This window comes from Sorangium sp. So ce1014 (assembly GCF_051521505.1).
Classification (GTDB): Bacteria; Myxococcota_A; Polyangia; order Polyangiales; family Polyangiaceae; genus Sorangium.
The window spans coordinates 10,513,700-10,571,370 of record NZ_CP150356.1 but is presented as its reverse complement, the minus strand read 5'-3'; the positions used below and the strand labels follow the sequence as shown (position 1 = coordinate 10,571,370).

Genomic DNA, 57,671 nt, shown 5'->3' with positions numbered 1-57,671 from the left:
ACCGGATCGCCGCTGTCCACGGGCACCGGGTGGCCGTCGAGCAGCTGCTTGTACAGGCGGAGGAGCTTCGGCGCGTGCGCGTGGTGGGGCCCGTGCGCCTCCAGGCACCGCTCCGCGTGGCGCAGGGTCGGGTCCTCGGTCCGCCCCGGGTCCAGGAAGCGCCGCTCCACGGCCTCGTCGACGCCGAGGCCGCGCCGCTCTCCGACGAGATCGGCGCAGAGCCGCTGGGTCATGTAGGGGTGCCCCGAGGTCCACGCGAAGATCGCGTCGAGCAGCGCGTCGGGGTCGGGCACGAGCCCCTCCAGGCCCGCGCGGAACGCCCGCGCCTCGGCGCGGGTGAAGTCGTCGAGCCGGATCGAGCGGCCGATGTTGAACGGCGTGCGCGCCGGATCCAGGACGAGCTCCGACGGCGCCGCCACCCCGAGCAGGCAGAAGGTCAGCCGGGCGTTGGCCGGGCGCTCGGCGCGCCGGTTCACGCAGGCCCGGATGACCGCGAAGAAGTCGTCGCGCGAGAACGGAAGAGACAGCGTGGCGTCGACCTCGTCGATGAACAGGACGATCGCCGAGGAGATCTCCACGAGCACGACGTCCTCGAGCCAGCGTAGCCAGCAGTGCACCGGCCCGAGGTGCCAGTGCGCATCCCAGAACTCGTCCGGCGGCTCCAGCCCGAGCTGCTCGGCGATCTCCGAGGCGATCCCGAGGTACCAGCCCACCGGCGTGGTGGTGTCGGTGCCGAGCGCCCCGAGATCGACGCTCGCGCACTCCGTCTGCTCGGCGCGGAGCCGCATCGAGACCCGGAGTCGCAGGCTGGATTTCCCGATCTGCCGGGTCGACAGCACATAGCAGAGCTCTCCGCCCAGCAGCGCCTCGAAGAGCTCCGTGTCCGCGGAGCGCTCGATATAAATCGCGCCGTCGCCTACTGTCCCGCCCGCCTGGAACCGGCGCCCGTGCTCTCCGGCGCTGGCCTTCGCCAGAACGAGGTCGGGAGGCGCCGAGAAGGTCACGATTATGACGGTGCCATGCTGCGCGGGGACCGTCAACGAAACGAGTTTTCGCGTCGCTCGTGTCCGTGGTGAAACAACAGGGTTCGCAACGGCGCCCTGGACTTCACGAGAGTGTCACGCAGACAGGGTGGCCAGAGCACACGCGATCGGGCGCCGCCGGCGGCCTCTGTCGGCTGTCGGCGCGCGCGCGACGCGTGATTCGGCCGTGGCCGCGCGCCTCGGCTCATTCATCGCCGCGCGGCGAGGGCGTATGCGTCCGTTGTGTTGCGTCGCAAAACCCACTTGCCAGGTCCATAAATCGTGGACCCGGCCACTGCTGCTGGTGTAGCGTTCGCGCCGTGCGAGGCGCGTTGAGGGCGGGGGAGCATCGCGTGGTGGCCGCGCGGGTGGCCATGTCGCTGCTGCCGTGCGCATTGCGCTCTGCGGCTCAGAAGAATCCTGCCGATACTACGGCTTTGCCTGATACGCCTGAAGCTCCTGCCGTAGAGGCCCAGAATCCTCCGCCGCCCCCAGCCGCAGCGGTGGCCCTTCTGCCGACGGCGGCCGCCCGGCCCGAGCTGCCCGGCGAGGCCGCGGCCATCTCGGGGTGGTGGTCCAACACCCCGAGCTAAGGTTGGTTACGATGGACCCGCAGCGATCGACACACCTCAGCTCCGCCCTTCAGGAGTCCGGCCAGGGAGCGCTGAAACACGGAATTTTCTGGCGAATGGCGCGAATGGCGCGCGCGGCGGCCGGGGCCGCGCTCCTCGCGCTCCCCGCGGCGGGGTGCATGCAGTTTGACGAGGGGCTCGCGCAGCAGGTCTCGCTCGCGGTGCACGTGAGCGACTGGCGGGAGGAGATCATCTATCAGGTGCTGATAGACCGCTTCGCCGACGGCGACGCGGGCAACAACACCCGGGTCTCGTCGGCGCTCGGCAGGTGGCACGGCGGCGACTGGAAGGGGCTTGAGGACCGGCTGCCCTACCTCGAGGAGCTCGGCGTCACCGCGCTCTGGATCTCGCCGATCGTCAAGAACGTCGAGACCGACGCCGGCTTCGACGGATACCACGGCTACTGGACGCAGGACTTCACCGCGCTGAACCCCCATTTCGGCGACCTCGCGTCGCTGCGCCGGCTCGTCGCGTCGGCCCACGGCCGCGGGATGAAGGTGATCCTCGATATCGTGGCGAACCACGTCGGCCAGCTGTTCTTTTACGACATCAACCAGAACGGCCTCCCCGACGACGCCGTCTACGGCAGCGGCAAGGGCGGGCAGTCGCAGATCGCGCACGTGAGCGAGTACGACCCCGATTTCGACCCCCGCGGCGTCCAGGCGCGGACGTCGCTCGGCGCGTCGGGCCCGGCGCCGATCGTCTTTCGCCACGAGCCCGCGACAAACCACCTCCCGCCGCGGCCCGAGCTCTTCCAGGACCCCGAGGTCTACAACCGCAAGGGCCGCATCCTCGATTTCGACGACGTCGACCAGCTCGTGCACGGCGACTTCCCGGGCGGGCTCAAGGACATCGACACCGCCCGCTGCGACGTGAAGCGGACGATGGTCGACGTGTTCGTTCGATGGGTCGAGCTCACCGACGTCGACGGGTTCCGCATCGACACGCTGAAGCACGTCGAGCACGAGTTCTGGCGCTATTTCACGCAGAACGTCCGGCTGCGGCTGAAGGAGAAGGGCAAGACCCACTTCTTCATGTTCGGCGAGGCCTTCGACGGCAGGGACGAGCTCATCGGCAGCTTCACGAGGCACGATGTCCCGGCCCACCCGCACGACGAGGCGCTCGGCGGCGATCTCGATCGCGAGAACGGCAGCGAGGCGGAGGGGGGCTGTCCGGGCGCCGCGCCGATCACGGGGGATATGGTCGACGGCGTCTTCTATTTCTCCCAGTACTACCAGGCCTTCCGCGACGTCTTCCGGGACGCGCAGGCCACGCGGCGGATCGAGCAGCTCTGGGCGGCGCGGGAGGCCAACTACGGAGCGAAGCCGAACGCGAACGGCACGGGCCTGCCGCCGCTGAAGACGCTCGTGAACTTCATCGACAACCACGATGTCCCGCGCTTCCTCTACGACGGCCCGGGCGTCTCGCCCTTCCAGGTCGACCCCGAGGCGGCCCTGAGGAACGCGCTCCTGTTCCTCTTCACCGAGGACGGCATCCCGTGCCTTTATTACGGCACCGAGCAGGGCTTCAGCGGCGGCAACGACCCGGCCAACCGCGAGGATCTCTGGACGAGCGGCTACGACACCCAGCTCCCGCTCTTCCGGTGGATCAAGCGGCTCACGGCGCTGCGCAGGGGCTACCGGGCGCTCACGGTCGGCGAGCAGACGGTGCGCTGGTCGACGGAGCGGACGGGCGAAGGGGACGAGGACGCGGGGATCTTCGCCTTCGAGCGGGGCGAGGCCGACGGCGATTACGCGCTCGTCGTGCTGAACACGCACCCCGGGAAGCCGAGCTCCACGCGCTTCGAGGGGGAGGCGATGACCACCGCGCTCCGGCCGGGGACCGTGCTCGTCGACGTGCTCTCGCCCGAGAAAACGACATATAGCGTGGGCGCGAACGGCGCCGTCACCGTCGAGCTGCCGCCGGTGAGCGGCGCGGTGCTCATCCCGGAAGACCAGGTCATCCAGGGTCTTTGATCCCCAGAAGCCCTCCTCCCCCTCCGAGAGTCTTTAGAATATGGCCTCTGTCAAAGTGCGCGGACTCAACAAGCGATTCGGCCAGACCCACGTGCTGCGCGGCGTCTCCGTGGAGGTGCCCGACGGCTCGTTCGCCGTCCTCGTCGGCCCGAGCGGCTGCGGCAAGTCGACGTTGCTCAGGCTGCTCGCCGGGCTCGAGGAGGCCGACGACGGCTCGATCGCGCTCGGCGGGCGCGACGTCACGCGGCTGGAGCCGCGCGATCGCGACATCGCCATGGTGTTCCAGTCGTACGCCCTCTACCCGCACCTCACGGTGCGCGAGAACCTCGCGTTCGGCCTGAAGCTCCGGAAGACGCCGCCCGCCGAGATCGAGGCGCGCGTGAAGGAGGCGTCCGAGATGCTCGGCCTCGGCCCGCTCCTCGACCGGCACCCCCGGGCGCTGTCCGGCGGCCAGCGCCAGCGCGTCGCCATGGGCCGGGCCATCGTGCGGCGGGCGCAGCTCTTCCTGTTCGACGAGCCGCTCTCGAACCTCGACGCCGCCCTGCGCGCGCAGGTGCGGGTCGACATCCGCAAGCTGCACGACCGGCTCGGCGCGACGAGCGTCTACGTCACCCACGACCAGGTCGAGGCCATGACGCTCGCCGACGAGATCTTCGTGCTCAACAAGGGCGTCGTCGAGCAGTCGGGCCCGCCGCTCGAGGTGTTCGCCCGGCCGCGCACCCAGTTCGTGGCGAGCTTCCTCGGCAGCCCGGCCATGAATTTCGTCGACGCGCGCATGGAGAGCCGCGAGGGCCGGTGGGTCGCGGCCCAGGGCGACCTCGCTGTCGAGGTCGACCCGGCCGAGTTCCCGGGCGCGCTCTCGTCCGGGCGGCGGGTGACGATCGGCGTGCGCCCGCACGAGGTGGATCTCGCCTCGGGCGAGGGCGGCGCCCCGTTCCAGGTGACGATCGTCGAGGCGCTCGGGGCCGAGTCGTACGCCCACGGCACCGTCGCGGGGGCGCCGTTCGTGGCGCGCCTCGACCCGGCGACGCGCGTGGCGAAGGGGGACACCGTGACGATCGCGCTCCGCCAGGTGCACCTGTTCGACGCGGACTCCGGGCTGACCCTCCGGGAGGCGTGAGTCGACCCATGCCGAGCCGCCGCCGCCGCCGTCGCCCCGCGCTCGCCGCGCTGGCCCTGGTCCTCCTCGTGCCCGCGCTCGCGGTCGCGGCGCCGATCCGGCTCTGGCACGCCTACCGCGACGACGAGGCCAGGGCCCTCGGCGCCATCGTCGCGGCCTTCCAGGGCGAGGAGGTCGAGCTCCTCGCCGTCCCGTTCGACGCCTACGCCTCGAAGCTCCAGGCGGCGATCCCGAGGGGCCAGGGGCCCGACCTGTTCATCGACGCCCACGAGCGGCTCGGCGACTACGGCGCGCGCAAGCTCGTCGCGCCCGTGGGCGACGCGCTCGAGGCGGACGGCGAGGCGGTGTTCCAGGGGCCGGCGCTCGCGGCGGTCCGGCAGGGGGGCGAGATCCTCGGCCTGCCGATCAGCCAGAAGTGCATGGCGCTCTACATGAACACCGCGCTCGTCCAGGAGGCCCCGGCCTTCCTCGAGGACATCGCGGCGCTCGCCGGCGCCCTGCCGCAGGGCGTGTACCCGCTCGTGTACGAGGCGTCGAACGCCTACGCGCACATGCCGATCCTCGCCGCGTTCGGCGGCGCGATGCTCGACGAGGACGACCAGTTCGGCCTCTTTGGCCCGGGGCCGGAGCGCTCGCTCGAGCTCGTCCGCTCGCTGATCGCGCGGCGGGTCGTCCCGGAGGACGCCGACGGCGCGCTCGTGACCGACCTGTTCAACGCGGGCCGCGCGGCGTTCGTGATCAGCGGGCCGTGGTTCGTGGGCGGCCTCACGGACGAGGCGAAGCGGAGCTCGCGCGTCGTCCCGCTCCCGAAGGTGCGCGAGACCGGCCGGCCGATGCGGCCGTTCATGACGGTCGAGGCGGTGATGCTCTCGCCCCAGGGCGCGCAGCGCGCCGAGGCGCGGGCGCTCGCGCGCCACCTCGCCGGGGCGGCGGCCGCGGCCACGCGGCTCGAGGTCGCGCGCACGCCGCCGGTGCGGAACGACGTGGCGGTCCCGGCCGACGACGCCTTCATCGCGGCCTTCACCGAGCAGGCCAAGGTCGCCATCCCGATGCCGACCTCGCCCGCGATGCGCTCGACCTGGGAGCCGTCCGCGCGCGCGATCCGCAAGGTGCTGCGGGGCGACGCGCCCCCCGACGTCGCGCTCTCCGAGGCGAAGCGCCGGTTCGACGACGTGCGCCGGCCGCTGCCCCCGCCCGCCTCGCCGGCGCCGCTCCTCGTCGCGCTCGGCGCGCTCGCGCTCGTCCTCGTGCTCCGGTGGGTCTCCGCCGCGAAGGGCGCCGTCCGCGGCCCCACGCTCCGGCAATCGCTCCCGGCCTACAGGTACGTCGCGCACGCCGTCGTCGCGATCGGCGTGCTCGTGCTCGTGCCGCTCGTCATCGGCGCGGCGACGTCGCTCTTCGCCGGCAGCGGCGAGGGCCTCCGGTACGTCGGCCTCGCCAACTTCATCAGCATCCTCACGGCGCGCGGCGGGCCGCTCTTCGCGAGCGGCTCGTTCTACCTCGTGCTCGCGGTGACCGTGCTCTGGACGGCGGTGAACCTCTTCTTTCACGTCCTCCTCGGCGTCTCGCTGGCGCTGCTCCTGCACCGCCCGACGCTGCGCCTCCGCGCGGTCTACCGGGTGCTCCTCATCGTGCCCTGGGCCGTGCCGAGCTACGTGACCGCGCTGTCCTGGAAGGGCATGTTCCACCGCCAGTTCGGGGCCGTGACCGGCCTCATCGAGGCGGTGAACGCCGCGTTCGGGACCAGCATCGCGCCGATCGCCTGGTTCTCGAGCTTCACGACCGCGTTCACGGCCAACGTGACCACCAACGTCTGGCTCGGCTTCCCGTTCATGATGGTGGTCACCCTCGGCGCCCTCACCGCCGTGCCCGAGGAGGTGCTCGAGGCCGCCGAGGTCGACGGCGCCTCGCGCTGGCAGCGTCTCTGGAAAATAACGCTCCCCCTGATCCGGCCGGTGCTCGCGCCGGCGGTCACGCTGGGCGCGATCTGGACGTTCAACATGTTCAACGTGGTGTTCCTCGTGTCCGGCGGCGATCCGGACGGCACCACGGACATCCTCGTCTCCGAGGCGTACCGGTGGGCGTTCACCCGCGAGGCCCAGTACGGCTATGCCGCGGCGTACTCGGTGCTCATCTTCCTGCTGCTCACCCTCGCCACGCGGGCCTCGGGCTGGCGGCGGACGCCCGGGTCGATCCTCCCGCGGGGCGGCGGGGCGGCGGACGGGTCCACGCCTGCCCCGGTGGCGGCGACGGAGGCCGTATGACGCGCAAGCCTTCTCCGGTCGAGTCGATCGCGGTGCACGTCGCGCTGCTCGCGGCGGTCGCGTTCGCGCTGTACCCGGTGCTCTGGGTCGCCTCGATCGCCTTCTCGGGGGTGCGCCCGCCGGTGCCCGAGGTGCTGCCGATCCCGAACCAGCCGACGCTCGAGCACCTCGAGGCGGTGGTCACGACATCGCAGAAGGTGGGCGGCGAGCCGATCTGGCTGTTTCCCCGCCAGCTCGCCAACTCGGTCGTCGTGGCGCTCGCGACCGCGGCAGTCGGCGTCACCATCGCGGTCCCGGCGGCGTATGCGCTCGCGCGCTTCCGGTTCGCCGGCAAGGACCGCGGCCTGCGGGCGCTGCTCGCGACGCAGATGTTCCCGACGGTGGCGAGCGCGATCCCGCTGTACCTCCTGCTCGACGCGCTGGGCCTGCTCAACTCGCGGACGGGGCTCGTGCTCTGCTACGCGTCGACGGCGGTGCCGTTCTCGATCTTCCAGCTCCGGGCGGCGTTCGAGGCGATCCCTGTCGACCTGGAGGAGGCGGCGATGGTCGACGGGGCGACGCGCTTCCAGGCCTTCCTCCGCGTGGTGCTCCCGGCGGCGCGGCCGGCCATCGCGGTGACGACGCTGTTCGCGATCATGACGGCGTACAACGAGTTCATCCTCGCGGCGACGCTGCTCTCCAAGGAGGAGATGTTCACGCTGCCGGTGGTGCTGCAGCGGTACATCGGCGAGCACGACGCGCAGTGGGAGCGGTTCGCGGCGGGGGCGCTGCTCGTGTCGCTGCCGGTCATGGGGGCGTTCTACCTGGTGCAGCGGCACCTCGTGGCGGGGCTGACGACGGGCGGCGTGAAGGGGTGAGGGAGGGGTGAGCCTCCCAGCGCGTGACCCGGCCGCGCCCCTGCGGAGCGCTCCGCCGGAGCGGCCGCGCCCCCCCTCGACGGCGCGACCCGCGCCGCTCGGCGGCGTCGCGGCGCTCGGGGTCGCGCGGCACCCCCCCGCCTACCCCCCGCCGCCCCGGCGCACCCGTCCGCTTGACCCCACCCTCGCGCCCATGGACGCCCGATCGCGACCCCGCTATCTCCAGGAGGCCATGCCCAAGGCCGAGGTTCCCTCGCCAGCCGCCGCGCCGGGGACCCCCCACGCGGAGCCCCGCCCTTCGCAGGGCGGCGAGGCCCGGCCCTCGCAGGGGGGCGACGCGCGCCCGTCGCTCGGCGGCGACGCTCGCCTGTCGCTCGGCGGCGATCTCGACGGCCGCAGCGCCTTCCTGCCGGCCCCCGCCGTGCTGCAGCGGCGCCTCGGCCGGCCCTCCTGGGAGAAGGTCTGGCTGCCGCTGCTCGGGCCCCTGCTCGCGCTGCTCGTCATCGTCGCGGTCGCCACGCTCGACGCCGCGCTCGACTGGAGCGTCCCGAACCCGCCGGCGATCCTCTCGATGGTCATCGTCTTCGCGGCGTTCAGCGGCGGCATGTGGAGCGGCATCGTCTCCGCGCTCGTCTCGTGCGTCTACTTCGCGCTCTACTTCTCCGAGCCCGGCGCGCCGCTCTCGTACCACGACGACAACCTGCTCCGCGTCATCGTCTTCGCCGTCACCACGCCCGCGATGGCGGTGATGGCGAGCATCGCGAAGCGCCGCGCGGACGCCATGGGCGAGGCCTCGCTCGAGAACGAGCGCGAGCACTCGGCGAGCCTGCGCGCCCTGCTCATGCAGCGCCAGGCGGTCGAGGCCGAGCTCCAGCAGGCCAAGGAGGCCGCCGAGGCGGCGAGCCGCGCCAAGAGCGAGTTCCTCGCCAGCGTGAGCCACGAGATCCGCACCCCGATGAACGGCATCATCGGCATGACGTCGCTCGCGCTCCAGACCGAGCTCAGCCAGGAGCAGCGCGAGTACCTCGAGATGGTCAAGATCTCGGCCGACGCGCTCCTCGCCATCATCAACGACGTCCTCGATTTCTCGAAGATCGAGGCCGGCAAGCTCGAGATCGAGCCCGTCGTCTTCGACCCGAGCGAGATCATCGGCGACGCCGTGAAGACGCTCGCGCTCCGCGCGCACGAGAAGCGGCTCGAGCTCGCCTACGACGTCGGCTCCGACGTGCCCGAGGCGCTCGTCGGCGACCCGCTGCGCCTGCGCCAGGTCCTCGTGAACCTCGTGAGCAACGCGGTGAAGTTCACCGACGCCGGCGAGATCGTCGTCCGCGCCGAGGTCGACTCGCGCGCGCCCGTCACCGCCGAGGAGGACGCCGGCGCGGACCGCCAGAGCGCGCCCAGCCTCTACGCGGGCGAGGCGCTCGGCGACGCCCTGGTGCTCCACGTGCGCGTGATCGACACGGGCATCGGCGTCGCCCCCGACAAGCAGCGGCTCGTCTTCGACGCGTTCGCGCAGGCGGACGGCTCGACCACCCGCAAGTACGGCGGCACGGGGCTCGGCCTCACGATCTGCGCCCGCCTCGTCGAGATGATGGGCGGCAAGATCTGGATCGAGAGCGAGGTCGGCAAGGGCAGCGTGTTCCACTTCACGCTCCAGGTCCGGGCGCTCGACGGCGCCGCCCGGTCGCGCCGCCTGCAGATGCCGCGGGATCTGCTCGGCACGCGGGTCCTCATCGCCGACGACAACGCGACCGCGCGGCGCATCCTCGCCGAGACCATCGAGGGCTGGGGGATGAAGCCGGTCCCGGTCGACTCGGGGGCGGCGGCGATCGCGGCGCTCTCCGAGGACTCGGGCGTGTGGGCGCTGCCCTGGGGCAAGCCGGGGGGCAACGCGGTCGGGCCGAGCTCCTCGTTCGGCCTCGCCATCGTCGACGCCCGCATGCCGAAGGTCGACGGCTTCGCCGTGGTCGAGCACTGCCGGCGGCGCGAGATCTTGAAGGGGCGCACCCTCATGATGCTCAGCTCCACGTCGGCGCAGGCGGACGCCGCGCGCTGCCGCGATCTCGGCGTCTTCGCCATGGTCACGAAGCCCGTGAAGACGTCCCTCCTCCAGGAGGCCGTGTTCCACGCTCTCGGCGTCCCGACGCGGAGCGCGCTCCGGTCGGCCGACCTGCGCCGCGCCGCGCCCGGGCCGCGCGCCCGCGGCCTGCGCGTCCTCGTGGCCGAGGACAACGCGATCAACCAGAAGCTGATGCGCCGCTGGCTGGAGCGGCAGGGCCACCACGTGCACATCGTCGAGAACGGCCGGCTCGCCGTCGAGAAGATCGCGACCGGCCAGTACGACGTGGCCCTGCTCGACGTGGAGATGCCCGAGATGGACGGCCTCCAGGCCGCGCGGGTCGTCCGCGCGCGCGAGCGGCGCGAGGGCGGGCACATGCCGCTCATCGTCGTGACCGCGTACGCGATGAAGGGCGACCGCGAGCGCTGCCTCCGGGCGGGCTTCGACGGCTACGTCTCGAAGCCGGTGCAGGTCGAGGAGCTCTACGACATGATCGACCGGCTCGCCGCCGGGCCCTCTTCCCTGGAGGTCGAGGACCCGGCGCGCCTGTCGCTCGGCGCGCCGAGCTCGTACTCGCCGGTGCCCTCGTCGTCGGTCGACAGCGGGCCGCCGAGCACCCGCTCGGACGAGCGGCCGCAGGGCACGCCCTCCTCGATCGCGAGCCGGCCGATGTTCGACCGCACCCGGGCGCTGGAGCGGACGGGCGGCGACGCCGACCTGCTGCGCGAGCTCGCCGAGGTCTTCCTGGAGGAGTGCCCGCGGTGGATGGCCGACATCGACGAGGCGGTGACCGCCGGCGACGCCCGCAGGCTCCAGCGGGCGGCGCACAGCCTGAAGGGCGGGGTCGACAGCTTCGGCGCGCGGGGCGCGTTCGAGGCCGCCTTCGCGCTGGAGAAGATGGCGCGCGCGAACGAGCTCGGAAGCCTGGCCGAGGCGCAGTTCGCGCTGCGGGCGCAGGTCGATCGCCTGATCCCCGAGCTCGCCGCGTTCGTGCGCGAGGCCTCGCCGGCGGACGCCGCGCCGCCGGCGGACGGTGCAGCATGAGCGGCGCTCCGAGGGCGAGGTGACGCGATGGTGAGGGTGCTCGTGGTGGACGACTCCCCGATGGATCGGCGCCTCTCCGGGAGCCTGCTGAAGAAGCGCGCCGGCATGGAGCCCATGTACGCCGAGAACGGCGTCGAGGCGCTCCAGGCGATCGCGAAGGTGATGCCCGAGATCGTGCTGACCGATCTCCAGATGCCGGAGATGGACGGCCTGGAGCTCGTCGAGGCGATCCGCCGCGAGCACCCGTACCTGCCGGTGATCCTGATGACGGCGCACGGCAGCGAGGAGATCGCGGTGCAGGCGCTCCGGCGCGGCGCCGCGAGCTACGTCGCGAAGCGGAACCTCGCGGCGGAGCTCGTGAACACGGTCGAGAACGTCCTCGCGGTGGCGCGGCTCGATCGGCGCGAGCAGCAGCTGCTCTCGTGCCTGACGGCGACCGAGTCCCATTTCGAGCTCGACAACGACGTGGCGAAGGTGCCCGCGCTTGTGGGCCACATCGAGCAGAGCCTGGGCCGGATGCGCCTGTGCGACGAGACGGGCCGGATCCAGGTCGCGGTGGCGCTGCGCGAGGCGCTCGTGAACGCGATCGTGCACGGCAACCTCGAGGTCAGCTCGACGCTGCTCGACGAGGATCCGAGCGCCTTCTCGGTGCTCGTCGAGCAGCGCCGGACCGAGGGCCCCTACCGCGACCGGCGCGTCCACGTCATGGCGCGGGAGACGCGGACCGAGGCGACCTACGTGGTGCGCGACGAGGGCCCCGGCTTCGACCCGCGCGACCTGCCCGACCCGACCGACCTCGCCAACCTGGACAAGCCGAGCGGCCGCGGCCTGATGCTGATCCGCACCTTCATGGACGAGGTGCGGCACAACGAGAAGGGCAACGAGATCCACATGGTGATGCGGTGCCGCTCGGGGTCGGACCATGAGCCGAGCGATCCGGGCGGCTGAGGCGCCGGCGAGGTGTCCGCGGGAAAGGCGAGCCGGTGGCCACCGACTCCGGCGGTGGGCAATTCCAGCGGGCCGCTCGGCGCGGGGTCGTCTTCGGGCGGTGGAGGTCTGAAGGCCTGTGGAAGGCCGTGAGAGATGTGTCGAACCGAGCCACAGGTTGGCCTGTTCGATATCCTCCTGAGCTCAGGGGAGTCACTCCGCTGCTGCTCAGCTCGGGTGTGCGGCAGAGCGCTGGTCGCTGGGGATGTGCCCGCTCGGGCATGGTGGTTGCTTCAGTGTAGGGCATGAAAACGTCCACGAGGGTCAGCGTCGTTGCTTTGGTCCTGGGTCTCTCGTTCGGCGCCGGTTGCATTGCGAGCTCCGGGGAGGAGCAAGCGTCTGCACAGCAGCAGCTGAGCGCGGCGCCGGGGGCCGACGGGGTGTGGCTCTCCACGGAGTTCTCTTTCGGGTTCTGCGCGGGCGAGTGCATCACGACGGTGTCCCGAGACGGTGCGGCGCTCGAGTTGAAGGCCTGCACGCGCCAGGGGGACTGCCGCCGCTCGAACTCCGCGACGCTGACGGACAAAGGGTCGCGCCACGTCGCGGAGGTCGAGGGCGCGCTGGGCGGAGTGCCGCTCGACGCGCGCTACGGTTGCCCCGACTGCGCCGACGGCGGCGCGACCCGCGTGAGCCTGCAGCGCGACGACCTTTTGACATCGCACCAGTACGAGTACCCGAACGCACCGGCGCCTCTGGAGAACCTCGACCGTCTGGTCAAGGAGCTCAAGCTGGGACTCGACACCTGTACGCCGGGACCGCTCTTGCAGCTCTCGCGGGGGTGCACGCCCAGGTGAAGCGGCGCCCTCCTGCGCGCCGAGGGCCGATGATCTCGCCGTGGAGAGAGGCCTGACCGGCCTGGACGTCGAGCCCCTCACGTGGCTCGCCCCCTCCACGTGGAGGACCGCCCGGGGGGGAACATCGTCGCCGCGGTGCGCGACGGGGCACCGAAACTCTGGCATTGAATGTGTGCCATGGTCGCCGCTCGCGTCCCTGCACGCATCCCCCCGACGAACGCACCGCTGCGCGCCGTCGCGCGGCAAACCTTCAGTCGCGTCGCCGGCGCGCCGCTCATCGGTGGCAACGCGGTCGATCTGCTGATCGACGGCCGAGCGAACTTCGACGCCTGGCTTGCCGCGATACGGGTCGCGCGCACCTCGATCCTGCTCGAGAACTACATCTTCGACGACGACGCGCTGGCGCGCGAGCTCCGCGACGCGCTCAGCGAGCGCGCCGCGGCGGGCGTCCACGTCAGCGTGGTCCGCGACTGGTTCGGGTGCCTGGGCGCGTCGGCGGACCACTTCTGGACCCAGCTGCGCGCGGCGGGCGGGGAGGTCCGCACCTACAATCCGTTCAGCTTCACCAGCCCGTTCGGCTGGGTGGCGCGCGATCATCGCAAGCTGCTCGTCGTCGACGCCGAGGTCGGCTTCGTCTCCGGCGTCTGCGTCAGCGGCAGATGGCTCGGCGACGCGGCGCGCGGCGTGCCGCCGTGGCGCGACACAGGCATCGCCGTGCGGGGGCCTGCGGTGCGCGCGCTCGCCGATGCCTTCGCCGACAACTGGGCGAGCCTCGGTCAAGGCCTGCCCGCCGACCTGCCTGTGCTCACAGGGATCCCGCCGGCGGTCGGCCCCATGGACTTGCGCGTTGTGGCGAAGTTGCCGAGCACGACCGGGCTCTACCGGCTCGATCAGCTGGTCGCCGCGCTGGCGCAGAGGACACTCTGGCTGACGGATGCGTACTTCGTCGGCGTCGCGCCCTACGTCCAGGCGCTCACGGCGGCGGCGCGCGATGGAGTGGACGTGCGCCTGCTCGTCCCGGGCACGAGCGATGTTCCGGCCGTCGGCGCCCTGTCGCGGGCCGGCTATCGCCCGCTGCTCGAAGCCGGGGTGCGCGTCTACGAGTGGAATGGCTCGATGCTCCACGCGAAGACCGCGGTGGCCGATGGCCGCTGGGCGCGCGTGGGATCGAGCAACCTCAACGTCGCGAGCTGGCTGGAAAACTGCGAGATCGACGTGACGATCGAGGACGAGGAGTTCGCCGGGCGCATGCAGGCGCAATACGAGGAAGATCTCCGCGGCGCGACCGAGATCGTCCTCCACGCGCGGCGTCGCGCGCGCCACGACAGAAAGCGCCGCCTGCAGGGAGCCGGGACCGGGCGCTCCGCCGCGGGCGCGTTGCGCCTCGCGAACACCGTGGGCGCGGCGATGACGAACCGCCGTGTCCTCGGCGCGGCCGACGGCGCGATCCTGCTCGGCGGAGCGCTCTTGCTCCTCGGCGGCGCGGCGGTCGCCCTGTGCTTTCCGCGCTTGCTCGCCTGGCCCCTCGCCGTGCTCGCGCTGTGGTCAGCGCTCAGCCTGCTCATCAAGTATGTGACCCTCGCTCGCAGAGCCAGGGCTGCTGCTTCATCGCCGCGCGCGCCGTGACGCGGTCGAGCTCGCCAGCGTCACTGTTCTGCCTGCTGCGCTCCGGCCGGCCCACGCGACACGCGGGCGGTACGGGACGTGCACTCTCGCGAAACGGGAAACGCGAAACCTGGCTGGTAGTCGCCTCGAGCTGGCAGTAGCCTCGAACGGTCCCTCCTCTTCACCGGGTGTCGTGGGAATGAGCATCACGCCGCCCGTTGGCTCGATCGGAGAGGGGCCATTGCCTGGAGCGCAGACATGTTGAAGGTGGCGATCATCCTGGGGAGCACGCGGCCGGGCCGCAACGGCGAGGCCGTCGCGAAGTGGGTGCACGGCGTGGCGACGAAGAAGGGCGGCGCCGACTACGAGCTCGTCGATATAAAGGATTTCGACCTGCCGCTGCTCGACGAGCCGGCGCCCCCGTCGATGGGGCAGTACACAAAGCCTCACACAAAGGCGTGGGCGGCAAAGATCGACCCGTTCGACGCCTTCGTGTTCGTCACGCCGGAGTACAATCACGGCACCTCGGGGGCGCTCAAGAACGCCATCGATTACCTGTACAAGGAGTGGAACAACAAGGCGGCTGGCTTCGTGAGCTATGGCAGCGCGGGAGGCGTCCGCGCCGTCGAGCACCTCCGGCTCGTGATGGCCGAGCTCCAGGTCGCGGACGTGCGCGCGCAGGTCACGCTCTCTCTGTTCGACGACTTCGAGAATTTCAGCGTTTTCAAGCCCAACCCCCGCCACGAGGCGTCCGTCGGCAAGCTGCTCGACCAGCTGCTCCCGTGGGCCGGTGCGATGAAGACTGTCCGTAACAAGTGAGCCACACGCCCCGCGCCGCGGGAGCTCACGCCGCGCGCCCCGGCGCGATCCGGAGCAGGTCGAACTCCGCCACGAAGCCGTCGCCCGTCGGGCTGCAAGCGTAGAGGCCGCACTCCACCTCGCGCGCGCCGTCGTCCTCGTGCAGGTGGGCCATGCGGATCTGCGTCCATGCCCCACCGTCGTCCGAGCTCTCGACGAGGTAATCCGGCCCTTCCCGCCGGACGCGCAGCCAGATCTCACGGCGATCCGAGGGGAACGGCTGGGTCGACCAGTCGCTGTAGCCCGCGTTGGTGACCACCGCGCCGAGCCGGCTCGGGCCGTCCGGCTCGAACTCGACCGACGTCTTCAACCAGCACGACGCCGCGATCCGCACCATGAGCCCGGCCTGGTCGTACTTGTGCGCGGGCCGGAACCGCACATGGCAGGTCATCACGAAGTCGCCGCCTTTGCGGGTGAAGAGGAACGGCCCGTTGTCGGTGCGGAAGCCGTAGTGCGTCCGCTGCCAGTAGTCGGTCTTCGCGCCGGGCTCGACCACCAGCACGCTCCGCTCTGGATCCACCCCCCAGCGCGCCGGCGGGTTGCGCCACGTGAGCCGCGGGTCGATTCCGAGCGTGGTAAAGCCCTCTTCCAGAAGCTGCCCTGTCATGACGCCGTCCTCCGCGAGCCGCACCTCGTGCGATCCGCCCGTGCGCGGGCCAGGAGCCTACCACGGACGGCGCCGCACCTGCGGGCGCCATCGCGCGATCCAGCTGCGCTGCTCGCGCGGCCGCTCACGCCGAGGGCGCGCGCGGGCCGAGCACCGCGTCGTGGAGCTGGTCGAGATCGAAGGGTTTGGCGAGGAACCGCGCGAGCCCGAGGTCCGCGGCGAGCTCCGAGATGTCCACCGCCGCGCTCACGAGCACCACGCACACCCCCGGATCGACCCGTTCACGGATCGCCTTCACGCAATCGCAGGGAGAGAGCCCGGGCATGAAGTAGTCGCACAGCACCACCCGCAGCCGGTCGCGCTCGCGCTCGAGCAGCGGGAGCGCCTGGGCACAGTCGGCGACCTGGATGCATTGGAGCCCCCACTCGTTCAGGCTGAGGGCGATGAGCTCCCGGAAATCAGGGTCATCGTCGATCACCAGCACGCGGTTTCGCAGCATGTTCCCTCTGCCAGCTAGCGTCGGAGTTCCAGCGAAAAGACCATGAGCTCCCCGGGCCTCCGCTCGATCCAGAAGCTCGCGCCGTGGAGCCGGGCGATCCCCTGGACGAGGTAGAGGCCGATGCCCGTGCTGCGCGGCTCGTCACGCCGTCCCTCGAACGCGACGACGGCGAAGGGCTCCAGCAGCTTCCCGAGGTCCTCCGGGAGATCGTTCCCGCCCCGGACCTCGATCGTGATGAGCACACGCGAGGCGGAGGCGGCGTCGATCTTGATCAGCACCGGCTCGTGCTCCAGCGCGACCGCCACCGCCTGAACGAGCAGGCTCCAGAGGGCCTGCTCGAGGAGCTCGGGATCGCCCAGGAGCTGCGCGTCTCCGCGGGGTACCAGGTGAATCATGTGATCCTTGGCCGCGAGCTCGAACTCTCCGATCACGCGGCGGGCGAGGTCCTCGATGTCGATCGCCTCGGGCTTGAAGGGGAGCTCGCCTCCGGACATGCGCGCCGACCACAGGAGATCGTGGACGAGGCGGCCGAGGCGCGTCGTCTGGCGATCGATGATCGCGAGGGCGCGCTCGCGGACGGCGGCGTCGTGCCGGTGGGTGAGCGCGACCTGCGAGAACCCCTTCATGATGGTGAGCGGCGTCTTCAGCTCGTGCGCGGCGACGGCGAGGAACCGGTCGCGATCCTTGTCGCGCTCGGCGATGGCCTTGAAGCTCGTGTTCAGCGTGTGGGCGAGCACGGCGAGCTCGTCGTCGCCCCAATCCCCGAGCGGCTCGTAGTCGCCGCGCTCGCGAAAGCGCTGGACGGCGGCCACCATCCGGCGGACACGCGGCGCGATCGCGCGGCGTACGGCGAGGCCGAAGAGCAACGCCGCTGTGATACCCGCGAGGCCGACGGCCAGGAAAAGGAGGAGGATGACCCGCCGGTTGTCGTCGTAGGCGCCGTAAGCGACTTCCATGTAGCGCAGGTTGATCTTGTTCAGCTGGACAAGGGCGGCGCTGAGGTCCTCCACGTCGGTGCGCCGCAAGGAGGGCGCGGCCGGCGCCGGACCGACAAGCCCGGTCGTGCGCTCGAGGCTCGTCACGACGGAGGCGATGAGGTTCACCGCCTCGCGCTCTTTCTCCAGCAGCCTGAGCTCCCCGGCTCGCTGGAGCGCGGCGCGGAGCCGGACGGCGTCCGGTAGGGTCGAGGTCGCCGTCAACCAGTCCTGCTGGTACCGATCGATGAAGGATCGGAGCCTCAGGATCGGCGTCCGGGCGTCCTCCGAGACGTCCAATGACGGCCGCGCGAGCAGGGCGTAGAGCGCGTTTGATGACTCGATGCCGGTGCTGATGACGACGAGCGGCGGGAAGATGTAGTGACGCAGATAGGCGGCCTCGGCGGTCAGCCGCCTGAACGCGACGATGGACGTGATGATGCCCAGGGCGGCCAGGAGCAGCTGGCTCAGCACGAGCAGGGAGAGGCGCCTGCCGATGGACATCTTCATCGGATGCGCGTTGCCCCCGTCGCTCGGAGGCGAGCCCGCGTGCTGAGCACGTTGAGACCACCGAGACATCGGCCAGCTCCTCGGTGTCGCCGTGAAAGCAAGGTGGGCACCACGGCAACCGGCAACGTCGAACCGGCCTTGGCGATCGCCCGGCCCCGGTCCCTCGCCGCAGGGTCCATCCATCGACGCCGTACGGCGCATGGATCGCCCTCACTGCGGTCGTCCACACCTGTCGGGAGCCAGTCGCGGGCGGCCGGGCGCGCGCGACAGGCAGGCATCCCCGCCTGACGCCGGTTCGTCGCCTCGCCGCGCTGCGCCCCGTCGCGCGCGCTACTGCGGGCGCCCCTGCGCGATCCAGCTCTCGACGAGCTGGATCTCCTCCGGACCGAGCGCGGGCAGCCCGAGCGGCATCCCGCGCACCGCAGGATCCGCGCGGTCGGCCTCCTCTGCTTGCCGCGCCAGGAGCGCGGCGACGAGGCGCGGGACGCCGTCCGGCCCGCGGGAGAAGACGCTCCGCCGCTCGCCCTGATCGTCGACGTAGCCCGCCGCGATCCCCTCGTACGTGGCGAGGTTCAGCCCGCGCGGCTTGAACCCGAACCCGCCCGTGTTCCCCGGCCCGCCGTCGCCGAGCGCGTAGTCCGGCTCGGAGTGGCAGTGCCTGCACGTGCCGCGAAATACCCTGCGGTCCACCTCGTCGTAGGTCACCCGCCGCGACAGCGGCGGCAGCCTCGTCGGCGCGCTCGCCGGCGCCCGCGGCGAGAGCTGTGCGGTCACGAGGAAGGCCGCGATGTCCCGCGCCTCGGCGGGCGACATCGGGACCTGGGGCATCGGCGTGCCCGGCTTGATCGCCCCGGGATCGAGCACCCACGCGACGAGGTCCGCGGGCTCCATCCGGTCGCGCGCGTGCCGCAGATCCGGCGCCAGGGCGACCGCGGCGCGCGTCTCCTTCTCCATCGCCTTCACCGGCGCGACCGCCGTCAGCCCGGCCGCCCCGGTGAAGGCGTGGCAGGTCCCGCACCCCTTGGCCTCGTAGAGCTCGCGCCCCCGGGCCGCGCTCGCGTTCTCCAGCGGCTCGCGCGGCCGCTCGCCGCGATCGCGCGTGAGGTAGGCCGCGATGTCGCTCGCCTGCTCGGGCCCGATCGCGAGCCGCGGCATCGTCGCGTGCAGGCGCGGGCGGAGGTCGTGCGGCGAGAGCAGGAACCCGCGGATCCAGTCGCGCCGCAGCCGGTCGCCGGCGGCGGCGAGCGACGGGACGTCGCGCAGCTGCACGAGGTTCTCGTTCCACCGCTTCATCGCCGCGGCCGGCGCCTGGAACCGCCCCGCCGCGATGTCCTGATGGCACTGGACGCAGTGGGCCTCGCGCGGCGCGGGCGCCTGCCCGGTCCCGTCGTGGCAGCGGTTGCACTGGTACTCGGCGACGAGCCGCTGCCCCTGCGCCGGGTCGCCGGCCGGCGCCGCGGCGACGGCGGACGCGGCGCCGGCAGCGGCCGCCGCGACGCCGCCGCCCGCGGAGAGCGGCGCGGCGGGCTCGGGCCCCCGCGCGTCCTCGGAGGTGCACGCGGCGGCGCCCGAGGCGAGCGCCACGAGCGCGGCGAGCAGCGGACGGGCGCGCATCGGCGTCAGCTCTGCGGGCGCGGGTCGATCGCGCGGCTCGTTCTACAGAGGGCCGTGTCCTTCGCCATCGTCTCGCACCGGCCGACCGCCGCGTCGTGCCCCGCGCTGTCCCCGGACAGCGCGCGCAGCCGCGCCAGCGCCGCGTACGCCTCCGGGCTCGCCAGGAGGTCCTTCTCCGCCAGGCCGGCGAGCAGCTGCAGCGCCTCGCCGCGGTGCTCCGGCGCCCTGGCGAGCGCCTCGCCCAGGTCGGTCTGGAGCGCGGGCTCGTTCTTCCGCTGCTCGTTCAGCCGGCGCAGCGCGCGGATCGACCAGTCGACGTTCGCCTTGCGCTCCTCGGCCGACGCCCCGCCCCACGTCTCGAGCAGCTCGCGCGGCAGCTCGGCGCGGACCTTCAGCGCTCCGTCCGCGCGCGCGGTGGCCACGGCGAGGACGCGGAAGGCCCGGTTGAGCAGCGGGTCGCTGTCGTGGGAGATCCGCCGGATCTCGGGGAACATCCGGATCACGCTCCCCGCGGCCGCCGCGACCCGGCCGTCGCGCAGGGCCTGCTCGGCCTGGGCGACCCCCATCACCCGGTGATCGATCGCGGGCATGATCTCCTCACCACCGCAGGCCGACGCGTCCCCCGAAGGGACGAGGGCGGACGCGATGAGCGCACAAAAAAGCGTGAGTCGAACGGCGGGACCATTCATGGAAGGACCTCCTCGGGCAGGCTGCGTCGGCGCGCCCCGTCGCATGTCGGGCGCCGCCGATCGGCTGTGACAACGCCCCGCAAAAAAAAGTTGCTCCTCGATCGCGCCATCTTCTGCGCACATCGGCTCGGTCCGCCGGGTCGATGTGCGCAAAGGTGCGCGCATGAGCTCGATCGCCGGGTTGCCTTGGTGCGCTGCCCGGTGTCCAATGCGGCCTTCCACAAGGAGATCCGGCATGTTGAAGAAGCGGCGCCTCGCGATCGCGGTCCTGCTGGCCCTCGCCAGCGCGCTCCCGGCGTGCACCCGCAGCAAGAGGGCGGACTGCGCGAGCCCCGAGGTGTTCTGCGTGGGCCTCGTCACCGACATGGGCAAGATCGACGACAAGTCGTTCAACCAGTCGGCCTGGGAGGCGATCCAGCGGGCGCAGAAGGAGCTCGGCGCCACGACGCAGTACATCGAGACGACGGATCCGAAGGATTACCCAAAGAACATCGGGACCTTCGCCGAGGAGCACTACGACGTTGTCATCACGTCGGGCTTCGGGCTCACCGAGGCGACGCACGCCGCGGCCGAGCAGTTCAAGGGCGTCAAGTTCATCGGCATCGACCAGTTCCAGGCGACCCAGAAGCCGAACGTCGTGGGCCTGATCTTCCCGGAGGACCACGGCGGCTTCCTCGTCGGGGCGCTGGCCGCGATGATGACAAAGTCGGGGAAGATCGGCGGCGTGCTCGCCACCGACGCCGTCCCGCCCGTCTATCGCTTCGGCGAGGGCTTCCGCGCCGGGGCGCGCCACGTCAAGCCGGACATCGAGATCAGCGTCGTCTACCACAACGACGTTGGCTTCGATAAGACGTTCACCGATCCCGAGTGGGGGAAGACGACCGCCGTCTCGATGATCGACAAGGGCATCGACATCGTCTTCGGCGGCGGCGGCAAGACGGGCAACGGCGCGCTGCTCGGCGCGGCCACGAAGGGCGTCTATGCCATCGGCGTCGACACAGATCAGTACTACACGGTGCCCGAGGCCCAGAAGGTCCTCCTCTCCAGCGCCGTCAAGCTCATCACCGAGGGCACCTTCGACCTCATCAAGATGGCCAAGGAAGGCAAGCTGCCGGCCGGGAACTTCGAGGGCAAATCGGGGTACGCGCCGTATCACGATCTCGACAGCAAGGTCCCGCCCGAGGTGAAGACGAAGATGGAGGAGCTCCGGAGAGGGCTCCTCGACGGGACGCTCAAGACGACGGTTTCGCCCACCAAGGACGCCAAGGGGCAACCGTGATCGCCCCGAGCTGCCGAGGATGCGAGACAAGCTGAGCCGGCTGTTCGCGCCGCTGCTCCTGCCGGCCCTCTCGGTGTTCACCGCGATGGTCCTGGGCGGCGTCCTCATCGCCCTGGCCGGGGGCAACCCGCTCGAGGCCTACGCCGGCATGCTCGAGGGCGCGTTCGGGTCGCCGCGGGCGGTGAGCGAGACGCTCGTGTGGGCGACGCCGTACATCCTGGCCGGCCTGTCGGTCTCGCTGGCCTTCCGAGGGGGCCTGTTCAACATCGGGGCCGAGGGGCAGCTCGCGTTCGGGGCGCTGTCCGCCGCCTGGGCGGGCCACTGGCTGCCGCGGCTCGTCGGCGGCGGCCTGCCCGCGGCGCTGCACGTCCCGCTGACGTTGCTCCTCGGCGCGCTGGCCGGCGGGCTGTGGGCCGCGGTGCCCGGGTGGATCAAGGCGCGCGCCGGCGGACACGAGGTGATCAGCACGATCATGCTCAACTACGTCGCCCTCAACGTGGTCAGCTTCCTGCTGAACGGCCCGATGAAGGATCCCACGGCGGCCAACGTCCTGTCCCGCACGCCGCTCATCGACGAGAGCGCGCGCGTCCCGGCGCTCGTCGACGGCTTCCGGCTGCACTGGGGCTTCCCGCTCGCCCTGCTCGCGGCGGCGCTCGTCGGCTGGGTGCTGCAGCGGACGGCCTTCGGCTTCGAGATCCGCACCGCCGGGCAGAGCCCGGACGCCGCGCGCTACGCCGGCGTCCGGGTCGGCCGCACCGTGATCGTGACCATGGCGCTCTCGGGCGGCCTCGCCGGGGTGGCGGGCGCCATCGAGGTGAGCGCGCTGCACCACCGGCACGAGCTCGGGTTCTCGCAGGGCTACGGCTTCGACGCGATCGCCATCGCCCTCCTCGGCAAGGCGCACCCCGGCGGCACGGTGCTCGCGGCGCTCCTGTTCAGCGCGATGCGCAGCGGCGCGACCCGGATGCAGTACCTCACGCAGGTCCCCATCGACGTGATCTCGGTCATCCAGGCGCTGATCCTGCTCTTCGTCGCGGCGGACACCCTGGTCCGCCGCATCTACCGCGTCCGCGCCCGCGGCGAGCGGCTCGTGCTCACGCGCGGGTGGGGCGGCTAGAGGGCGAAGATGGTCTATCGACGCTACGCATTCATCGCGGTGGTCGTCAGCGTGCTGGTCCTCGTCGTGGTGCTCGTCGGCGCGTCGCAGGTGCCGCCCCTGACGATCGTGGCCAGCATGGCGGCCACGACCCTCGCCGTGGCCACGCCGCTCACCCTCGGGGCGCTCTCGGGCGTCTTCTGCGAGCGCTCGGGCGTCGTGAACCTCGGCATCGAGGGGATGATGCTCGCGGCGGCGTTCTCGGGCTGGTTCGGGTCGATCTACGCGAGCGCGGTCCTGGGCATCCCGCCGCTGCCGAGCCTGCTGCTCGGCGTCGTGATCGCGGTCGCGACCGGCGCGCTGCTGGGCCTCTTGCTCGCTGCGCTTGCGGTGACCTTCTCCGTGGACCAGATCCTCGCGGGGACGGTGATCAACTTGCTGGCCGTCGGGCTCACCGGCTTCTTCAACCGACAGCTCTTCTTCGGGCCCGCGAGCGCGTTCGGCGGCCAGGTGCCCCACGCGCCCGGCGTCCTGCCGCGCCTCCACGTCCCGCTCCTCGCGGACCTCCCGGTCGTCGGCCCCGTGTTCGAGCAGCAGCCGATCGCCGTCGCCGCCGTCGTGCTTGTCGGGCTCACCCACCTCGTGCTGTTCCGCACGCGGTGGGGCCTGCGCGCGCGCGCCGTGGGCGAGCACCCGCGCGCCGCCGCCACGGTCGGGATCGACGTGGTCCGCGTGCGCTACGTGAACGTCGTCATCGGCGGCGCCATCGCGGGGCTCGGGGGGGCGTACTTCACCCTGGAGTCGGTCCCGTCCTTCGAGCCGATGATGACGAACGGGCGCGGCTTCATCTCCCTCGCGGCGATGATCTTCGGCGACTGGACGCCCTTCGGCTCGTGGGCCGCGGCGCTCGTCTTCGGCGCGGCGCAGGCGTTCCAGATCAACCTCCAGCTCTTCCGCGACCAGATCCCGCCGTCGTGGTCCTTCCTGCAGCAGTCGTCGGTCGTCGGGCTCGTGCCGTATCTCTTGACGCTGCTCATCCTCACCGGCGTCATCGGCAAGACCACGCCGCCGGCCGCCGACGGCCAGCCCTACGAGCCGGAGGGGCGGCGGTGAAGGCCGTCCTCGAGGCCCGGGGGATCACGAAGCGGTTCTCCGGCGTCCTGGCGAACGATCGGGTGGATCTCGACCTCGGTGAGGGCGAGATCCACGCCCTGCTCGGGGAGAACGGGGCCGGCAAATCGACCCTGATGAACATCCTTTACGGGCTTGTGCGCCCGGACGAGGGGGAGCTCCGCCGGAGCGGGCGCCCCGTCTCGCTGCGGTCGCCGAGCGACGCGATCGCGCTCGGGATCGGCATGGTGCACCAGCATTTCATGCTCATCCCGGTGTTCACGGTCGCCGAGAACATCGTGCTCGGCGCCGAGCCGGTGCGCCGCGGCCTGCTCGACCGCGGGAGCGCGAGCGCCGAGGTCCGCGGCCTCTCGGCGCGCTACGGGCTCGACGTCGACCCGGACGCCCGCGTGGAGGACCTCCCGGTCGGCGTGCAGCAGCGCGTGGAGATCCTCAAGGCGCTTTACCGCAAGGCGGAGATCCTGATCCTCGACGAGCCCACGGCCGTGCTCACGCCGCAGGAGGTGGACGAGCTGTTCCGTGTGCTGCGGGGCCTGACGTCGCGGGGGGTCTCGGTCCTGTTCATCACGCACAAGCTCCGGGAGGTGCTCGCGGTCGCCGACCGGGTGACGGTCATGCGCGCGGGCAAGGTGGTGGGCGCCGCGATCCCGGCCGAGACCGACGAGCGCGGCCTGGCGGCGATGATGGTCGGCCGCGAGGTGGTGCTCCAGGTGAGCAAGGCCCCGGCGCGCCCCAAGGCGGTCGTGCTCGAGGTCGAGCGCCTCGGCGTCGCGGGCCGCCGCGGGTCGGGCGGCGACGCGGTCCGCGACGTGAGCTTCTCGGTGCGCGCCGGCGAGATCCTCGGGATCGCCGGCGTGCAGGGCAACGGCCAGACCGAGCTCGTCGAGGCGGTCACGGGCCTCTCGCCGGCGCGCGACGGGCGCGTGCTCCTCCGGGGCCGCGACGTCACCGGCGCGCTGCCCCGCGCCCTCATCGAGCGCGGCGTCTCGCACGTGCCCGAGGACCGCCAGCGCCACGGGCTCGTGCTCTCGTACTCGGTCGCGGACAACCTCGTGCTCTGCACCTACCACAGGGCCCCGTTCGCCGTGCGCGGCGTGCTCCGCGACGACGCCCGCGAGGAGAACGCGCGGCGGCTGATCAAGGCCTATGACATCCGCGCGCCCGGCCCGGGGACGCCTGTGTCGGCGCTCTCGGGCGGCAACCAGCAGAAGGTGATCCTCGCGCGCGAGATGAGCCGCCCCGTGGAGCTGCTCGTGGCCAGCCAGCCGACGCGGGGCGTGGACGTGGGGTCGATCGAGCACATCCACCGCGAGATCGTGGCGGCGCGCGACGCGGGGGCGGCGGTGCTGCTCGTGTCGGCGGAGCTCGACGAGATCCTGGCGCTGTCGGACCGGATCGCGGTCATGTACCGGGGCCGGCTCGTGGCGATGCGGGACGCGGGCGCTGTCTCGCGGACCGAGCTCGGGATGCTGATGGCCGGGGTGCTCCCCGGCGAGGCGGCGCCGGCGCCCGGCGCCGGCGAGGAGGCGGCGCCGGCGAGCGCTGCGGGCGGGGCGGAGGCGTGAGGAGGCTCGGCGCGCGCCTCGGGCGGGGCGGAGGCGTGAGGGGGCTCGGCGCGCTCGCCGGGGCGGCGCTGCTCGCGGCGGCGGCCGCCGCCTCGTTCGCGCCGCCTTCCGCCGCCGCGGGGGGCGCCGCGCCGGCGCTGGAGCAGTACCGGTATTACCGCGCGCTCTCGCTCGACCTGAAGGGGCGGCTCCCGACGCGCGAGGAGCTCGCGGAGATGGAATCGCCGGGCTTCGACCTCGACGCCTGGATCGAGCGCCACCTCGACGGCCCGGGGTATGTCGAGCGGCTCACGCGCCTCTACATGGATGTCCTGCGGCTGGAGCTCGGCCCGGTGGGGCTGTTCGCGCCGCTGGAGACGACGCTCCGCCGGGCCGAGGTGCTCGGCCCGGACGGCGAGCGGCTCTACGTCTATTTCCGCTACAACCAGCGCCGCCTGCTCCCTCTCATCGACGGCGACTTCTGCTTCTCCGAGGCCGAGAGCGGGCTCCGCGGGAGCTTCGCCGGCTTCACGGGGACGCCCAGGCCCATCTCCCAGCGGCTGCTCGACGAGCGGACCACGGTCGTGCGCCCGTTCTGGCTTTACCGCGATTACCTCTCGGTCGTGCCGACGCAGCGTTACGGCGCCGGATGGAAGGACCCTGACAGCGCCTATGTCCCGCTGCCGCAGCTCCTTGTCGAGCCCGACGGCAAGACGCCGACGGTCGAGGTCCGGGTCTGCAAGGAAGAGGCGCAGACCGCCGAGGTCGGCCGCATCTACGCGAGCGGCATCCCCCCGTTGCCCAAGGGGGCTCCGCTGCCTCCGGGGCGCGCGCGCCCGCCGGTGCCCGAGGATCGCTATGCCAGGGAGCACCGGGGCGAGCCGATCTCGTGCCGGAGCGCGCTCGCCTTCGCGATGAGCGTCGACTGCGGCTGTGGCATCGGCCTCGAGCACTGCCTGCCGGGCGACAACTCCGGCAGGGATCCGCGCGCCTTCGCGCTGCCGGCCCATGTCCCGCTCGGCATCGAGGCTCCGATCGGCGCCGCGCCGCACACCGCCTCCGGCTGGAACAAGTTCTGGTGGTCGCAGGAGGCGATTCACCTCATGCAGCACGTCTTCCGGGCCGACCGCGACTTCCGGGAGATCCTCACCGGGCGTTACACGTTCATCAACGGGCCGCTCGCGCAGTTCTATCGATCGAGCGCGCCCGCGGCGTGCTGCGGGCTGCACAGGTCCTATGGAATGCGCGAGGACGAGGCGCCGCTGTTCTTGCCGGGCGCGGTGCCGCCGGTCGTCGCGCCGCACGACGTCTCCGACTGGACGTTCATCCCCGATCGCGGCCCGCGCGCGGCGGGGATCGTCACGACGCCTGTGTTCCTCACGAAGTATGCCTCGCGCCGCGCGCGCGCGGCCGCGCTCTACAGCGCGTTCCTGTGCAAGAGCTTCATGGCCGAGCACGCGGAGCTCCCGCCGTCGGACGAGCCCGACTTGATGGTCCGGCCGGGCTGCTCCAGCTGTCATGCGACGCTGGAGCCGCTCGCGGCGTATTTCACGCGGGTGGAGGAGACGACGTGGACCTATCTCCCCGCCTCCCGGTTTCCGATCGAGAACCCTGTTTGCAAGCTGAACGCGGAGGGCAAGACGGGCCAGTCGTGCCAGCGCTTCTACGACCCTGATTTCTCGAGCCGGGAGCGCGGCGTGCTCCGGGGCGCCTATGCCTCGCCGGCCCACGCCGAGCGCGGCCCGGCCGGCGTCGCGGCCGATCTCACGCGCATGCCCGAGTTCGCGTCGTGCGCCGTCGAGCGCGTCACCGAGTCGTTCCTCGGGCGGCCGCTGCGCGACGAGGACGGGGCCCTGCTCCGCGCGCTGCGCGAGCGGTTCGTGTCGCGCGGCTACCGGATGCGGCCTCTGGTCGAGGCGATCGTCCGCGCGCCGGCCTATGCGCGCGCGAGCAACGTGCGGCCTGCGCTGGAGCGCGGCGGCGCCGCGGGGCGCGGCGGGGGCGCGCGGTGATGCGCGGCCGGGTGAGGGCCTTCGCCCTTGCCGGGATGGCCGCGGTGGCGGGCGCGTGCGCCCCGCCGGAGGCGGTCGCGCCGCGGCCTGCCGCGCCGCTCCGGGAGACGGGGCGCGTCGCGCAGAGCCGTAGCCCGAAGCAGGACTTGCGGCTCATCCCGGCCGAGGCGTACCTGAGGACGTATCTCCGGCTCTTCGGCGGCCTGTCGCCCGCCGAGGTCGAGCGCCGCGCGCGGGGGGACGACAGGTCGGCGCTCTTCGACACCTGGGAAGACTACCTCACGGCGCTCGGGCTCCCCGATCACGGCCTGGATCTCCCGCGCGGCGCGCAGACCAACGCGCTCATGATGGCGGCGTTCGAGCGGCTCGGGATCGCGCTCTGCGATCGCGCCCTGGAGCACGACCTCAAGGCGAGCGCGCCGGTCCCGGTCGAGCGCCGGCTCATCTTCGCCTTCGATCTGCCCGCGCAGGACCTCGACGCGGCGGCCTTTGCCCCGCGCTTCGACGTGCTGCACCGGACGTTCCTGAGCTACCCGGCGCGCCTCGCGCCGCCGGACCGGGAGGCGAGGTTCTTCGCGCTCTACGAGGGCACGGTCGCGCGGCACCGCGCGAAGGGCGCGCCGAAGTCGCGGTTCTCGCCGGGCGAGGCCGGGTGGGCCGCGGTGTGTTACGGGCTCGTGCGGCACCCGGAGTTTCACCTGTATTGAAGCACCGATCCGCTTGAAGACCGAGAATGAACCCTGAGAGGCGCGGAGGACACAGAGGAGAGGCAGGGGAATGGCACGTTCATTTCTCTCTCCTCTGTGTCCTCTGTAATTCAGTCGCATGAGGTTCGTCCCGCGCGCGCCCGTCAAGCGCACCGCTGTCCATGCAGCTGCCAGCGCACCTTCGGGCTCGCCAGCCGCCCGGGAAGTTCCGGGGAACACGCCCAGCAGCGCCGGGAACGCGTCCAGCACCGGCGGGGAGCGTACCCAGCAACGCCGGGAACGTGTCCAGCAGCGCCGAGGAGCGCGCCCAGCAGCGCCGGGAACGTGTCCAGCAGCGTCGGGGAGCGTGCCCAGCAGCTCCGGGAACGTGTCCAGCAGCGCCGAGGAGCGCGCCCAGCAGCTCCGGGAACGTGTCCAGCAGCGCCGGGGAGCGTGCCCAGCGACCGCTGGCACGCGCGCCCGAGCTGCTGGCTGGCGTCCGGGATGAGCTGGCATGCTCCCGAACGCTGCTGGGCGCGCTGGCCGGCGTGTTCGTAGCAGGATCGTGCGGGCGCGGGCTGCGCCGGAAGATATCTTGAGGACCACCCGCGATGCCCCGTCATGACCCTTGCCCCCGCTGTCATGATCTCCCGCGCCGCGCGCTGCTCCAGGCCGCCGCGGGCGCGGCGCTCTCCGGCGTCCTCGGCCTGCCGGCGCGCGCGCTCGCCGCGCAGGGCAAGGCCGCGGAGGACGAGTTCTTCCTCTTCATCCATGCGTCCGGCGGCTGGGACGTGACGCTCTGGGCCGACCCGCGGAACGAGAGCAAGGGGCTCGTGAGCCCGGCGACGACCGACAACACCGACACGGCGCCGCTCCGCCTCTGGGTCGACGCGCCCGCGGCCGGCGGCGCGAAGAGCTTCGCGCTCGTCACGCCGAAGGGCTCGAGCCTCGCCTTCGGCCCCGGCATCGGCGGCCTCGCCGACCTCCACGACCGGCTGTGCATCATCAACGGGCTGGCGATGAACACCGTGAGCCACCCCGACGGCACCGCCTTCGCGACCACCGGGAGGCACCTGAGCGGCGGCCGCGTCGTGGCCTCGAGCGTCGACGCCATCTGCGCCAGCGCGCTCGGCGCCGGCCAGACCTTCCCCGTCGTCTCCGTGCAGTTCCCCTCGGCGTTCGTCGGCGACCGCCTCGACCGGCGCGCCGCCCCGCTCATGGTCGGGGACGTCGGCGCGATCAGCCGCTCGCTCTCCCGCGCGCGCCAGTACGACACCGACGAGGACCGCGCCGCCGTGACAGCGCTCCTCTCCGAGGAGGCCAGATCCCTCGCCGCACGATCGAGCTACACCGACGCCTTGAACGGCTTCGCCATCCAGGCGGAAGGGCTGGGCAAGATGCTGAGCGCCGAGCTCCAGGAGGTGTTCTCCAGGGGCAAGCTCATCCAGGCGCACCCCGAGTTCAACCACAGGGCCCGCTTCGCCAGGCAGACGGCCGTCAACGCCGCGTTCGCGATCGAGGCCATGCGGCGGAACGTGGTCCGCTGCGTGAGCTTCGCGAGCAACGGGTTCGACACGCACACGAGCAACTACCGCCAGCACGCGGCCACGCAGCAGGAGCTCTTTGACCTGATCGCCGCCCTCCTCGGCTCGCTCGACAGGACCCCGCACCCGACCCGGGCCGGCAAGAAGCTCTCGGATCACACCCACCTCCTCGTGACGAGCGACTTCTGCCGCACGCCCCAGCTCAACACCGCGATGGGCCGCGACCACTACCCCAACAACTCGGCGATGGTGATCTCCCCGCGCTTCCGCGGGGGCTTCTCGTTCGGCAAGACCGACCCGGAGCAGCTGCTGCCCGCCCCGGCGAAGGCGTTCCAGCGCGGGCCGAGGCCGATCGCCCCGCCGGACCTGCTCGCCACCTTCCTGTTCGCCTTCGGCATCCCCCCGCGCGAGCACCTGCGCGACGGCGAGGTGGTGCCGGAGCTGCTCCGGCAGCCGTGACGCTCCTGCGCCGAGCGGCGTCCCTCGCCGCGCTCACGCTCGCCGGCTGCGCCTCGCTCGCGCTCACGCTCGCCGGCCGCGCCTCGCTCGCGCTCGCGCTCGCCGGCCGCGCCTCGCTCGCGCTCACGCTCGCCGGCCGCGCCTCGCTCGCGCTCGCGCTCGCCGGCTGCGCCTCGCAGGCCGCGGCGCCGCGCCCGTCGCTCGTCGTGCGCCCGGTCGCCTGGCCCGCCCCGGGGGGGCTCGGGCCGGTCCGCGCGGTCGCCGACGGCGGCGACCGCGTCGTGCTGTTCCACGACGGCGCCGCGGCGGTCTTCGTGAACGGCGCGCTCGACCGGGTGGAGCGCGCGCCCCACCGCTGGGTGAGCGCCGCGGCCCTGCCCGCGCCCGACGGCCACGGCACGTGGATCGTCGGCGTCGACGCCGAGGGCCGGCTGCTCAGGCTGCCGGGCCAGGGGGCGTTCGAGCTCGTCTCCGATCGCTATGGCCTCGAGCGCGCCGCGGTCCGGGCTGCGGCCGGCCTCGGCCTCGACGGCGGCGCCGCCTTCGCGCTCGACGGCGAGATCGCGGTCGCGGACGGCGAGAGCGTCACGCGCTACGCGACAGGGCCGCTCGCGGCGTTCGCGGCGGGCGGGGGGCGCGTGGCCTTCGCGCCCGGCAGCGACGGGCTCGTCGCGCTCGACGTGGCCCCGAGGGCGCTGCGATCGTACCCGCTCGCGGCAGACGGCCCCGCGCCGCTCCTCGCCGTGACGGGCGCGGGCGCGCTGCTCGCGGCCACGCCGGCGGCGCTCTACGCCGAGGACGGCGCCGGCGTGCTGCGCCTCCGGCTGCGGGCGAGCGCGGCGCTCCACGGGCTCGCCGTCTCCGGCGATCGCGTGTGGTTCGCCGACGGCGGCGAGCTCGGCGTGCTCGACGAGGCCGGCGCGCGCGCGACCCGCGGCGCGCGCGTCCCGCAGGCCGGAAGGCTCGTCGGCTCGCCGAGCGGCGACGTCTGGCTGCTCGCGTCGGGCGCCCTCCGGCGCTTCGCCGCGGAGGACGACGGCGCCGGGCCCGCCTGGGGCGACATCGCGCCCGTGTTCGACCGGGCCTGCGCGCGCTGCCACCACCCGCGCGGCGAGGGCGGCGTCGACCTCTCCACGCGCGCGGCGTGGGCGTCGCTCCGGGAGGCCATCGCGCACCGGGTCGTCCGCGAGCGGAACATGCCGCCCCCGGGGCACGCGCTCTCCGAGGCCGATCGCGCGCGGATCCGCCATTTCGTCGAGCGCATCGGGCCACCCGCGCGGCCGTGACGCGCGCCCGCCCACCCGGCCGTGACGCGCGCCCGCCCACCCGGCCGTGACGCGCCCGTCCGTACCGCCGTGACGCGCGCCCGCCCGTACAGCCGTAATGCGCGCCCGCCCGCGCGGCTGTGACGCGCGCCCGTTCCTGCGTCCGTGACGTGCGCGGCCAGAGACGCGGCGCGCTCGTCTTGCGCTACCCTGGGGCCCCACCGCGAGAGGAGAGCTGCCTGATGATGTCGTTCAGCCCCGATCCACGCATCGCTGAGCAGCAGATGCACGCCATCATCTATTATCTCACGGGGTTCGGGTACATCGACGGCGAGCTCGATCCGACCGAGAGGTCCTTCATCCGCGGCTACATCCAGGAGCTCGTCCAGCAGCGCGCGCGCGACGCCCTCGGCGAGGCCCAGGCGGACAAGGACGTCATCGCGCGGTGGACCACGCACTTCCACGAGGTGTTCTCCGAGATCGATCACCAGATCCAGAGCCACTTCACCGAGAGCGTCTCCGACGGCGAGGACCCCAAGGACTTCGTCCTCGCCAAGGTCAAGCTCCGCTGCTTCGAGCTCCTCGACGGCTTCGACGAGGTCAACCGCGAGGCGCTGCTCGCGACCGTCGACGGGCTCATGCTCGCCGACGGCGTCGTCCACCCGAGCGAGCAGAAGTTCCGCGACGAGCTCTCCGCCCTGCTCTCGACCCCCACCGAGATCGACGACGTGGACATCGAGACCATCGAGCAGGGCGCGGTGGTGATCGATCCGGCCACGCGCAAGCAGGCGCGCGAGGTCGATCACCCGTTCTTCAAGGCGTTCGAGTGGGACTACGCGACCGACGCGGCCACGTTCGCCGAGCAGTCCAAGGTCGATCTCGACCTGATGCGCCGGTTCGAGGAGAAGCTCGCGGAGCAGCGCGCGCGCGGCGCGGGCCGGCTCGACGGCGCGGCGGACCTCGCCGGCTTCGCCGGGCAGGCGCCGTTCCTCGACGGCCACATCTACGTCGCCTCGCCCGACCCCGCGCACGAGGTCGAGCTCCTCGTCATCGGCGATCTGCACGGCTGCTACTCGTGCCTCAAGGCGGCGCTGATGCAGGCGGATTTCTTCGCCAAGCTGCAGGCGCACCGCGATGACCCCGCCCACAACCCGCGGATCCTGCTCGTGTTCCTGGGCGACTACATCGATCGCGGCAGGTTCAGCTACAACGGCATCCTGCGCACGGTGATGCAGCTCTTCCTCGCCGCGCCGGACAACGTCTTCGTGCTGCGCGGCAACCACGAGTACTACGTCGAGCTGAACGGCCGCGTGCTCGCGCCGGTGCGGCCCTCCGAGGCGATGAGCTCGCTCGCGGCCATCGCCCCGAACGAGGTGTTCGCCGCGTACATGCGCCTCTTCGAGGCGCTCCCCAACATGCTCGTCTTCGACCGCATCCTCTTCGTCCACGCGGGGATCCCGCGCGACGACACCCTCGCCGCCCGGTGGACGTCGGTGTCGTCGCTCAACGACCCCGAGATCCGGTTCCAGATGCTCTGGAGCGACCCGAGCGAGGTCGACACAATCCCCGCGGAGCTCCAGAAGTCCACCGCGCGCTTTCCCTTCGGCAAGCGGCAGTTCAAGAGCTTCATGCAGAAGCTCGGCTGCACCACGCTGATCCGCGGCCACGAGCGCATCCCGGAGGGCTTCCGCGTCGTCTACGACGACCCCGACGGCGTGCTCCTCACCCTGTTCTCCGCCGGCGGGAAGACAAACGACGACCTGCCGGAGGCCAGCAACTACCGCGAGGTCACGCCGATGGCCCTCACCATCCGCTACAAGGGTGGGGTCAGCCAGCTCACGCCCTTCGTGATCGAGTACGAGCGGTACAACGACCCCAAGTACAACGCGTTCTTCCGCGAGCAGCTCCCGTCGCTCGACGTCACCGTGTGACGGGCGCGCCGCACCTCGACGACGGCGTCACGGTGTGCCGCGCCGCCTGGCACACCGCCACCTGGCATGCCATCGAGTACGGATGAATACCCTACGATCTGTTGCTTTTTCCTCGGGCGGCCGAGGGCACGCCGATTGCAATGCCTCCGGGATGCATCGGCGCTTATCCCTCGGTCTTGGCTTGCTTATCTCTCTCCTGCTCGCGGCGGGCTGCATCGGCGCGGAGGACGGCGGCGGCTCGGGCGGCGGGGACCCGGGCGGCGGCGGCGGCCCGGTCGCGGGCAGCGGCGGCGGCTCGGTCACGACCAGCACGGCCAGCGGCGAATTGCCGAACCGGTGTGCGCTGCCGCAGGAGACGGGGCCCTGCGACGCGGCGTTCCCGAGCTACTGGCACGACCCCAGCACCGGCGTCTGCGTTCCGTTCACCTATGGAGGGTGCGAGGGCAACGAGAACCGCTTCGAGTCGCTCGCGGCGTGCCAGGAGGCCTGTCAGGACACCGTTCCGGACATGGATATCTGCGAGGCGGCGGGCGATTGCGTCCTCGCCTCGCCGCGCTGCTGCGCCTCGTGCGACCCGGGGGTCGACGCCCAGGCGTTCGTCGCCATCCACCGCGACGCGACGACGGACTTCTGGAATGCCACCATGTGCGTGGACGTGGCGTGCTCGCCGTGCCAGGAGGTCAGCGAGGCCGAGCGCACCGCCCAGTACTTCACCGCCGCGTGCGAGAGCGGGCGCTGCGTCGTCCTCGACGTGCGCGAATCCCCGCTGACGGAGTGCACGCAAGACGCGGACTGCGCCCTGCGCGACGGCCTCGGGTGCTGCGAGGAGTGCGGCGGGAAAGGCATCGTCGCCCTCAATCAGAGCGCGGATCTCGGCGCCATCGTCTGCCCCGAGGGCTTCGGCGCGTGCCCTCCCTGCGCGCCCGTGTTTCCGGAAGGCATGAAGGCGGCCTGCGTGGAGGGCAGGTGTCAGCCGAGCACGTCCGCGCCGTGAAGGCCGGTATTCCCGCCCTGCGCCATCAGGCGCCACCTCGTGAATCGTAGAACCAGCTCTCCCCGGCACCCACCCGCGGCGCCCTCCCGAGAAAAGCCCGTCACGCGGTCGCCTCGCGTTGACGCTGGACGCCTGCGCCCGATAGGCTTTTCCCTTGAAGAGCTTGTAACTTCTTACATTCTCGAGCTCTTCACGAAGGGAGCTGCCCGTGAACCGAAGCACCCCGAGGATGCTGCTCGTGGCCCTCGCGCTCTCCAGCGCGGCCGCGTGCTCGGGACCGACTGGAGATGGCGGACCGGGCCCGGTCGACGATCCGGGCGCCGAGGTCCAGTGCGCGCCCGGCGTCACCGCGCCCGGCCCGACCCCGCGCCTGACGCGGCTCACGCACGCGCAATACGACAACACGATCCGGGATCTCTTCGGCAAGGACATGAAGGCCTCGGCGTTGTTCCTCGCGGACCCGGCGTTCGAGGGGTTCGACAACAACGCCAAGGGGCTCCTCGTCTCCGACCGCCTCGCCCGCGATTACCGGCGCGCCGCGGAGGCCATCGCGGCCGACGCCGTGGCCGACCAGGCCGTGCTCGGCAAGGTCCTGCCGTGCGCGCCGGAGGGCGACGGCGCCGCGTGCGCCCGGCAGCTCATCCAGGCGCTCGGCAAGCGCGTCTACCGGAGGCCGCTCTCGGCGGAGCAGGAGGCGGCGTACGTCGCCGCCTACGCGCGCGGCGAGGGCCTCTTCGAGTCGGGCACGCCGTTCGAGCAAGGGATCCGCCACGTCATCGAGGCGATGCTCCAGTCGCCGCATTTCCTCTACCGCGTCGAGCTCAGCGAGGCGCTCGACAGCGAGCAGATCATCCCGCTCGACGGCCACGAGGTCGCGACCCGGCTCTCGTACCTGCTCTGGAACAGCCTGCCCGACGACGCGCTCCTCGCGGCCGCGGCGGACGGCGCGCTGGGCACGCCCGCGGGGATCGAGGCCGAGGCGCGGCGCATGCTCGCCGACTCCAAGGCGGTGAGCGCGCTCGCCGACTTCCACCGCCAGTGGCTCCACATGAGCCGCTACGCGGATCTCTCGAAGGATCCCGCGCTCTACGAGGGCTTCGACGAAAGCGTGTCCTCGGCCATGCTGGCCGAGACGCAGGAGTTCATCCGGCACGTCATCCTCGAGATGGAGGGCGACTACCGGACGCTGATGACCTCGTCGGTCGGGTTCGTGAACGACAAGCTCGCCCCGATCTACGGCGTGGAGGGGTCGTTCACGGGCGAGCTCGTGGAGACGCCGCTCGACCCGGCGGTGCGGGCAGGGCTCCTCACGCAGGCCGGCTTCCTGAGCTCGCACGCGTTCTTCGACAAGAGCTCGCCGATCCACCGCGGCGTGTTCATCCAGCGGCAGATCCTCTGCGCGGACCTCCGGGACCCGCCGCCGAACATCGACACGGAGCTGCCGCCCCTCCAGGGCGAGATCAGGACGACGCGCGACCAGGTGGAGGCGCACACGTCGCCGGCGTCGTGCAGCTCGTGCCACGACATGATCAACCCGCCGGGCTTCGCGTTCGAGCACTTCGACGCGGTCGGGCGGCACCGCGCCGACGAGGGCGGAGAGCCCATCGACGCGACAGGCACGATGACGGTCGGGGAGACCGAGATGCGCTTCGACGGCGCCATCGATTTCGTGACGCAGCTCGCGGAGAGCCCGGTCGCGCAGCGGTGTTATCTGACGAACTGGTACCGTTACGGCAACGCCCGCCAGCTGTCGCGCGAGGACGCGTGCACGATCGACGAGCTCGACGCGAGGCTCGGCGCGTCCGGGTACAACATCAAGGAGCTGCTCGTCGCGCTCACGCAGACGAAGACGTTCAGGTATCGAGCCGTGGAAGAGGTGGACCAATGAATCGCAGAACGTTCTTGCGAGGCGCGTGCGGGGTGATGCTCGGCCTCCCGTTCCTCGAGTCGCTGCGCCCGCGCGACGCCAAGGCCGATCCGGCGACGACGCCGCGCCGGTTCATCGCCTTCTTCATGTGCAACGGCGTGAACATGGACAGGTTCTTCCCGAGCACGGGGTACGGCGCGCTGACGGCCGCGTCGTTCGGCGCGGACCGGGCGATAGCGCCCCTCGCCGCGTACCGGGACAGGCTCTTGATCCCGCGGGGGATTCACATGGTGCCGCGCGGCTTCGGGTGGGATCCGAGCGCGGGCGACGACCATGCGAAGGGGATGGGCTGCAAGCTCACGGCGCAGCCGCTCGTCCAGGGCAGCCAGTACGCCGCGGGGATCTCGCTCGATCAGTTCATCGCGAGCAGGCTCAACCCGCCAGGCACGCCCGCGCTCACGCTGATGGTCGGCGCGAAGACGCCGAACGTGCGCGGGCACATCTCGTACAGCGGCAGCGAGCAGCCCGTCGCCGGCGAGAACAACCCGTGGCTCGCCTACAAGGACCTGATCGGCGTGACGGACCTCGACGAGGAGGCGCTCGTGCGGCTCGCCAGGCGGCGCGAGAGCGTGCTCGACCTCGTCGGGGCCGAGTACGAGGGCCTGCTCAAGAAGAAGCTCAGCAAGGCCGATCGCGAGAAGCTCGAGATGCACTTCCAGACGGTGCGCGACCTCGAGGTGGACATGGGCAACGCGGGGGTCATCCCGCGCGAGCTCCCGCCGGAGCGGACGGCGGAGATGGAAGGGATCGACCCGGCCACGGTGTCGTTCGACGCCGAGTTCAAGAAGATCGGCCGGATGCAGATGGACGTCCTCGCGCTGGCGATCGCGACCGGCGCGACGCGGGCGGCGACGCTGCAATGGGGCTCGGGCGCGCACGGGCCCATCTTCAAGTGGGACGGGATGAGCCACGAGTACAACCACCACAAGCTCTCTCACGGGAACACGAAGGACGACGACTCAGGGAGCGCCGTCGACGGTTACGAGGAGATGATCCACGACATCGATCGCTGGTACATCGGCGAGTATGTCTATCTGCTCGACCGGCTCGCGGGCTACGACGAGGGCGGGGCCTCCGTGCTCGACAACAGCGCTGTCGTGTTCATGAACGAGGTCTCCAACGGCAAGGTCCACGACTTCCGCGACCTGCCGTACCTCATCGCGGGGGGCTGCGGCGGCTACTTCAAGATGGGGCAGTACATCAAGGTGACGCGGCAGGCGGACACACTGCAGGACGAGGACGCGCCCCACAACAAGCTGCTCACGACGCTCGCGAACGCGGTCGGCTGCACCGAGGAGGGCGGGGGTCCGATCACGAACTTCGGCTCGTTCGGCCAGCCCGGCGAGCTCGACGATATCAAGGCCTGAGCGGCGATCTGCCGTCCTGGGCAGGGGGCCTCAAGCCGGGCGCGGCGCGCCGCGGCGCGCCGCGCCCGGGCCGGGTGGCACACCGACTGCACATGGGCTTCGTCTTCAAAAGGAGCGTTGCCTTTTATGACGAAGCAGCCTTCCCGGCGGGCATTTCTTCATACCTTGGGTGCAGGCGTGGCGCTCGGCGCGTGCGCAGGAAGCGCGCAGGTGGGGCAAAACGCCACATCTCCTGGTGAGGGCTCCCAGGAGCCGCCTCAGGGGCCTGCGCCCGGGGCGCCCGGGGAGAAGGACGTCGAGCTGCCGGCCGGCGGTGTGATGCCGACGAGGCCTCTCGGGCGGACCGGCGTGAACGTCAGCCTCATCGGCCTCGGCGGCTACCACATGGCGATCCCGGAGGACGAGCAGGAGAGCATTCGACTCGTCCGCTTCGCGATCGACCATGGGGTCAACTTCCTCGACAACTGCTGGGACTACCACGACGGCAAGAGCGAGGAGCGGATGGGCAAGGCGCTCCAGGATGGATATCGGCAGAAGGCCTTCCTGATGACCAAGCTCGACGGCCGCGACCGCGCGTCCGCCGAGGCGCAGCTCGAGCAGTCGCTCCGGCGGCTGCGCACCGACGTCATCGATCTCGTGCAGATGCACGAGATCATCCGGATGAGCGATCCCGAGCAGATCTACGGGCCGGGCGGCGCGATGGAGGCGCTCGTGGCCGCGAAGAAGGCCGGCAAGATCCGGTTCATCGGCTTCACGGGCCACAAGGACCCGGACATCCACCTCGCCATGTTGAAGATGGCGGAGCGGCAGGGCGTCCCGCTCGACACCGTGCAGATGCCGCTCAACGTCCTGGATCCCCATTACCGCAGCTTCGAGAAGAAGGTCCTCCCGGCGCTGGCGCAGCAGGGCATCGGGGTGCTGGGGATGAAGCCGTTCGCCAGCGGGGAGATCGCGAAGACCGGGGTGGTCTCGCCGATGGACTGCCTGCATTACCCCATGAGCCTGCCGACCTCGGTGGTGATCACCGGCTGCGACACGATGGGTGTCCTCAAGCAGGCGATCAAGGCGGCGTACACGTTCCAGCCGCTCGGCGAGGAGCGCATCTCGGCGATCCTCGCGCGCACCGCCCCGCTCGGGGCCAGCGGGGAGCACGAGCCGTTCAAGACCACGGAGCGGTTCGACGGCACGACGAAGAACCCCCACTGGCTGACGACCGCGAAGATCTGATCGGCGCGGGGGTGGCGGGTACCCTGAATGCGGCGAGCCGCGGCTGCATCAGAGCCTCGTGCTACCCATGGAGGCCCCATGCATTCCCCTCGGACGCTCATCGGCTGTGCCGTTGCATCGTGGATGTCCCTCTCGACCACGACCGCGCTGGCAGAGGTGGTCCTGGACCAGATCCAGTTCTACGGGCGAACCACCTGGAGAAACGATTACAAGAGCGCGATCTCCGATCTCAACACCATCGACGTCAGCATCGCCGCGATACCGTACGAAGATGTCTCCTTCGTCGAGGCGGAATACGCAGGGGTGACGACCCCGCTCACATTCAACGACTACAATCATCGTTACTACGCAACGATCGACACGAGGACGGTGCCCTACGGCCCTCACACCTTGACGTTCATCGCGTACGACAAGCTCGGACAAGCGCGGACGAGGCAGTATACCGTGCACAAGTACGCGCCGCCCAGCGTCTGGGTGACGAGCCCGCGGCCAAACCGCGCGCTCACCGGGGACACCCGCATCGCTGCGACGTGCGTCGGGGTCCCTCCCTATTCCTGCACGCAGTTCAAGGCGCGCGTCCGGAGCCAGGTGCGCGATGAGGTGCTGGTGGGCGTCCCGTCGTCGGTACCAGGGAGGATGGACGTGCTGCAACACCTGTCATCGCCGCTTCAGTCGGGCGAGGTGCTCACGGTCAGGCTCGAAGCCATGGACGGCGTGGGACCCGCCTGGAGCGGGGCGCCGATCGGCGGGGCGCCCGTCCTCTACGACTGGTCGCTCCCGCGCGCCTACGTCGAGCGGAGCCCGAAGCTCACCGCCGTCCAGCGCACCCCCGGCGCCATCATCGATTTCGACGCGACGCGCGTCCTGTTCATCGATCACGGGCTCCAGGTCGGCGTCGTCGATCGCATGACTCAGCAGGTGACGTGGCTCGCGGAGCTCACGCTCCACCATGATTGGATGCACAAGCCCGGTCAGGGGGTGCTCACGCCGTCCGGCGTCGTCATGCAAACTTGGTACGGATACATTTTCATGTGGAAAGACGGCGTGTGGGACCAGACGCGCAGGAAGGGGCGGCTCGACGCGGTCAACGGCGATACGTTTCTGTGGACGGGGGCCGACGACGACGACGACGAGACCCTCGTGCACACGATATCGACAGGCATCGCGACGAGCTTGGGGCTCGATCCCGGCAGCGCGTCGCAGTTCCAGGCGGACATCGCGGCGTCAGGCGGCATCTACTACAGCACGTATGAAGAGCCGTGGATCCACGGGTCGGGCGAGATCCGCCTCGGGAGCCATCCTGGCTACGTGCAACGGCCGATCACCGACGGGACGAACGTCGCCGGCCGGTGGTGGAATGGGCCGGTGAGCTCGAGCTACCTCTACACGGCCGATGGCGAGGAGGTGTTCCTCGGCGACTCCAGGACCGGCGATGCTGCAGGGCTGCTGCTGCACGCAGGGTATGCGGCCTACCTGAAGAGCGACGGGGCCGTCAACCAGGTGTGGCTGCGGACCCCCGCGGGCGACGAGCACCAGCTGAGCGATTTCGCGGCGCCGAGCCAGTTCGATCAGCAGGAGTTGCGCGTCGGGCACGACGGCATCAGCGATACCGGCGAGGTGATGTTCCTCAACAACAAGAAGCGTTATATCGGGCGGCCTGGGGCCGCCCCGGAGGAGATCGGCAGCGACCTCGGACACGGGCGCTGGTTCGATGGGGACTGGTACGTGGCCCTCGGTGACACGCTGTTCAAGGTGGCGAGCACAGAGGCGCCGGCCTTCCATCTCGCCGCGTCGCCCGGCGAGGCGGCGCCCGTCGACGCCGAGGACGAGGAGCGGTACGACCTCACGCTCACCGCGCTCGCCCCGGGCGAGCCCCTGGATCCATGGACGCGGGCGGGGGACCTCCTCCACAAGCCCGACGCCTCGCCGGCGTCATTTCGCGATCCGCGAGCCGCGACGCACACCGGCACCGGCGCGCCCGACGAGGAGCCGTCGGCCGCCGCCGCGTGCAGCGTCGGTCAGGCAACCTGCTCGGGCCGCGGTGTCGCCCTCCTCTCCGCGGCGCTCCTTGGCCTCTCCCTCTCGCGGCGCCGTCGCGGGCAGAGGTAGCGGGGCAAATCCTGTACCCGGTCGGTAGAGCGCATCCTGACGCCGAGCAGGCCAGGGACATCGGCTTGCCGTGCGATGCGCTTCTTCGATCTCCGCTTCAAGAAGAGCCCCGAGGGGCAAAAGCGGCTCATGGCGATCCGCCCGGGCAGCGGCGACGCGGATCTGGTTCAGGACGTCTCCGACCTCCTCTTGCTCTGCTCCGAGCACGCGGAGGCCCTTCAAAAGGCGCCTCGCAGCGAGGCCGACGCGGCGGCCCGCCTCCGCGAGCTCTCGCCGCTGCTCGCGCGCATGCTCGCTGACAAGACGCTCTCTCCCGAGGCGCAGCGCTCGCGCAAGCTCCGCGACGCCGCGTACACGCTTGTCGTGCACGCCGAGCGAAGGCTGCGCGCCGCCGCGGAGTACGCCGGTACCGACAAGATGAAGGACTATGGGCCCTTCCCCGTCTCCCGCGGCGCCGCGTCCACCGGAGATGAGGAGGAAGGCGAAGCCTTCGCGGAGGACGGCGCGCACAGCCTCCGATACCAGGTACCGACAAACGCTTTACGGCATCGGATTGTCTTTTCTCATCCGAAGCGCCGGTTTGTGGCGATTTCTACCCCGTTGACGCCGTGCGGCTCGCGTACGTACCGTCCGCGCATGCGTGTCGTCGAGCCATCGCTGGACGTCTGCGTGACGCTCGGCGGGACCGCGCCGTCCGCCGAGGGCGTCCGCGCCGTTCCGGTGGCGGTCCCCGGGCCAGCAGGCGCTCCTCCGTCGGGGCGCGAGGCGAGGCGGAGGGGAACTCGTGCGTCGTAGGCTCCAGGATCGATGCCGGGGGGTTGCTCGTCACATCGCGGTCCTCGCGTTGAGCGCCGTGGGGGCCGCGGGCGTGTCCGGGTGCTACGCCGACGACTGCGCGAGGACGTTCACGTGCGAGCCGCTCCCCGGCGAGAAGCCGCCGGTGCTGCCGGCGTCGCCGTGCGACGGCGATCCTGCGGCGAGCCCGGCGAAGGACGCGTGCGGGGTGTTCGTCAGCGCGTCGTCAGGCGACGACGGGAACCCTGGCACGAAGGGCGCGCCGGTGAAGACCTTGCAACACGCGATCGGGCTCGCCGCGCACGGACGAGGCGACGGCAAGCCGCCGACCCGGCGCGTGTACGCGTGCGGCGTGTCGTTCGAGGAGGAAATCACGCTGCCTTCCGGAGTCGACCTCTGGGGCGGCCGCCGCTGTGAGGACGGCGACTGGTCGTATGCGTGGTCGTTCCACGGGCCGGACGAGCCCACCGTCATCGCGCCGCCCGAGGGGATCCCGCTGCGGATCGTCGAGGGGGACGACCTGCGGAGCATCCCGGGGGACGACGCGACCTCCATGATCTTCGGCGTGCAGGCCGTGGCGGCGGATGCCTCGGCGCCCGATGGCAAGTCGTCGATCGCGATGATCTTGAGCGCGGGGACCAGGGCCATCGTGCGGGACAGCGCGATCGTCGCGGGCAACGGCAAGGACGGGGAGCCGGGCGAGGACGCGCTCAGCGAGCGAGCGACCGACGGGGCGCCGGGGAACCACGGCGCGCACGCCTGCACGGCGGACGCTGCGACGGGCGCCCTTCCGGCCGTGACCGTGTGCGACGATGGAACCGAGTCCATTGGAGGCTACGGGGGCGACGGCGGGCTCGACGCAGGGGGCGACGGGGAGCCGGGACAGCCGGAGCCGGCAGAGAATCCGGAAGGCAAAGGCCTCGCCGGGACTGGCGCGGGCAGCAGCGCGTGCACACCGGGGGCACCGGGCACCGAAGGTACCGACGGCGGGCGCGCTGCCGGCGCGGTGGGCGCGGGCCACCTCGGCCGCGATGGATGGATCGGCGTCCGGGGCGAGAACGGCAAGAGGGGTGGCGTCGGCCAAGGGGGAGGCGGCGGGGGCGGCGGCAAAGGGCGAGACGGGACGATCGCGTGCCGCGCGGGCAGACCGCAGGGTGGCGCGGCCGGCGGATCGGGCGGGAGCGGCGGTTGCGGAGGTCGGGGAGGCGGCGGGGGCGGCTACGGCGGCACGAGCATCGGCATCGTCGCGTTGCAGGGGAGCGCGCTCACGCTCGAGGCGACCGAGATCACCACGGGCAACGGGGGTCTGGGGGGCGCCGGCGGGAGGGGCCAACCGGGGGGCTTCGGTCGCGGTGGCGGCTCCGGCGGGGTTCACCATGAACGGGACATGTTGCGCGCGTGCGGCGGCGGGGGCGGCGGCCGTGGAGGCCGCGGCGGGGACGCCGGCGGCGGCATCGGGGGCTCGTCCTACGGCGTCGCGTTCATCGGTGCCTTCGTGAGCATCGATCCGGGCGTGATCGTCCGCGTCGGAGACGGCGCCAATGGCGGGCCAGGAGGCAATGCGGCTCCTGACGACGACCGGGGCCGGGGCGAGCCTGGCGACGGCATGGCCTACCGTCCGTTCGATGCGCCTGATCCAGGCCCCCCCAATTGACCGTGGCGGTGCGCGCCGTGCGGCGCCGAGAGAGGACCATGAGAACGATCCGAACGACCTGTCCGGTTCTTGCACTGCTGTTCGTCGTGGCCGGGTGCGGTACCGCACCGGCCGCGAGCGACGTCGGCGGAGCACCGTGCGACGGCTCCGCGGCGTGTCACGACGAGGCGCCGCCGGAGTCGGTCTGTCTCGAGCGCCTCGCCGCCGATGAGCTGGTGGACGGCTGCGGCGTGTTCGTGACCAACGAATTCGGAGGCGGTGACGACGCGAACCCCGGCACGACGAAAGACAAGCCGGTGCGCACGCTCCAGCGCGCTGTCGAGCTCGCGCGCACCGGGCGCGGGCGCGTGTTCGTCTGTGCCGATGGCTTCTTCGGTCCGCTGGTGCTGCCCTCCGGGGTCGATCTGCTCGGAGGGTTCCATTGCTTCCAGTGGTGGCGTCAGGCAGGGAGCCGCTCCCAGCTTCAGACCACCCACGATCAAGCGATTGCCCTGACCGTCGTACCGGCGACCGCCGAGGACACGGGCGCCGCGGACGGGATATCGAGGATCGTCGACATGGGCATCACTTCATCCGAGCCGATTGGCATGCTCGTCCAGTCGAACACCGAGGTCGAGATGCTCCGAGGCCGGCTTCGCGCCGCCGCCGGGTGGGGGGGGTATCACGGCGAGGACTTGCCCGGGCCGAGCGACGCCCCCAACGGCCCCGATGGGATGTACGGCGGCGACGCGTGCTCGGCGGAGACCGTGGCCGGCGGGGCTGCCGTGGTGAACCCGTGCGAGGGCGGGCTCCCGAGCGTCGGCGGCAAGGGCGGTGACGGATTGCCCGGCGGCGCGGAGGACGGGCGCGACGGCGAGCCGACCCCGACGCCGAACCCCAGCAACTACGGACGGCGAGGAAGCGGGGACGTGGCCGACGTGGGCTGCACGGACGGCAACTACGGGATCTACGGCGCGCGAGGCACCGCCGGCGCACCCGGCCAGGGCATCGGGCGCATCAGCGAGGCCGGCTGGGAGGCGGACCGGGCCGGCGACGGCGGCTGGGGTACGCCGGGCCAAGGCGGCGGCGGAGGCGGCGGCCGCAGGGGCGGGCTCGGCGTGTGCGGCGCGGCGTCCAAGGGGGGCGCCGGGGGAGGCTCGGGCGGGGCCGGCGGCTGCGGTGGCCGAGGCGGCAGGGGAGGCGGGAACGGGTACCCGAGCATCGGCATCGTCGCGCTGCACGCCAGGGTGACCGTGCGCGACTGCGAGATCCTGACGTACAACGGCGGCGACGGCGGCGACGGCGGCGAGCCCCAGCGAGGCGGACGAGGCGGCCGGGGCGCACCGGGCGGCGTGCTGGAGGACCGCTCGGCCTATTCCTGCAACGGGGGCCCCGGGGGCTACGGCGGCGAGGGCGGCTACGGCGGCCCGGGGCGCGGCGGCGACTCGATCGGCATCGCCTACCTCGACGAGGACCGGCTCACGGCCCTGGGCGTCACCTTCACGCTGGGGCCGCCCGGCAAGGGCGGCATCAGCTGGGACGACCAGGGCAAGATGATCTCGGGCGAGGACGGCGTCGCTGTGGAGACGCGCCGGTTTCCTGAATAGCTGGATTGGACTGGATTGTAGCTCGCCCAGCGAACCGCGTCAGCGGAAGCCGGCGCGTCCACAGGCGCGGGTGCAGCGGCGGCCATCGGGGTGATCGGTCGAGCAATTCAAGCTCCCCTCACCACCCGGGCCGCCCCGTCAGCGGGGCGCGCCGGCGGGAGGCGTCGGCACCTCCTCGAACACCTCGCCGTCAGGCAAGGAGAGGACCTCTTGGCCGGCCGCCGCGAGCTGCGCTCTCGGCACGTCCCGGAAGCGCGCGCGGAAGGCGGCCGACGGGCGGAGGGTCATGGCCTGTCCGGTCGACCTGCGCCGGCAGGTGGTCTCGACGCCGGCCTCGCTCGCCTCGACGAGGCTGAGGTTGAGCTTTCCGAGGCTCGCGCCCGTGGCCGCGGCGGCGCCGTCCGCGATGCAGGAGAACTGCACGCTCCGCGGGCTGTGGTGGACGACCGACCGTGCCGCCGCAATGGACCGAAGAAACGGCGGGGAGGAGCAACAACGCCGCGCAGCTCACCGTCTTCCGCAGGCTCGATCCCTGTGCGGCAGGCGAAATGTCCCCGATCCGTGGCGACGTCGAGGGGGTCGCCCCCCGGCGTCCCGCGCCGCTCCGCCTGCGCAACGCCCTGGGCTTCAGCTGCGCGCGCGAAGCGCGCGTCGGCGGCATGCGCTTGTTGGGCATTTCCTAGACTACCCTCGCGCCCGGAGACGCCGTTCTCGCTTCCGCCGATTGCGGTTTTTCCGAGACTCCACGGCGTCATCGTGCTGCTGCCCCAGGGGGATCGGGAATTCGTTCGTTCGGAGTCTTTTATCGAAAGTGTCTTTCAGGAGGCCGTAGTCTTCATGGAGCTTGCGTGCGCGCTCGAGTGCGATGCTATCCCAGTTTAGATCCGAGATGTGAAACAAGTCCTCAGATGCTCCTTGGGCGCCATGCGCATAGGTTGCGACCCCAACAACGTCAGTGAGGGTCGGATGGAGGTACTTCGTGACCTCGCAATATGCGCGTAACCGGCAAATCCGCGAATGACGGTAGTTTGTGTCTTCCCCCTTTGCGCCCGGTGAGAGCAGGCAAAAGACGTAGGCGACGTGCGGGCGTTGCGATGGCAACACCACTCGCACGCCCGAGTGCTCCGATTCTGAACCCGTTTGACCGTACAAATCGAGCATGGCCAAGGCCAACAATCGCCGGCTCAATCGCGACTCGCCTGCCATCACACGAAGAGCTCTCTCGTGTTGCTGCACCGTTTGATCGTTGCCGTAGACCAGAGTTCGAGCGCGGACATGCTCCGAGAATATCTCGATGTATTGGTCCCATACATAGCTGGCGCGGTTGCTCAGTTGACGCGAGCGATAGGCAGGGTTGGCGAGGAGACCAGCCCAGTGCCCTTCCGCAACGACGATGGATTCAGCATTTGTCTCGGGAAAGGCGAAGGGCTGATCCGCCCCCTGGTTCCACATATATAGCGCAACGAGGTCGGCCTCGGTCGGACACCATGCCAGTCGACCAGCCTCGAAAAACTCCTCGCGCGCCCGAAAATAGGAAAGCAGGTCGGTGACAGTGTCTAGCTCTTGCAAGAGTACGTCGAGTCCAACCTCATCGATGACGTGCACAAGGTGATTTCCGCTGCGATGGTCACCGATGGCGAATGCTGGGCACTCTGCGGGGCTGGTGTCTGGACATAGCATGAGACCGCCGGAGCCTCCTAGAGCCTGTCGGCATGCGTCTGCCGCTCCATGAACGACAGCAACGCGGAAGTACCGAGCCTCTTCCTCCGTCGGTATCCGGAGCGGAAAGGGCGTCGTGCAGTTCGCGTCCAAGAACACGCGATCCGGGGCAGCGCGAAGCGAGCGTTCCGCGCCGGCGAGTTGCTCAATGGACTTGTCGATGGCGCGGCGGCGCCAGCGCTCCCAGTTCTGCTGTGGGGACCCCGAGGTTGGAAAGGCGCAGGACTTCACCGAAAAGAGAAACACACTCTTCTCGAAGACCACCAGAAGATCACAGAGTTCTTTTCCGGGAGATCGATGGACGTTGGGGTAGCTCCACAAACTCAGGAAGGCGTGGTCGCACAGGCGCTTCAGATTTTGTTCAGACGGCGTGAGTCCTTCCGCGCGGGTGAAGGCGGCGTTCATCATCGTTCTGCCTGGACGTGAAATTCAACGTGAACATGCCCAACGCCTCGGGCCTCTGCTGCCGCGCGCAGCGCGGTCAGCAGCAGGCCCTGGTTGGGCGGCTTTTCCAGCGAGCAGTTGCTCCTCAGGTCGTTGTCACGCATGTTGCGGTACGCCTCAGGCGTGAGTTGGACGGCCCTCTCCCGCACGGGCCGCACGGTCGCTCTCCTTCAACTGCCTGAGGCTCGACCATTGTTGTGACTCTCACGGCTTCTCCGCCAAGCCAAAGCGCGCCGCATTCTGGCGCAAAAACGCGATGTATGCCTCGTGGGGCTGATTAGGCTCGACCTCTCCGCCTCTGATGGCGTCGGACAGTGCTTTTCTTAGTTCACCCACGCGCCGTGATGGTGCGATTTCGAACGCCTTCATTATGGCATCTCCGATCCCAGGTGGAGGAGGTTCCACAAGTGCCTTAATGGAGCGGGGAAGACGCTTCGCTAGAGTCAGTAGCGTATGATCAGCAAGAGCGTAGTACGCTCTTACAGAAGCAGATAGGCCGTTAGGATCGAATGCTGGCGCATCGTCCTCGCGAGACGAAGCGTGAACAGGCGTGATGTGTGGCTCAATCTCGCCGGACTCCGTTACGCTTGATCGAAACGTCCAAATAGTTTGGAGATCCGCATAATGGATAATTTCATCTCGCGGTGCAACGACGGTCGAAATCCATAGTTCATATTCTTTGAAGAGATGAGCGAGTAATTCGTCGCGTTCTCGCCCCTGTTCGACGATCGACATGAAGCCTGAAGACTTACCATTCTCAATTCGACCCCACGTCATGTATGGTCCGATCCCCGGCATGTAGTGGGCGACGACGGAAACCAAGCGATCTAGGGCCGATTTTAGCGAGATCAAGATGGCGTGAACGCAAACCTCCATATACGTGCGCCGAGCAACGTTTGAGGGGCGCTCCTCGCCCTCATCATACTCGAAGGGACTATGCATGCCATTTTCGCACTCCGCGTCGAATATCATCCAGTCAACGTACATATTGAGATGGACGCAAGGAGCAAGGTACGAAGCGCGCATCGCATGTACTGCAGTAGATACTTCAACGAACGGATCGGAAGAAAGGCCCCACGGCCACGGTGAGAGGGCAGGTGAATCCGGAAGAGCTGGCGGGCACTGATCGGGAGGGAAGTACGCGTGTACGATCTGCAAGTCGTTCGGCTCAAGTGGTGATCTGACGAAGAAGCGCATCTTGTTCGTCTCGGCTTGGTCGATCCGTTCCTCAAGACTGAGCTTGAGGGGCGACTGGGCTAACCTGAAGGCCATGTTCTTTGCAGTCTTTCTTGGTGGAGATGAAACATTGAGACGCGACGAAGTCGCCGATCGTGTCAGCGCTGCACAGGCCCGCCCAACATCTCGCGTTCAGCCGCGGGCCGGGCTGCCGCGCGAAGCGCGGCTGCCCGGACCGTCGAGCTGCAACGCGGAGTTGGGCGGCGTCTACGGCAATCGAGCCCACTCGCCTGTGTGCAGCGCCACGAATCCCGCTAGCAGAATCCTCTGCAGTTTGCCCGCAAGCACCGGATTGGGGTCGAGGTAGGCAACCCTGCCTTCAGACGGGGCATCATCGTTCGGCTCGTACGCGACGACAACCACGCAGTGATTGGCTGGATCCTTGAGGCACACCATCGTTCCGTGCAGATCGCGGGAGCGAAGAAAGTTGTCGGCCCCAGCCATGCCGCTCGGAATTCTACTGGTGCGGAGATGAAGTTCGGGAGCACCCGCATCGAGTCTCGTAAAATCGGTCTCCCCAACGCCGTTTTTGATCGCCGCAATCAGCGACTCCTCCGTATGCCTATGCGCTACGTGACGGTGCGCCAAAACCGAAAGCACGCACGCCGGAATGCAACCTTCGGTCCCACTCTTCTGAAAAATCATCCGCATCTTGATACCCACATGCCATTCAACGACGAACGCTCCGTTCCCCACGCGTGTGTCAGGGGCGCTCGCGTCCCTTTCGAGCGACACGCTCTGCCTTCTTCTCGACCCACGACATCACGGAGGACGCGTATTCCGGACCGTATGTAACGAAGAGGTTCCCTAGAATGGCCTTCGCCTGCTGCTTCCACTCTGCTGCGTCGAGTTCCTCTGGATCGTGGTCCCAGTAGGCGAAGAGGTGGTGCTCGGAAGAAATGACCTCGGTAAGCTTGTCGCTCGGGAAGTTCGTATATTCACCGAAAGTCTCGCCAGCCGGATCGAGGGCGGAGACTTCCCCGCCGAACACTCCGACTTTTTCGATGACAAAATAGTAGTACACAGGCGCGCGTGTCACTTGGGACACTTGAAGATACCTCTTGTGTAAAGCGCTTTTGAGGCCAATCGTGCGTCTGTTCGCGTGCCCACCCCACGCTTCCTTTCGCTTGCACTCGATGAAGTAGGGGCCGCCCTGTCCCCAGCAAATGAAGTCCGGACACGGCAGCTCTCCCGGACACCCCGAGAGATAGGGCGCGCGCCCGAGTGCTCCGAACTGAAAGAGTGGAAGGTGAGCGATCTTTTCAAACCGCAACCAGTCACCCACCAGCTGTTCCGCCTGTTGGCCATACTCCAAGTTACGCCAAAATTTGGTCATCGAAGAATGCCTCCGCCCTGCGCCTTTCATACGGTTGCGCTGATCGCCCACACACTTTCGTCCGCCCAACGGCTGAGGCTTGAGCCGCGAAGGCCAGCACCAACCTCAAGAACCGAATTGTCGCTCCTGACTCGGCAGAAGGCAACAGTTTACGTGACAGCACTTCGGCGGATCCAAGCCTGAGTTAGCCCGCGCACTCTGTCAGCTGTGTTCCCCAAAGAAGGCTCGGACGCCTTTCAGTCGCGACTTTGACACCCGTGTTTGCATTACGGTCGACGCACCCACAAGCCACCGCTCGAGGAGCGTGGTCACTTCCGACTTGCTGGCCTGCACGTGGCACTCGATCAACTTCGAAAACGGATCAGCCTCACCGATCGCTGCGACTTCCGCGCCGCGAAGCCCATAGTGCGCGCAGCTATTACGAAGTCCGCGAGAGGCGAGCACGGCCATCTCGGACGCGTTGAGGGAGGGCAACTCGCTGAGTAGATGAGGGGCAGCCGTCGTCAGCATGCGTTGCGCATGGTAAGCGGCAAGAAATTGCATTCGGAACAGGAGGTTTGAACCCTGAGACAGCAGGACAGGCAAGACGCGGATTGCGCAGTTGATCTGACACTGTGCCATGAGTAGAGCTCCAACGAATCGCTCTTCCGAAAGGCGATAGGTGCTTCCGGCAGCCCGGTAGACTTTCGTGCCAATGAAGTCGTTCCGACTCAGACGAAAACCATCGAGATTCAGTGACTCAGGCTGGAGCTCAATTGGCATTCCAAACTTCTGAAATAGCGTCGAAAGGCATCGCAAGTAGACTCCTACCTCGCGACCGAACGCATGCAGCCGTTGACCGAGGTCGTCGAGTTCCGGCGGTGTGATCGACTTAAGCTCGTCGAGCGTCATTCCTAACGAGACAAGGGCAGTATGCGTGGTTGCAACAGGGTCCTCTCCTCGGAAGTACACACCAAGATCAGGCTGTAAGTACCCAATCCACCAGCGAAAGGCCCCTCTATGCGGCGCGTTGAACCACTCCCGGCTCCTGGCGTGCGCAGCTGTCAAAGCCTCTACAAGGCCATCTGCATTGCCGTCAGTGTCGTCGAAGAGCTTCATTCTCGCCCGAGCCTTTGTGACATTGCTCGCGAACTTCGAGAAAAGCGTTGGCTCTGCAATGTGAAGCGCTGAGTTCCTGGATTTGTGAGTGAGATAGAGAAAGCTCTCTTCAGTGACCAACCCGAGCAACCCGGTCGTTGTGTACGGGAAGATACCTGCGTCAGGGTGCTGCCGAGGACCTTGCAGTGCTCGCGTTAGCTCGGCGGCATCGCTTTGAACGAGCGATACTTCGGTCACTTCCTGAGGCGTTAACGTGAGTTGTTCCATGTTCTACGAGTGCATTGGCGCAACGTCGGGCTAACGTTTGGCGTTCACCTGCCAGGCCGTAGCGTAAGCGCAGGGCTGGTCAGGTGCAACGCGCTGTTGGGCGGCACATATAAGTTTGTCTTGCGCGCAGGGTTACCTGCTATCCATTCGTGGTCGACTTTAACCGTTCAGACAAGAGTTTCATGAAGTGCACAGCGAGTGCTCCGGATGCGGTGACTGCAAGCTCAGCGTGCGAGCCCGAGGGCGCGATATCTTGGGGGCCTGCCCCATGTGCATTGGAGCGATGGCTCCGCCCGTGAGCAATTCCGTCGACCACTGCTCGTAGTCCCGTAGCAAGCGTTCGTTCGTCATCGTCCATCTTCAGTTCTTTCTCGGCTGCCTTGTACAGGTTTGGGAGAGTCGGGGTCGAAGGAAGTGGGACACGACGCTCGTGAAGTATGTGCTTACAGACGGTCTCCAGAAGAACGCAGGCGGCGCGGAGTGCACCAGTTGGATTCGCGACAAGCTCGCGCTGCGTCTCTCGCCAAACGTCGATGACTTTTGCGAAACCTAATTGCGCGGCTATGGCGACAACACCTGGCGAAGGCTGTTGCATGTCTGGCGGAAGCGCGGCGTTCTTTTTTGGGTCCGCAATCTGATCTTGTATGGCAGTCAACAGACACTGGGCTAGCTGATGCATCAGGTTCCGCTCGACGATCAACCTCAGCCATTCGACGGGCCAGTTTTCAAGAGCTAGCACAGAGTAGAGCTCCGCGCCGTCGGGGGCGAGTGAATGCTCCGTGATGTCTTCCCATTCTGCGCGGGTTGCGAGGTGAAAACCATGGGGACCAACGGCCAAGTATCCATACACACCGTGTCCCTGCCCGTATGTGTCTTCAACGAGGTCAAAATTCGACGTGGCCGCATAGACATGTGCGCGGCGTGCTTCTTCAAGCAGTCGGTTCGCGAGGGTCTTGACTTGCTCTCTTGTCGCGGCGTCTCGCTGCACTACGGCGTCTGTGGCTATTGAGAGTTCTCTGAGCACGTGGCTAAGATCCGCGCCGTCCACCGTATCTCCCTGCTCGTCTTGGTCTTCTACCATGGCGGCCCTCTCCGTCAAAGCATCGACGCTCGCTGGCTACCAACATAAAATCGAGGAAGTCCGACTGGTTTTGAACTCGCATCCTCGTGTCCTAAGGATGCCCCGGCTGGGTCTTGGACTCGTCGACTGATTGTTCCGACCGCGCGTGGTGCATGGCTACGGTCCGCCCAATGCCCAACACATAGCCGGTCACCTGCGGGCCGTGATGCCGAGCAGATCGAGGCTGCGCGAACCGTCGGGCGCAGCGGTCCGATGGGCGGAGTTAGTGTGTCGGTCATTTGTAGTCCAGCAGGAGCTGCACGCAGTCCCCTCCGTTCAGAAGTGTTAATTGGCGTTTCCAGTGCTCGATGACGGACGCTTGTTGCGCGGCCGGTGTTTTTGCTCCCTTTAAGATGCTTTTTGCCGGTACGCTATCGCCTCGAATTGCGAACTCCTCGCCATCAAAGTCGAAGCCCGTCCGCTTACAAAAACGCTCGGTTACTCGCAGGAACGCTCGATCACTCACGATGCGTAGGCGAGCAGGATGTCTAGCGAACCAGAGGTTAACACCGGGATACCAGTCTGCCGGGTAGTACGTGTCCCCTTCATACGCGTAGACGCCAAGCCAGATGTTCATCCTGGTGCGGCGAACCTTGCGCCGGTCCCACGACGTAGAGATGGCCTCGAAGCCGACCCCGTTGAAGTTCCTCGCAAGGCGCTGGCGTTCGCCGTTCCTCGGAGCGATCAGACCGGAGACCTGATCGCGAGCCATTCTGACGAGCTCGTACCAGGCCTGATATGCGGACAGTGCGCGAGCGGCTCCCTCGCCCAGGTGATCAGTTCCGAAGCCCTCAAACACGAGACCCTCCTTGGTAAGCAGTCGGCGGAACTCCGTAAGTAAATACCTCGACACACCATGGGTTCGACCGTCCAGCCTGTCGTGCACACGCCGGGCGAGGTCATCAACATGCGTCCAGCTGAGCGATGCCCAGCCGACATCGGTGACGCAATTTGGTCTTGCCTGGGTGTCGCTTGCAATTCCGATCAGTAAGCGACGCGCGCTCCGAGCAGACGCAAGAAGCTGCATCGAATAGCGTGCAGCTTGCTGTTCTGTGATGATAGCTCGAAGCTTACATTCGATGGCACACACAAGCGAGCCGTTTGGGTACTCGACGACTACATCGGGGCGATCAAAGCCACATGACGAGTCCTGCGTGCCGTCGGAACGACGGTAGGTCCGTTGATGAGCGAGGTGAACCAACGCCGGAACCGGCCCGCGGGGCATCGACACTCCGGCTGAGCTACACGCAGTTCGCAGGAGCTCTGTTCGGAACATTGGAACCATCTCAAGGCAATACGAGAGCGCAGCCGTCAATACGACCTCGCGAGGTTCGCGCGTCTTATAGTTCGCGTGCCGGTATATGTCGTTAAAGAGGCCGTCGCTCATGTAGCCCTGATGGTCTTCACCTGGTTCCGCAGCACCGAGCCCAGATTGTGGGTCGTCTCCTTCTTCCGCCCAACGTCGCAATCAGCTGTGCTGCGCGACATATCTTCGCGTTTTCGCATGTAGGCTGCGAACAGTGGCGCCCTATCCCCGTATTCTCGCAGATGAGTCGCGGCGCCCCATGGCAGATCTTCGTATTCCCGTGGATAGGTCGCGATCTTCCGCAGGCTATCTGCGCATCTCCGGAGATAGGCCGCCGCTGCATAACTACGTATCTCCGTTGATGGGCTTCGGACGCCGACGGCGCACCGCGAAGCAAAATGCGTGTTTGTAATAAATTGCCGCGGGCGACCGAACTGCGGCCGAAGTATCCGCCGGCCGCCGCAACTCGCGCCGCCCTGCGCCGATAAGGGTCAATGCGGGTCCGACGAACCGGTCCCAACCACTCGGAAGCATCCACATGACCCTCATCGAAGCCGTACGCGCCACCCTCCGCCGCCTGCATGACTCTCCGCGTACAGAAGAGGCGTATGTCCACTGGATCCGGGCATTTATTCGCTTCCATCGCGGCAAGCACCCACGGCAGATGGGCGCGGAAGAGGTCACGGCTTTCCTCAACGATCTTGCGGTCGCGCGCCGCAGCGCGGTGTCCACGCAGAACCAAGCGCTGTGCGCGCTCCTCTTCCTTGGCAAACGGGTCCTCGACCTGCGATACCCCGGCTCGAAGCGCTCGAACGTGCCCGCCGGCCGGAGCACCTTCCCACGGTTCTCTCGCGACGGGACGCTCTCACCTTGCTCGAGCACCTGATCCCACCTTTTCGACTCATCGGCGAGCTCCTCTATGGAAGCGGCCTCCGCCTCCTCGAAGCGCTTTCGATTCGCGTCAAAGACGTCGATCTCGATCGATGGCAAATCATGGTGCGCCGCGGGAAAGGACAGCACGACCGGCCGGCCTTGCTCCCCGCTCGGGCGCGCGACGAGCTGCAGGCCCAGCTCGACACCGTGGCGCGACGGCACAGGAAGGAACTCGCGGTTGGCCGCGGCGAGGTCGACCTGCCCCACGCTCTGCGAGCGAAGATGCCAGGAGCAGCCACGAGCCTTGCCTGGCAGTACCTCTTCCCCGCCTCTCGCCCTTGCACCGATCCAGCGACTGGTCGACAGGTCCTCTACCACCTGCACGAATCGGCGGAGCAAAGGGCCGTGCACGATGCCGGACGCGCGGCGGGGCTCACCAAGCGCGCGACATGCCAACCCCTCCGCCACAGCTTCGCGACCCACCTGCTCGAGGCGGGCACCGACATCCGGACGATTCAGACATTGCTCGGCCACAAGGATGTGCGGACCACGATGGTCTACACCCACATCGTCGACCGCGGCCCTCTGGGCGTGATCAGTCCTCTCGACCGCTGATCGCCGCTTCCGCGTGGAGCGCCTTGAACTCCGACCCCACCCCCACGTACCGCCCCCATGCATCGTGGAAAGATAGCGTATCCGAAGGATGCCCCACCTTGTCAAGGAGGCCAGCGCAGGACCGTTCGGTCGCTACACCGGACGAAGGCGCGAGCGGGCCCTCGATGCCCTACCCCTCGGAAGCGAAGGAGTGCCCCTGCAACACCCACGGCCGCGTCCGCGAGACGCGCCTGCTCGCCCGCGGTTCCGACGACGCCCTCTACGTCGGCCGCTCCACCGTCCTGCGCACGGCGCTGGACATGGCAGCCCACAGCTTCGTCCTGGCCCATGACCACCCGAGCGGCGACCCGACGCCGACCCGCGAGGACGAAGCGATGACCCTGGAGCTGCGCCACCTCTCCGCGGAGCTGGAAGTCCCGCTCAAGGCCCACGTCATCGTCACGCCCAGCGGCCGTTACGCCGCCCCGCCGTCCACGAGTAGGCCCTCGCGGGGGCGCAGCGCCCCGCCGGCGGCGCGCTGCGTCCCTGCGCATCCAGCAGCCAGCCCCCAGCTCACCGCCCCGGCCGGCAGCTCCGCGTGCCTCCGGCAGCGACGCGACCGGCAGCGGCACGAGGCGCTGGAGCACGTGGAGCGCCCGCGGGATCCGACCCCGAAGCAGATCGCGCCGTGGCGCCGCTTCCGGCCGCGGCGACGTCCAAGGCGGGACGACTGCGACGGGCGTACGCGCTCAGGGTGACGGCAGCCGGTCAGCCTCGGCGGCCATTCCCGCTCGCTGTCGTCAGGGACCGCCGCCGTGGTACAGCGGGTCAGGAGCCCGAAGCCGATGCATGACCGCCAAGCGGAACGAGCAGAGGCTGAACCTTCCGATGCCGAGAAGAGCTGGGACCAGCGGAACCTCGAAAGAGTCCCCTCCGGCGTTGATGCATCGCTCATCGCCGAGAATCTGCGCCTGACTCCCACCGAGAGAGTCGAGCGCATGCGGAAGGCACTGGAGTTCATCGAGGAAGCGAAGGCGGCCCATGGTCACCGACTTTCGGCGCGACCGGCGGCGAGCCCTTCCCGTGCGAGCGGTTTCTGCTAGACTCATGTTGTATGTCGATGGTCGACACCTCGCCGCAAGCGGACGCACGCTACCACGAGCTGCTCCGGCGCATGCCTCCGGAAAAGCGGCTCGAGGCTGCGATGCGGCTGAGCCAGGCGGTCCGTGAACTCGCCCTCGCGAGCATCCGTGCTCGCCACCCTGGGGCGGACGAACAGGAGCTTCGCGTTCGCCTCACGGTGAGACTGTACGGGCACGACTGCGCGCGCCGACTGTTCGGTCACGTGCCGGCCGACGCCACGTGACGTCATGAGCAGCTCGACGGATGTCGTCTCCGCGCTCGACGTGGCGTTGCGCGTCGCCGCCGCGCTCGAGAGCCTTGGCTGCGAGTGCTTCATCGGCGGCAGCCTCGCGAGCTCTCTCCAAGGTGAGCCGCGCGCGACGAACGATATCGATCTGGTCGTCGCGATGATGCCCCGTCATGTGGCGCGTTCGCGGAGCTGCTCGGCCCGGACTTCGAGGTGGATCAAGACGTGCTTCGCGACGCCCTGACCCGCGGGAGCTGCGCGAACATCTTCTACCTGCCGATGGTGACGAAGATCGATATCTTCGCTCTCGGGCCGAGCCCCTACGATGAGGTCGAGTTCAGTCGCCGGCGAAAAGTCAAGGTCCGCGCGAGCGGAGAGGAGCTGTTTGTCAAGGCTCCGGAAGATACCATCCTCCGGAAGCTGCTCTGGTACCGCGAAGGTGGTGAGGTCTCGTCCAAGCAGTGGCGTGACATCGTCGAGGTGCTTCGAGTCAGCGGGGCCGAGATCAACGACCAATATCTCAGCATGTGGGCTGAGAAGCTTCGCGTCAATGACCTCCTCACTCGCGCGCAAGCTGAGGCTGCTGCGAAGCTCGGCTCGCAATAGCCTGCTTGAGAGATGGGCCTCGCACCTAGATCGCGCTGTTCGACCCGTCGGGGGCGATGTCGACGATGAACTCGAGCGTCGGGCCGCCGCGCAGGGGGTAGGGGAGGTCGGCGACGCGCACGGTGGTTCCGCCGTCGCCGGCGGGGGCGTGGCGGACCACGGGGAAGCGAGCCCAGGCGAGCGCCTCACGCACGGTGGGGACGGCCGCGACACGGGCGGGGACAGGGCCGCTGGGCGCGCGCGCGACCCGGCGCTCCTCGGTCGGCGCGCCGCCGAGCAGGTCGACCGTGCCGGCGGCGTAAGCGTCCTCGTGCGTCGCGATGAAGCGCCACGTCGTCACGCCGAGCATCGCGGGGAAGACGGCGACGCGCTGCGCCTGGGGGTGGGCGGCGGCGACGCGGGCGACGAGGACCTGCTGCGTCGCGATCCGGCCGCCGACGTGCGCGGCGGCGACGGAACGGTGGCCGAGGACTGCGCTGTGAGCCTCCGCGAGCCGCTCGACGCGTCGGCCTGCACGCAGCCCCGGAAGCCGGCGAACAGCGGAATCCCGGGCATTCGTCTCGTTCAGAAGCCGAAGGTGGGATCCTTCTGGGTAGCGCTCTTGTTGGAGGGCGCGGCCGGGGAGGGCCGCTTGGCGGGCGGGCGCGCCGGCTTGAGGGTGGCCTTCGCGGCGCCGGGTGGGGGGGCCGGGGCGGCCGGGGAGGGGGCCGGGGCGGCCGGGGAGGAGTCCGCGGCGGCCGGGGAGGGGTCCGCGGCGGTCGGAGAGGAGTCCGCGGCGGTCGGGGAGGGGTCCGCGGCGGCCGGGGCCGCCGATGCCGAGGCGGTGGGGAGAGCGCTCGCGCTTGGAGGCGGCGGAGCGGGCTCCTCCGCCACAAGGGCGGGCGGTTCGGCGGTCTCCGTGGCGCCCAGCGAGGGCGCCGCCGCCGGCGTGGCGGGCAGGTCCGGAGCAGGCGAGAGGAGCAGGACAACCGCGGCGATCCCCGCGC

Annotated in this window: 47 protein-coding genes and 2 pseudogenes (2 of these 49 running past the window's edge); 32 read left to right on the top strand and 17 right to left on the bottom strand. The window is 69.7% G+C overall.

Annotated elements, in window-relative coordinates; genetic code table 11:
• Positions 1-1,004 carry the beginning of an AAA-like domain-containing protein gene (locus tag WME75_RS40120; protein ID WP_437481968.1) on the bottom strand. 2,530 nt of this gene lie to the left of the window's left edge, so the window shows 1,004 of its 3,534 coding nt (coding positions 1-1,004); its start codon is at positions 1,002-1,004; its stop codon lies off the left edge, out of view.
• A gap of 715 nt (positions 1,005-1,719) precedes the next feature.
• Here WME75_RS40120 and WME75_RS40115 point away from each other — a divergent pair.
• The 9 genes from WME75_RS40115 to WME75_RS40075 all read left to right on the top strand — a co-directional run bounded on the left by WME75_RS40115 (position 1,720) and on the right by WME75_RS40075 (position 15,179).
• Positions 1,720-3,630, top strand: a complete 1,911-nt coding sequence (locus tag WME75_RS40115) for an alpha-amylase family glycosyl hydrolase (RefSeq protein WP_437481965.1) — start codon at positions 1,720-1,722, stop codon at positions 3,628-3,630.
• Between the two features lie 40 nt (positions 3,631-3,670).
• On the top strand, positions 3,671-4,750 hold the full coding sequence (locus WME75_RS40110) for an ABC transporter ATP-binding protein (protein ID WP_437481962.1): 1,080 nt from the start codon (positions 3,671-3,673) through the stop codon (positions 4,748-4,750).
• An 8-nt stretch (positions 4,751-4,758) separates the two neighbouring features.
• Entirely contained in the window at positions 4,759-7,014 is a 2,256-nt protein-coding gene (locus tag WME75_RS40105) for an extracellular solute-binding protein (protein WP_437481959.1), read from the top strand.
• Positions 7,011-7,871 carry a sugar ABC transporter permease gene (locus tag WME75_RS40100; RefSeq protein WP_437481956.1) on the top strand — a complete coding sequence of 287 codons (861 nt, stop codon included), beginning with the start codon at positions 7,011-7,013 and terminating at the stop codon, positions 7,869-7,871. The genes WME75_RS40105 and WME75_RS40100 overlap by 4 nt, the downstream gene beginning before the upstream one ends.
• A gap of 232 nt (positions 7,872-8,103) precedes the next feature.
• The gene (locus WME75_RS40095; RefSeq protein WP_437481954.1) at positions 8,104-10,974 is read left to right on the top strand and encodes a response regulator; all 2,871 of its coding nucleotides are present in this window, start codon (positions 8,104-8,106) and stop codon (positions 10,972-10,974) included.
• Positions 10,975-11,001: 27 nt separating this feature from the next.
• Positions 11,002-11,922: a response regulator gene (locus tag WME75_RS40090; protein ID WP_437481951.1), complete on the top strand. Its 921-nt coding sequence runs from the start codon at positions 11,002-11,004 to the stop codon at positions 11,920-11,922.
• A 284-nt stretch (positions 11,923-12,206) separates the two neighbouring features.
• A complete protein-coding gene (locus WME75_RS40085) occupies positions 12,207-12,755 on the top strand; it encodes a hypothetical protein (RefSeq protein WP_437481949.1) in 549 nt (182 codons plus the stop codon).
• A 177-nt stretch (positions 12,756-12,932) separates the two neighbouring features.
• Positions 12,933-14,381, top strand: a complete 1,449-nt coding sequence (locus tag WME75_RS40080) for a phospholipase D-like domain-containing protein (RefSeq protein WP_437481947.1) — start codon at positions 12,933-12,935, stop codon at positions 14,379-14,381.
• A gap of 237 nt (positions 14,382-14,618) precedes the next feature.
• Positions 14,619-15,179, top strand: coding sequence for an NADPH-dependent FMN reductase (locus tag WME75_RS40075; protein WP_437481945.1), 561 nt, complete (start codon positions 14,619-14,621; stop codon positions 15,177-15,179).
• A 25-nt stretch (positions 15,180-15,204) separates the two neighbouring features.
• Here WME75_RS40075 and WME75_RS40070 read toward each other — a convergent pair whose 3' ends face one another.
• From WME75_RS40070 to WME75_RS40050, 5 genes are all read right to left on the bottom strand, one after another.
• Positions 15,205-15,825: a DUF1349 domain-containing protein gene (locus tag WME75_RS40070; RefSeq protein WP_437481943.1), complete on the bottom strand. Its 621-nt coding sequence runs from the start codon at positions 15,823-15,825 to the stop codon at positions 15,205-15,207.
• Positions 15,826-15,949: 124 nt separating this feature from the next.
• Complete coding sequence (locus WME75_RS40065) at positions 15,950-16,324, bottom strand: response regulator (protein WP_437481941.1); 375 nt, start codon at positions 16,322-16,324, stop codon at positions 15,950-15,952.
• Positions 16,325-16,338: 14 nt separating this feature from the next.
• Positions 16,339-17,808, bottom strand: coding sequence for a sensor histidine kinase (locus WME75_RS40060; RefSeq protein WP_437481939.1), 1,470 nt, complete (start codon positions 17,806-17,808; stop codon positions 16,339-16,341).
• A gap of 330 nt (positions 17,809-18,138) precedes the next feature.
• The gene (locus WME75_RS40055) at positions 18,139-19,422 is read right to left on the bottom strand and encodes a c-type cytochrome (RefSeq protein ID WP_437481937.1); all 1,284 of its coding nucleotides are present in this window, start codon (positions 19,420-19,422) and stop codon (positions 18,139-18,141) included.
• Positions 19,423-19,427: 5 nt separating this feature from the next.
• Positions 19,428-20,012 (bottom strand): hypothetical protein, encoded by a 585-nt coding sequence (locus WME75_RS40050; protein WP_437481935.1) that lies wholly within the window; start codon positions 20,010-20,012, stop codon positions 19,428-19,430.
• A 334-nt stretch (positions 20,013-20,346) separates the two neighbouring features.
• Here WME75_RS40050 and WME75_RS40045 point away from each other — a divergent pair, with 334 nt between their 5' ends.
• From WME75_RS40045 to WME75_RS39965, 17 genes are all read left to right on the top strand, one after another.
• On the top strand, positions 20,347-21,390 hold the full coding sequence (locus WME75_RS40045; protein WP_437481932.1) for a BMP family lipoprotein: 1,044 nt from the start codon (positions 20,347-20,349) through the stop codon (positions 21,388-21,390).
• Between the two features lie 19 nt (positions 21,391-21,409).
• Positions 21,410-22,507: an ABC transporter permease gene (locus tag WME75_RS40040; protein ID WP_437481930.1), complete on the top strand. Its 1,098-nt coding sequence runs from the start codon at positions 21,410-21,412 to the stop codon at positions 22,505-22,507.
• Between the two features lie 9 nt (positions 22,508-22,516).
• The gene (locus tag WME75_RS40035) at positions 22,517-23,599 is read left to right on the top strand and encodes an ABC transporter permease (protein ID WP_437481927.1); all 1,083 of its coding nucleotides are present in this window, start codon (positions 22,517-22,519) and stop codon (positions 23,597-23,599) included.
• On the top strand, positions 23,596-25,182 hold the full coding sequence (locus WME75_RS40030) for an ABC transporter ATP-binding protein (protein WP_437481924.1): 1,587 nt from the start codon (positions 23,596-23,598) through the stop codon (positions 25,180-25,182). The genes WME75_RS40035 and WME75_RS40030 overlap by 4 nt, the downstream gene beginning before the upstream one ends.
• Positions 25,179-27,173 carry a DUF1585 domain-containing protein gene (locus WME75_RS40025; RefSeq protein WP_437481922.1) on the top strand — a complete coding sequence of 665 codons (1,995 nt, stop codon included), beginning with the start codon at positions 25,179-25,181 and terminating at the stop codon, positions 27,171-27,173. Before WME75_RS40030 ends, WME75_RS40025 begins: the two co-directional genes overlap by 4 nt.
• A gap of 11 nt (positions 27,174-27,184) precedes the next feature.
• Positions 27,185-27,880, top strand: coding sequence for a hypothetical protein (locus tag WME75_RS40020; RefSeq protein WP_437481919.1), 696 nt, complete (start codon positions 27,185-27,187; stop codon positions 27,878-27,880).
• 590 nt (positions 27,881-28,470) lie between these two features.
• Positions 28,471-29,862 carry a DUF1501 domain-containing protein gene (locus tag WME75_RS40015; RefSeq protein ID WP_437481916.1) on the top strand — a complete coding sequence of 464 codons (1,392 nt, stop codon included), beginning with the start codon at positions 28,471-28,473 and terminating at the stop codon, positions 29,860-29,862.
• A complete protein-coding gene (locus WME75_RS40010; protein ID WP_437481913.1) occupies positions 29,859-31,148 on the top strand; it encodes a c-type cytochrome in 1,290 nt (429 codons plus the stop codon). The genes WME75_RS40015 and WME75_RS40010 overlap by 4 nt, the downstream gene beginning before the upstream one ends.
• Positions 31,149-31,369: 221 nt before the next feature.
• The gene (locus tag WME75_RS40005; RefSeq protein ID WP_437481910.1) at positions 31,370-33,058 is read left to right on the top strand and encodes a metallophosphoesterase family protein; all 1,689 of its coding nucleotides are present in this window, start codon (positions 31,370-31,372) and stop codon (positions 33,056-33,058) included.
• A 181-nt stretch (positions 33,059-33,239) separates the two neighbouring features.
• Positions 33,240-34,052: a BPTI/Kunitz domain-containing protein gene (locus WME75_RS40000; protein WP_437481907.1), complete on the top strand. Its 813-nt coding sequence runs from the start codon at positions 33,240-33,242 to the stop codon at positions 34,050-34,052.
• 208 nt (positions 34,053-34,260) lie between these two features.
• The gene (locus tag WME75_RS39995; RefSeq protein WP_437481905.1) at positions 34,261-35,940 is read left to right on the top strand and encodes a DUF1592 domain-containing protein; all 1,680 of its coding nucleotides are present in this window, start codon (positions 34,261-34,263) and stop codon (positions 35,938-35,940) included.
• Positions 35,937-37,346, top strand: coding sequence for a DUF1552 domain-containing protein (locus WME75_RS39990; protein ID WP_437481902.1), 1,410 nt, complete (start codon positions 35,937-35,939; stop codon positions 37,344-37,346). The genes WME75_RS39995 and WME75_RS39990 overlap by 4 nt, the downstream gene beginning before the upstream one ends.
• A gap of 318 nt (positions 37,347-37,664) precedes the next feature.
• On the top strand, positions 37,665-38,573 hold the full coding sequence (locus tag WME75_RS39985; protein ID WP_437481899.1) for an aldo/keto reductase: 909 nt from the start codon (positions 37,665-37,667) through the stop codon (positions 38,571-38,573).
• 78 nt (positions 38,574-38,651) lie between these two features.
• Positions 38,652-40,682 (top strand): hypothetical protein, encoded by a 2,031-nt coding sequence (locus WME75_RS39980; protein WP_437481896.1) that lies wholly within the window; start codon positions 38,652-38,654, stop codon positions 40,680-40,682.
• A gap of 75 nt (positions 40,683-40,757) precedes the next feature.
• Positions 40,758-41,477, top strand: coding sequence for a hypothetical protein (locus WME75_RS39975; protein ID WP_437481893.1), 720 nt, complete (start codon positions 40,758-40,760; stop codon positions 41,475-41,477).
• On the top strand, positions 41,467-43,131 hold the full coding sequence (locus tag WME75_RS39970; protein ID WP_437481891.1) for a hypothetical protein: 1,665 nt from the start codon (positions 41,467-41,469) through the stop codon (positions 43,129-43,131). Before WME75_RS39975 ends, WME75_RS39970 begins: the two co-directional genes overlap by 11 nt.
• A 38-nt stretch (positions 43,132-43,169) precedes the next feature.
• On the top strand, positions 43,170-44,717 hold the full coding sequence (locus tag WME75_RS39965; protein ID WP_437481888.1) for a hypothetical protein: 1,548 nt from the start codon (positions 43,170-43,172) through the stop codon (positions 44,715-44,717).
• 138 nt (positions 44,718-44,855) lie between these two features.
• Here WME75_RS39965 and WME75_RS39960 read toward each other — a convergent pair whose 3' ends face one another.
• Positions 44,856-45,140 (bottom strand): FmdE family protein, encoded by a 285-nt coding sequence (locus WME75_RS39960; RefSeq protein ID WP_437481885.1) that lies wholly within the window; start codon positions 45,138-45,140, stop codon positions 44,856-44,858.
• 29 nt (positions 45,141-45,169) lie between these two features.
• On the opposite strand from WME75_RS39960, the gene WME75_RS39955 reads away from it, so the two are divergent.
• Positions 45,170-45,400, top strand: coding sequence for a hypothetical protein (locus tag WME75_RS39955; RefSeq protein ID WP_437481882.1), 231 nt, complete (start codon positions 45,170-45,172; stop codon positions 45,398-45,400).
• A gap of 1 nt (position 45,401) precedes the next feature.
• On the opposite strand, the gene WME75_RS39950 is transcribed toward WME75_RS39955, so the two are convergent.
• The 8 genes from WME75_RS39950 to WME75_RS39915 form a co-directional block, all read right to left on the bottom strand.
• Positions 45,402-46,844, bottom strand: coding sequence for a hypothetical protein (locus WME75_RS39950; protein WP_437481879.1), 1,443 nt, complete (start codon positions 46,842-46,844; stop codon positions 45,402-45,404).
• Positions 46,841-46,984, bottom strand: a complete 144-nt coding sequence (locus WME75_RS39945) for a hypothetical protein (protein ID WP_437481876.1) — start codon at positions 46,982-46,984, stop codon at positions 46,841-46,843. Before WME75_RS39945 ends, WME75_RS39950 begins: the two co-directional genes overlap by 4 nt.
• A 100-nt stretch (positions 46,985-47,084) precedes the next feature.
• Complete coding sequence (locus WME75_RS39940) at positions 47,085-48,152, bottom strand: hypothetical protein (protein WP_437481873.1); 1,068 nt, start codon at positions 48,150-48,152, stop codon at positions 47,085-47,087.
• Positions 48,153-48,323: 171 nt separating this feature from the next.
• Positions 48,324-48,779 (bottom strand): hypothetical protein, encoded by a 456-nt coding sequence (locus WME75_RS39935; RefSeq protein ID WP_437481870.1) that lies wholly within the window; start codon positions 48,777-48,779, stop codon positions 48,324-48,326.
• A 40-nt stretch (positions 48,780-48,819) separates the two neighbouring features.
• Positions 48,820-49,452, bottom strand: coding sequence for a hypothetical protein (locus WME75_RS39930; protein WP_437481867.1), 633 nt, complete (start codon positions 49,450-49,452; stop codon positions 48,820-48,822).
• 201 nt (positions 49,453-49,653) lie between these two features.
• A complete protein-coding gene (locus tag WME75_RS39925) occupies positions 49,654-50,817 on the bottom strand; it encodes a hypothetical protein (RefSeq protein WP_437481866.1) in 1,164 nt (387 codons plus the stop codon).
• 139 nt (positions 50,818-50,956) lie between these two features.
• The gene (locus WME75_RS39920; protein ID WP_437481864.1) at positions 50,957-51,898 is read right to left on the bottom strand and encodes an abortive infection family protein; all 942 of its coding nucleotides are present in this window, start codon (positions 51,896-51,898) and stop codon (positions 50,957-50,959) included.
• A gap of 274 nt (positions 51,899-52,172) precedes the next feature.
• Positions 52,173-52,736: a hypothetical protein gene (locus tag WME75_RS39915; protein WP_437481862.1), complete on the bottom strand. Its 564-nt coding sequence runs from the start codon at positions 52,734-52,736 to the stop codon at positions 52,173-52,175.
• A 1,045-nt stretch (positions 52,737-53,781) separates the two neighbouring features.
• Here WME75_RS39915 and WME75_RS39910 point away from each other — a divergent pair.
• The 5 genes and pseudogenes from WME75_RS39910 (at position 53,782) to WME75_RS39890 (ending at position 56,685) form a co-directional block, all read left to right on the top strand.
• Positions 53,782-54,731 (top strand): annotated as a pseudogene (locus tag WME75_RS39910) (integron integrase).
• Positions 54,732-54,931: 200 nt separating this feature from the next.
• Positions 54,932-55,195 (top strand): annotated as a pseudogene (locus WME75_RS39905) (JAB domain-containing protein); the annotation flags it as partial.
• A gap of 629 nt (positions 55,196-55,824) precedes the next feature.
• Positions 55,825-56,076: a hypothetical protein gene (locus WME75_RS39900; protein WP_437481860.1), complete on the top strand. Its 252-nt coding sequence runs from the start codon at positions 55,825-55,827 to the stop codon at positions 56,074-56,076.
• A gap of 4 nt (positions 56,077-56,080) precedes the next feature.
• The gene (locus WME75_RS39895; RefSeq protein WP_437481858.1) at positions 56,081-56,323 is read left to right on the top strand and encodes a hypothetical protein; all 243 of its coding nucleotides are present in this window, start codon (positions 56,081-56,083) and stop codon (positions 56,321-56,323) included.
• Positions 56,305-56,685, top strand: a complete 381-nt coding sequence (locus WME75_RS39890; RefSeq protein ID WP_437481856.1) for a hypothetical protein — start codon at positions 56,305-56,307, stop codon at positions 56,683-56,685. Before WME75_RS39895 ends, WME75_RS39890 begins: the two co-directional genes overlap by 19 nt.
• 25 nt (positions 56,686-56,710) lie before the next feature.
• On the opposite strand, the gene WME75_RS39885 is transcribed toward WME75_RS39890, so the two are convergent.
• Positions 56,711-57,025, bottom strand: a complete 315-nt coding sequence (locus tag WME75_RS39885) for a hypothetical protein (RefSeq protein ID WP_437481854.1) — start codon at positions 57,023-57,025, stop codon at positions 56,711-56,713.
• Between the two features lie 224 nt (positions 57,026-57,249).
• Positions 57,250-57,671: the 3' portion of a protein kinase domain-containing protein gene (locus tag WME75_RS39880; RefSeq protein WP_437481852.1), read on the bottom strand. 1,297 nt of this gene lie beyond the right edge of the window; 422 of the gene's 1,719 nt are visible here — the last part of the coding sequence; its start codon lies off the right edge, out of view; it ends in the stop codon at positions 57,250-57,252.

Excerpts from the sequence above, each read along its gene's own strand:
- WME75_RS40115 (WP_437481965.1), top strand. The coding sequence starts at position 1,720 with ATGGCGCGCGCGGCGGCCGGGGCCGCGCTCCTCGCGCTCCCCGCGGCG.
- WME75_RS40110 (WP_437481962.1), top strand. The coding sequence starts at position 3,671 with ATGGCCTCTGTCAAAGTGCGCGGACTCAACAAGCGATTCGGCCAGACC.
- WME75_RS40105 (WP_437481959.1), top strand. The coding sequence starts at position 4,759 with ATGCCGAGCCGCCGCCGCCGCCGTCGCCCCGCGCTCGCCGCGCTGGCC.
- WME75_RS40100 (WP_437481956.1), top strand. The coding sequence starts at position 7,011 with ATGACGCGCAAGCCTTCTCCGGTCGAGTCGATCGCGGTGCACGTCGCG.
- WME75_RS40095 (WP_437481954.1), top strand. The coding sequence starts at position 8,104 with ATGCCCAAGGCCGAGGTTCCCTCGCCAGCCGCCGCGCCGGGGACCCCC.
- WME75_RS40090 (WP_437481951.1), top strand. The coding sequence starts at position 11,002 with ATGGTGAGGGTGCTCGTGGTGGACGACTCCCCGATGGATCGGCGCCTC.
- WME75_RS40085 (WP_437481949.1), top strand. The coding sequence starts at position 12,207 with ATGAAAACGTCCACGAGGGTCAGCGTCGTTGCTTTGGTCCTGGGTCTC.
- WME75_RS40080 (WP_437481947.1), top strand. The coding sequence starts at position 12,933 with ATGGTCGCCGCTCGCGTCCCTGCACGCATCCCCCCGACGAACGCACCG.
- WME75_RS40075 (WP_437481945.1), top strand. The coding sequence starts at position 14,619 with ATGTTGAAGGTGGCGATCATCCTGGGGAGCACGCGGCCGGGCCGCAAC.
- WME75_RS40070 (WP_437481943.1), bottom strand. The coding sequence starts at position 15,825 with ATGACAGGGCAGCTTCTGGAAGAGGGCTTTACCACGCTCGGAATCGAC.
- WME75_RS40065 (WP_437481941.1), bottom strand. The coding sequence starts at position 16,324 with ATGCTGCGAAACCGCGTGCTGGTGATCGACGATGACCCTGATTTCCGG.
- WME75_RS40060 (WP_437481939.1), bottom strand. The coding sequence starts at position 17,808 with ATGAAGATGTCCATCGGCAGGCGCCTCTCCCTGCTCGTGCTGAGCCAG.
- WME75_RS40055 (WP_437481937.1), bottom strand. The coding sequence starts at position 19,422 with ATGCGCGCCCGTCCGCTGCTCGCCGCGCTCGTGGCGCTCGCCTCGGGC.
- WME75_RS40050 (WP_437481935.1), bottom strand. The coding sequence starts at position 20,012 with ATGCCCGCGATCGATCACCGGGTGATGGGGGTCGCCCAGGCCGAGCAG.
- WME75_RS40045 (WP_437481932.1), top strand. The coding sequence starts at position 20,347 with ATGTTGAAGAAGCGGCGCCTCGCGATCGCGGTCCTGCTGGCCCTCGCC.
- WME75_RS40040 (WP_437481930.1), top strand. The coding sequence starts at position 21,410 with ATGCGAGACAAGCTGAGCCGGCTGTTCGCGCCGCTGCTCCTGCCGGCC.
- WME75_RS40035 (WP_437481927.1), top strand. The coding sequence starts at position 22,517 with ATGGTCTATCGACGCTACGCATTCATCGCGGTGGTCGTCAGCGTGCTG.
- WME75_RS40015 (WP_437481916.1), top strand. The coding sequence starts at position 28,471 with ATGCCCCGTCATGACCCTTGCCCCCGCTGTCATGATCTCCCGCGCCGC.
- WME75_RS40005 (WP_437481910.1), top strand. The coding sequence starts at position 31,370 with ATGATGTCGTTCAGCCCCGATCCACGCATCGCTGAGCAGCAGATGCAC.
- WME75_RS39990 (WP_437481902.1), top strand. The coding sequence starts at position 35,937 with ATGAATCGCAGAACGTTCTTGCGAGGCGCGTGCGGGGTGATGCTCGGC.
- WME75_RS39985 (WP_437481899.1), top strand. The coding sequence starts at position 37,665 with ATGCCGACGAGGCCTCTCGGGCGGACCGGCGTGAACGTCAGCCTCATC.
- WME75_RS39980 (WP_437481896.1), top strand. The coding sequence starts at position 38,652 with ATGCATTCCCCTCGGACGCTCATCGGCTGTGCCGTTGCATCGTGGATG.
- WME75_RS39975 (WP_437481893.1), top strand. The coding sequence starts at position 40,758 with ATGCGCTTCTTCGATCTCCGCTTCAAGAAGAGCCCCGAGGGGCAAAAG.
- WME75_RS39965 (WP_437481888.1), top strand. The coding sequence starts at position 43,170 with ATGAGAACGATCCGAACGACCTGTCCGGTTCTTGCACTGCTGTTCGTC.
- WME75_RS39950 (WP_437481879.1), bottom strand. The coding sequence starts at position 46,844 with ATGATGAACGCCGCCTTCACCCGCGCGGAAGGACTCACGCCGTCTGAA.
- WME75_RS39945 (WP_437481876.1), bottom strand. The coding sequence starts at position 46,984 with ATGCGTGACAACGACCTGAGGAGCAACTGCTCGCTGGAAAAGCCGCCC.
- WME75_RS39940 (WP_437481873.1), bottom strand. The coding sequence starts at position 48,152 with ATGGCCTTCAGGTTAGCCCAGTCGCCCCTCAAGCTCAGTCTTGAGGAA.
- WME75_RS39930 (WP_437481867.1), bottom strand. The coding sequence starts at position 49,452 with ATGACCAAATTTTGGCGTAACTTGGAGTATGGCCAACAGGCGGAACAG.
- WME75_RS39925 (WP_437481866.1), bottom strand. The coding sequence starts at position 50,817 with ATGGAACAACTCACGTTAACGCCTCAGGAAGTGACCGAAGTATCGCTC.
- WME75_RS39920 (WP_437481864.1), bottom strand. The coding sequence starts at position 51,898 with ATGGTAGAAGACCAAGACGAGCAGGGAGATACGGTGGACGGCGCGGAT.
- WME75_RS39900 (WP_437481860.1), top strand. The coding sequence starts at position 55,825 with ATGTCGATGGTCGACACCTCGCCGCAAGCGGACGCACGCTACCACGAG.
- WME75_RS39895 (WP_437481858.1), top strand. The coding sequence starts at position 56,081 with ATGAGCAGCTCGACGGATGTCGTCTCCGCGCTCGACGTGGCGTTGCGC.